This window comes from Streptomyces sp. NPDC001492, from assembly GCF_053597275.1.
In genome coordinates this window covers 1-56,231 of the sequence record NZ_JBSFHW010000008.1, presented here as the reverse complement: position 1 = coordinate 56,231, position 56,231 = coordinate 1, and the positions used below count along the sequence as shown (strand labels likewise).

The window sequence follows — 56,231 nt, the reverse complement described above, 5'->3', positions numbered from 1 at the left end:
CGGGCGCAGGAGTTCTCTCACTTGGTCAGCTCCAGCGTAGGGATACCGCGCGGATTCAGCCCGAAGGCCTGGGCGTAGAGGGAGAGTTCGGACTCCAGGACCCGGATCATGGTCTCCGCCCGCCGGAACCCGTGCCCCTCCCCCTCGAAGGCGAGGTATGCGTGCGGCACCCGCCTGCCCTCCATCCGCGCCAGGAACCGTTCGCACTGGGCGGGCGGGCAGATCACGTCGTCCAGGCCCTGCAGCAGCAGGAAGGGCGCGGTGATGCGGTCGGCGTGCTCGGCGGGCGAGCGCTCGGCATACCGGCCGGGTACCTCGGCGAGCGGCCCGACCAGGGTTTCCAGGTACTGCGACTCGAAGTCGTGGGTCTCCCCCGCGCCCCAGCCGGCGAGGTCGAGGACGGGGTAGAGGATCGTGCCGCAGGCGTAGACGTCGGTGGCCGCCAGGGAGGCGGCCGTGGTCCAGCCGCCCGCGCTGCCGCCGCGGATCGCGAGCCGCCCACGGTCGGCGGTCCCCTCGTCGGCGAGGGCGAGCGCGACGGCCGCGCAGTCCTCGACGTCGACCACGCCCCACTGCTCCCGCAGCCTGTTGCGGTACTCACGCCCGTGCCCGGTCGAGCCGCCGTAGTTGACCTCGGCGACGCCGATGCCCCGGGAGGTGAAGTAGGCGATCTCCAGGTCGAGCACGAGGGGTGCCCGGCTGGTGGGGCCGCCGTGCACCCAGACGACGTACGGCGGCAGCTCGTCGCCGGGCGAGACGCAGCCCGGGTTGTGCGGCGGGTAGATGTGCGCGTGGATGTCGCGTCCGGCGGGCCCGGTGAAGGTGCGGATCTGCGGTTCGGGGTAGTACGCGGGGTCGACCGCGTCCTGGTGCTCGGCACCGACCACGCGGGCCCGGCCGGCCCGGGTGTCGAGCTCCACCACCTCGTAGGCGCTGCGCGGGCTGGCTCCGACGGTGACGACCCGCTCGCCGTGCACCGCGAGCGTGGACGCGAACTCGGTCCAGGGGCCGGCCGCGTCGACGACCTCGCCGGTCTCCGGGTCGAGGACGCCGAGCGCGGTGGCGCCGCGGCCGTGCACGACGGCGATCAGTCCGCTGTCCAGCGGGGCGAACCAGCGCTGCCCCAGCTTCCACAGCGGCCCGCCGAACTCCTCCTCGCGCGGGCACAGCGGCACGCCCTCGCGGTAGAGGTTCCACCAGCCGGTGCGGTCGCTCGCGTAGAGCAGCGAGCCGTCGGGGGCCCAGTCCGCCTGGGCGATCGACTCCTCCGGACCACCGGCGAGCGTGCGTGTCTCCCTCAAGGTGCCGTCCTCGGCGACCCCGGCCAGGACCAGTTCGGTGCCGTCCCACGGCATCCGCGGATGGTCCCAGGCGAGCCAGACCGCGCTGCGCCCGTCGGGCGAGACACGCGGACCGGTGACGAAGCGGTGCCGGTCGTCGGTGAGTTCGCGTACGGCATCCCGGTCCTGGGCCGCCGAGCCGTCCAGCGGCACCGCGGCCAGGACGCGGCGCACATCGGTGGGTCCGTCGCCGGTGAACTCCTCCAGCACGCACCACACTTCACCGCGCTCGACCCGCAACTGGGGCTCCACCCAGCGCAGTCCGCCGCCCACGGGCGACAGGGGTGTGAGGGGCCGCGGGTCGCTTCCCGGCTCGTACCGGTAGAGCCGCTGGTCGGCGAAGTTCACGAACACCACGAGCGGCCGTCCGGCCACGACCGTCCCGGCCCAGGGCTGTCCGCCGTACTCGATGACGCGGCTGCGGACGTTCCACGGTGCGGGCAGCAGCGACTCCTCCCGGCCGTCGGCACGGCGCCGCACCAGGGTGCGGCGGCCGCCCTCGGTGGGGCGTGGCTCGGTCCACCACGCCTCGTCGCCCACGAAGCCCACGTACTCGGGCCGCCCGTCGTGCGCGGCGGCGAGCGCCGCGTCGATGGGCGAGGGCCAGGAACCGTAAGGCAGTCTCTGCACGTTCTCCCCCAACTCGCCTAGGCCGTCCGCAGGAAGCGGTCGAGGACACGGACACCGAAGTGCAGCGCCTCGACCGGGACCCGCTCGTCGACCCCGTGGAACATGGCCTGGTAGTCGTAGCCCTCCGGCAGCCTCAGCGGCGTGAAGCCGTACCCGGTGATGCCGAGCCGCGAGAACTGCTTGGCGTCCGTGCCGCCCGTCATGCAGTACGGCACCACGTGCCCCTCGGGCGCGAACTCCTCGACGGCGGCACGCATCTTCGCGTACGTCGGCGAGTCCAGCGGTGCCTGGAGAGCCACCGAACGGTGGTGGAACTCCCAGTCCACGTCGGGTCCGGTGAGCTGGTCAAGGGTTGTGCGGAACTCGTCCTCGCCGCCGTACAGATACCGCCCGTCGACATACGCGACCGCTTCCCCGGGGATCACGTTGAGCTTGTAACCGGCTTCCAGCATGGTCGGGTTGGCGCTGCCCCGGACGGTCGACTCGACGAGCTGGGCGGCCGGGCCCAGCTTGCCGAGCAGCCCGTCGATGTCGTCCAGGTCGACGTCGAGGCCGTAGAGCGCGGCCAGTTCGGCCAGGGCGGCCCACACGGTCGGAGTCGGCCGCAGCGGCCACTCGTGCTCGCCGATGCGGGTGATCGCGGCGGCGAGACGGGTGACCGCGTTCTCCTTGTTCAACTTGGAGCCGTGCCCGGCGCGCCCGCGCGCGGTGAGCTTCAGCCAGGCCGTGCCGCGCTCACCGGCCGCGATCGGGTAGATCTGCCGTCCGCTGCCGTCGTGGAAGGTGAAGGCCCCCGACTCGCTGACGCCCTCGGTGCACCCCTCGAACAGCCCCGGGTGCTGATCGGCGAGGAACCCGGAACCGTCCTGCGCGCTGTCCTCCTCGTCGGCCGTGAACGCGACCACGATGTCGCGCCGGGGCCGCACGCCCTGCCGCGCCCAGCTCCGCAGCACGGCCAGGATCATGGCGTCCATGTTCTTCATGTCGACGGCGCCGCGGCCCCACACCACCCCGTCGCGGATCTCTCCGGAGAAGGGGGGCACGGTCCAGTCGTCGGCACGGGCGGGTACGACGTCCAGATGACCGTGGAGGAGCAGCGCGTCGGCGGACGGGTCGGTGCCCTCGATGCGCGCGACGACATTGGTGCGTCCCTTGGTGCGCTCCAGCATCGTGGGTTCGAGTCCGGCCCCGGCCAGCTGCTCGGCGGCGTACTCGGCGGCGGGCCGTTCCTGGCAGTCGCCGCCGCCGCGGTTGGTGGTGTCGATACGGATGAGGTCGGAGGTGAACCGGACGACCTCGTCCAGGGCCTGCTGGTCAGCCATACTGCTCCTCCACGGCGGCCGAGACGATCGTGGTGACCGCCTTGAAGGTACGGATTCCCTCGTACATCGTCTCGCTGGTGTACGCCACCTTCCGCTCCCCGACGCGGCCGACGCCCGGCACGACGGTGGCGGCCATGGCGAGATGCTCGGCGTCGAACTCGAGCGCGACGGTGAACGGCCCTGCCTGGACGGGCTGGTGACGGACCGCCAGCCGGGCCGCCTCCTTGGCGGCGGCCCGGATGTCGGACGCGGTCCTGGCCGGCGTACGGCACACGGCCGCGTACCGCGACACATGGTCCTTGACGGCGACCTTCAGCGCCTCGGGCGCGTATCCGAGGGCGTCCTCGCAGGCCACGTCGTCGCCGGTGACGAGGACGACAGGCACCCCGTACTCGGCGACGACACGCGCGTTGAGCAGGCCCTCACTGGCGCGTACGTCGTTCAGCCACACCCCGGTGATGGAGTTGGCGAGGTAGGTGTGGGCGAGGACGCCCTCCATCCCGGCCCCGGCGTGATAGCCGACGAAGGCGATGCCGTCCACGTCCCCGTGCTGCACGCCCTCGACCATGGAGAGGGACTTGTGCCGCCCGGTGAGCATCTCCGCCCGCTCGTCGAGTCGCTCCAGCAGCAGGTTGCGCATGGTCCAGTGGGCCTCGTTGACGAGGACCTCGTCCGCCCCGCCGTCGAAGAATCCCAGCACGGCGGCATTGACGTCCGAGGTGAACATCGAGCGGCACCGCTCCCACTGCGGTGTCCCCGGCAGCACGTCGGCCGGCCAGGTCACCCCCGTGGCGCCCTCCATGTCGGCGCTGATCAGGATCTTCATGATGCGCCACGTTACGCGCCGCGGGGGAAACCGGCCAGGAAGCAGGGGTCAGAGGGTCCGGCGGAACAGGTCCAGCAGCGCCGTCCAGTGCCGCTCCGTGGCCTGCGCGCTGTACATCGCCGTGTCGGCCTGCGTGAACCCATGACGGGCGCCGCTGTACACCTCGCCGCGATGTCGGACCCCCGCCTCGGTGAGCGCCTTGTCCAGGCGGTGGATCTGTTCGGCGGGGTTGGCGGTGTCCTGGTCGGCGTGGCCGAAGTAGAGCTCGGCGGTGATGCGGCCGGCGAACAGATGGGGGCTGTCCGGGGCGTCGGTGGCGAGGTGTGCGCCGTGGAAGCCGGCCGCGGCGGCGACCCGGTCGGGGTAGGTGCCGGCGGTGCGCAGGGCCAGGCCCGCGCCCATGCAGTAGCCGGTGATGCCGACGGGGCCGGCGGCGGCGAGAGGCGACGCGGCCAGCCAGTCCAGGTAGACGGCGGCGTCCCGCATGGCCCCCTCCCAGGTGAGGGCCCGTGCGGCAGGGCCCAGCGCCTGGATGATCTCCGGGCGTTCGGCGGGGTCGATGAACTCGGGCAGCTCGACCACGGGTGCGCGGCCGGACCGGTGGAAGACGTTGGGGACCAGCACCGTGTAACCGGCCGCGGCGAGGCGGTCGGCCATCGACCTGAGGTGCGGGCGCAGGCCGAAGGCGTCCATGTAGAACAGAACGGCGGGGTGCGGGGCGTTGTCGTCGGGGTGCGCGAGGTAGGCGTCGGCGGTTCCGTCGGGGGTCGGGAGGTCGACGGAGGTTCCCTGTACGGCAGTCATGGGAGGTGGTCTCTCGGCGTCTCGAAGAAGAACAACTGCGGTGACCATACGGCGAGTTGACAACGACCCGGTGCCTCAGAGGGTTCCCTGAACCCCGACCACCACCCGCGTCACATGGTGCGCCCCGCCACCAGCCACCTGGACGGCAGCACGATCCGCTCGCCGTCGGGGCCGAACTCCGTGGTGGTCAGCGGGAGTTCGCCGCTCGCCAGGACGGTGAGGCCTGCCGTGCGCAGATACTCGGGCACGGCGTCGTCGGCCACTTCACCGGGGGCGATGCCGTGCTGGAAGATCGGTGCCAGCTTGGCGGGCGGTCCGGTGGGGCTCTGCGCCAGGCCCAGCAGGACGGGCTTGGCGGCCTCGGAGAGTTCGACGAGGAAGACCCGGCCGCGCTCGCCGACGAGCGCGGCGATCCCGTCCACCATGGGCTGCCGGTCGTCGGGTTCGGCCTGGTGCAGAACGCCGCGCATATAGACGTTGGCGTCGCCGATCTCGGCGTGCAGCGTCTCCGTCTCGCTCTTCTCGACGGCGTCCAGGACACGGTACGTCGCCTGTCCGGCGGGGTCGGCGTGCCGGGCGCGGTCGAGGGCGGCGGCGGACAGATCCGCGCCGACCACCCGCCTGAAGCGGTCGGCGAGGAAGCGGGTCTGGGTGCCGTTGCCACAGCCGAGGTCCACCATCGCCAGCCCGGGGTCGGCGAGGTGCGGTTCGAACAGGCTCAGGTGTATGCCGACGGTCAGGGTCGGATCCGCGTCCCAGAACACGGCCCCCTGTTCCTGTGGGGCTGCACGCCAGAAGCCCTCCCAGGCCTCCCGGTACCGACTCGTCACGCTCATGCCCAACTCCCCAGGGTGCGACGTACGGGCCCGTTCAACCGACGGGCGAGTACGGTCTATCGCGCCCTGGTCACGGCTACAAGCGCACGGCGCATTCCTTCACTCCGTATTCGAGGGGCGTACGCCCCCGGGCGCCCCCCACACACCTGATGTGCAGTCAGTACGCGCCCCTCGTGCGGTCAGCGCCGGGGCAGGGTCAGTTCGAACCAGACGGTCTTGCCCGCCTTCGTACGGCTGGTGCCCCACTCGCGGGCGAGGGCGCTGACCACGCGCAGTCCGCGTCCGAACTCCTTTTCCGGGCCGGCGCTGCGCAGGGTCGGCAGGTCGTGGTCGTCGTCGTCCACTTCGCACAGCAGGGTGTCGCCGCGGACGAGCCGCAGTTCGACGGGGCGGCTGTGGGAGTGCCGTACGGCGTTGGTGACGAGTTCGCTGACCAACAGCTCGGCGTTGGGGGCGAGTTTGGCGAGCCCCCAGTCGTGGAGCTGTTCGCGGACGACAGCACGCGCGCGGCCGACCTCGATGGGGTCGAGGGCGAGCCGCCACTCGGCGACGTCGTCCGGCTCGATGCCGTTGAGGCGGGCCATCAGCAGGGCCACGTCGTCCTTGCGGCCGCCCCGAGTGTTGAGGGCGCGGATGATGGAGTCGCAGGCGTCGTCCATGGAGGCGGCGGGGTGGGCGGCGGACTCGCTGAGGGTCGCGAGGCCGACACCGATGTCCTCGCCGCGCACCTCGACCAATCCGTCGGTGCACATCACAATGCGGTCGCCGGGCTCCACACGCACGCGCACCGCTTCGAAGGGCACTCCGCCGACGCCGATGGGCGCACCGGTCGGAAGGTCGAGCAGCTCGCTGCGGCCGTCCTCCGCACGGACCAGTACGGGCGGGATATGGCCCGCGTTGGCGATGTGCAGTTCGCTCGCGATCGGGTCGTAGACGGCGTACAGACAGGTCGCGAGGTAGGTGTCGCCGAGGCGCTGCGCGAGGTCGTCGAGGTTGCGCAGCAGCTGGGCGGGCGGCAGGTCGAGGGCGGCCATGGTCTGCACGGCCGTACGCAACTGGCCCATCATGGCGGCCGAGTTGAGGCCGTGGCCCATGACGTCCCCGACGACCAGCGCGGTGCGGGCGCCGGGCAGCTTCACCGAGTCGAACCAGTCGCCGCCGACCCGGCCGAGGAGCGTGCCCGGCAGATAGCGGGTGGCGATGTCGCAGCCCGCCATGCGCGGCGGGATGTGCGGCAGCATGCTGTCCTGGAGGGTCTCGGCGACACTCTCCTGGTACGTGTACATGCGCGCGTTGTCGAGCACGAGGCCCGCGCGGGCGGCGAGTTCGGCGCCGGTGACCCGGTCCATGTCGTTGAACTCGACGCGCTCCGGGTGGCGCAGCAGGATCATGAAGCCGAGCACCACGTTGCGTGCCTTCAGGGGCACGATCAGCATGGAGCGGTTGGTGATGAGCGGCCGGATGTCCCGCTTCTCGAACTGTGAGGCGATGGCGTGGCCCATCTCCTCGCTGATGCGCGGCACCAGGACGGGCTCGCCGCTGGTCATGCACTGGAAGAACGGTGTGTGCGCCGGGAACGGCATGGCCTCGCCGACCGGTACGACGTCGTCCCAGCGGCCGGGTTCGTCGGTGTGCTCGACGGCGACGCGGTGCCACATGGTGGTTGTGTCCGGCACGCCGTCCGGGAACCCCTCGCCCGCGACGACCTGTTCGCGCAGATAGGTGCCGGCGACGTCCGTGAAGCGCGGCACGACGGCCTTGCTGACCTCGATGATGGTCGTGGCCAGGTCGAGCGAGGTGCCGATCTTCCCGCTGACCTCGTTGAGGAACTCCAGGTGTTCGCGTACGGCGGCGTACTCGAGGTCCTCGGCGTCGTCGGTGAGTTCGTGCGGTACCGGCAGGCCCTCGGCCGCCGCCCGCGCGGCCCGCTCGCGGCGGGCCTTGCGCTCGACCCGGCGCGGGACGCCCCAGTCGGGGGTCACGGGCACCCGGTCGTTCTGACTGAACTCCAGGACGGGATAGCCCAGTTCGAGGACCTGCGCGACGATGCGGGCGCTTTCGTCGACGCTCATGCTGGGCAGGATCTCGGGCAGCCGGCGGGCCAGCTCCTCGGCGCCGGGGAAGTCCGTGTGCAGGGCGAAGCCGGGAGCGATCCGCTCGAACGCCAGGTCCCCTTCGCTGCCCTCGGCCTCGTCCTGGCGCAGTCCCGCGGTGTCGGCGGCGAGCACGAGCAGCCGCTCGCGCCCCGGGCCCACCAGGGGGTACGCCCACCACAGCACGTCCACGCGCGCGTCGGCGCCGTCGGATTCGGGGACGGTGAGGCGGGCGCGGCCCGCGGCCGGGTAGGAGAGCCTGCCGTCGAGGGACGTCTCGAGGTCGGGGCCGAGTCCGTCGTACGCGCCGTATGCCCCGTACGGGGTGAGGTCCTCGTCCTCGGGCAGTGCGCCGGAGACGGGCAGCAGGTCCGCCGCTGAGCGCCCTATCGCGTCGTCCTTGGGGACTCCGAAGAGCCGGCCCGCGCCCCTGCTCCAGTGGGAGACGAGGCCGTCGCGGTCCACCACGACCACGGCCAGCGGGATGCGGCCGGCCGCGGCGGACTCCGTCGCCGCGCCGTCCCCGGCTCCGCGGCTGGGAGGCGCGTCCCTCTCGGTGCCACGGTCGGTGCCATTGTCCATGGCCCAGGCCCTCTCTCCCCACGGCTCCGCAAGATCTGTGCCGGCTACTCCACCGTAAGGCTCCCGCCGGTGGTGATGTGCGGCAACGCGGGAATTGATGCAACGGAGCGGGCCACACGCGCGGGGGCGCGCGCCGGAGCGCATGACACCGCGTCAGTCTTCGTGCCCCAGTTGCAGGTCCCGCTCGGTCCGGCCGCCTCCCGCGACCCGGAGCACGGTGGCGACCGGCGGGTAACCGGCCGCGATGACGGTGTACTCGCCGGAGGACAGGTCGACGAACCGGAACGTTCCGTCGAGGCCGGTGGTCAGGGTGTCCACCACGTTGCCCGCCGCGTCGAGCAGTGTCACGCGCGCGTCGTCGACGGGCCGTCCGCCGCTGGTGCGCACGGTGCCGCGCAGCAAGGCGCCGCCGGCGAGTTCGACGTCCTGGCGGGTCTCCCGGGCGGCCTGGACGGTGACGGGCAGCGCGGCCGGGCGGAACCCGGGCGCACTCGCGGCGAGGGTGTACTCGCCCGCGACCAGCTCGGTGATGACGTAGCCGCCCTCGCGTCCGCTGCGGGTGGTGGCGACGACCTCGCCGCGTACGTCGGTGAGCGTGACGGTGGCGTCGCGCACGGGGGTGCCGTCGGCGGTGAGCACGCCACCGGCGAGGCGTCCGGCGCCGCCGAGGACGACATCCAGCTCGACGGGGCGCTCGCCGACGGTGACGGAGACGGCCTGCGGCTGGTGGCCGCCCGCTGCGGCGATGAGGACGTACGACCCCGTGCCGGTCGTGGACAGCGCGTACCGCCCGTCCTCGCCGCTCGCGCCCCGCCCGATCTGCTGTCCGGTGGCGTCGATGAGGGTGAGCGCGGCGCGGGGGACGACGGTCCCGTCGGGGTGCTGCACCGTGCCGCAGACGGGGACTCCGGCGGCGTACGGCGATCGGGCGTGCGGGATCGCGGTGGTCGCGGGCTCGGTTTCGGCGGCGTTGTGGGACACCAGGGGTTTCTCCTTGAGGAAGAACGCGATGAGCAGGCCGAGGGCGAGCACCGGCACCAGGTAGAGGAAGATCCGGGGCATCGCGTCGGCGTACGCCCGGATGTAGTCGTCGCGCAGCGGATCGGGCAGGGCGTGGACGAGCTGCGGGGTGATGGACTGCGGGTCGGGCAGCCGTGCACCCGCGCGCGTGGGCAGCCGTTTTTCGAGGGCGTCGGTGAGCCGGCCGGCGAAGAGGGTGCCGAAGACCGCGGCGCCGACGCTGCCGCCGATCTGCCGGAAGTAGTTGTTGGCGCTGGTGGCGGTGCCGAGGTCGGCGGGGCGCACGGAGTTCTGCACGGCGAGGATCAGGACCGGCATCACCATGCCGATGCCGGCGCCGAGCACGGCCATCCAGAGGCTGTAGTGCAGTCGGGGCGTGTCGGCCTGGAGCCGGGAGAGCAGCCACATCCCGACGACGGAGACGGCGCTGCCGAGCACGGGATAGATCTTGTAGCGCCCGGTGTGGCTGATGAGCTGCCCGGAGACGATCGAGGCGCCGACGATGCCGCCCATCATGGGCAGCATCAGCAGGCCGGACTCGGTGGCGGAGGCCCCGTCGACCATCTGCAGAAAGGTCGGCAGATAGCTGGCGGCGCCGAACAGCGCGACGCCGGTCACCAGGCCCACCAGTCCGGTGACGTTGAAGACGGAGTCCCTGAACAGCCGCAGCGGGATGAGGGGTTCGGCGGCGAAGCGCTCGGCGAGGAGGAAGAGGATGGTCGCGGCCGCCGCTCCCGCGCCGAGACCGAGGATCGTCCGCGAGTCCCAGGCGTACTCGGTGCCTCCCCAACTGGTCAGCAGCACGAGGCAGGTGGAGGCGGCGGCGAGCAGCAGCGCGCCCAGGACGTCGAGCCGCGCCCTGGCCTGCGGCTTGGGGAGTTTCAGTACGACGGTGACGACGAGGAGGGTGACCAGGCCGAACGGGACGTTGAAGTAGAAGCACCAGCGCCACGAGAGGTGGTCGGTGAAGTACCCGCCGAGCAGGGGGCCGGCCACGGAGGCGAGGCCGAAGGCGGCGCCGATCAGGCCCATGAAGCGGCCGCGGCGGCGGGCCGGCACGATGTCCGCGATGATCGCCTGCACACCGATCATGAGCCCGCCCGCGCCGACCCCCTGGACCGCGCGGAAGGCGATCAGCTGATCCATGCTCTGCGCCCGGCCCGCGAGCGCGGCGCCGATCACGAAGACGACGATGGCGAACTGGAAGACGCCCTTGCGGCCGAGCAGGTCGCCGAGCTTGCCGTAGATCGGGAGGCCCACGGTGGCCGTCAGCAGGTAGGCGGTGATCGCCCAGGACATCCGGTCCAGGCCGTGCAGCTCGCCGACGATCTTCGGGAGCGCGGTGGCGACGATCATCTGCTCCAGGGCGGCGAGCAGCAGCGCCAGCATCAGCCCGAGGAAGACCAGCCGCACCCGGCGCGGGCTCGGTTCGACCGGTCCGGCCGGTCCGGCGGGGGCCTGCGGGGGCGCCACGGCGGGCTCACCCCGCAGTTCGCCCTGCGCCGTCGTCCCGCTCACGTACCGCTCCCCTCGCCGCGCTGCCACACAATTCCGCTCAAGGCGGCAACTACGGGCGAGCGCGACGAGTTACGGCGGACCGGCGGGGCGCGGGGAGATCCACTCGATCCGGTGAGGGGCGTCAACGGCCCCCGAGTGGCCGGGACTTACTTCTCGACCTCGGTGGCCAGCTTGGCGAGGACGGCGTCGTAGATCCGGCCGAGGCCCTTGGGCGCGAAGGTCTTCTCGAAGAAGCCGCCGATGCCGCCGGCGCCGTTCCAGACGGTGGTCACGACGACGCGGGACTTGCCCTCACCCGCCGGGGTGACCCGCCAGGTGGTGACCATGGAGGAGTTGCGGTCCTTCTCGACGAGCTCGCCGTCGGTGGGCTCGCTGACCTCCAGGAGGCAGTCGCGCACCCGCTTGCTGGTGGCCTGGAGCTTCCAGTGGACGAGGGTGCCCTCGCCATCGCCGCCCTCGCGCACCTCGTACTCGCTGAAGTGCTCGGGCAGCAGCTTCGCGCGCGTGCCGCTGTAGTCGGCGAGGGCGTCGAACACCTTCTCCGCGTCTGCCGCGACGACCCGCTCGGTAGTGGCCTCGACCTGCGCCATCGGTTTCCTCCAGGGCTTGCTTCTCTCGGGGTTGGGGCAAGCCAACCACCCCCGCCCACGGCCGCCCAAATCGGGGTGCCCGAGCACGCCCGCGGGGCTCGTGGGGCGATCGGAAACAGGCCTTGCACGGAAAATCGAACACGTGTTTCACTCGGGGCAGCGCTACCGAGGAGGCGTCATGCGGTGGGAGAACCTCACAGTGGAGTCCGGCGGGCACAGCCGGGCGGCGGACGCCGCGCTGTTCGGCGCGGACGCGGTCGTGAGCAGGACCTTCGACACGCCTGAGTTCCGTGGAATCACCTTCCACGAGGTACGGGCCCGCTCGATCATCAACCGGGTGCCGGGCGTCTCGCGCATGCCCTTCGAGTGGACGGTCAATCCGTACCGCGGCTGCTCGCACGCGTGCGTGTACTGCTTCGCCCGCAAGACGCACACCTATCTGGACCTCGACCCGGGGCTCGACTTCGACTCGCAGATCGTGGTCAAGGTGAACGCCCCGGAGCTGCTGCGCCGCCAGCTCGGCTCGCGCCGCTGGCAGGGCGAGCACATCGCGATGGGCACGAACGTCGACTGCTACCAGCGCGCCGAGGGCCGCTACCGGCTGATGCCGGGCATCCTGTCCGCCCTGCGCGACCACGCGAACCCCTTCTCGATCCTGACGAAGGGCACGCTGATCCTGCGCGACCTGGATCTGCTGGTGCAGTCCGCCCAGGTGACGGACGTCGGCATCTCGGTGTCGGTCGGCTTCACCGACCCCGAGCTGTGGCGCACGGTGGAGCCGGGCACGCCCGCCCCGGAGCGCCGCCTGGACGTGGTCCGCACACTCGCCGAGCACGGCATCGGGTGCGGTGTGCTGATGGCTCCGGTGATCCCGTTCCTGAGCGACCGGCCCGCCCAACTGCGCGCCACCGTGCGGGCGATCGCGGCCTCCGGGGCCACCTCCGTCACCCCACTGGTGCTGCATCTGCGCCCCGGCGCCCGCGAGTGGTTCATGGCCTGGCTGGGCCGGCACCACCCGCACCTGGTACGCCGTTACGAGCGCCTGTACGCGGACGGCGCCTACGCCCCCAAGTGGTACCAGCGCCGGATCACCCGTCAGGTCCACGAGCTGGCACAGGAGTACGGGATCGGCCCCACGCGCGCGGGGATGCCACGGCGGATCCGGCCGCCCGAGGCCCCCGAGCCGACGGTGTCCGAACCGACCCAACTCACGCTCATTTGAGAGCATACGAGCGCATCCCGCGACCCAATCGGGTCAACTCTTGCCAGAACGAGTTCTTCGGAGGCGGCTTTCCGGGACGATGCGGCGAGGACCGTGAGACTCGCGGTCCGAAACCCTCCGTCCTGGGAGGACTTCATGAGAAAACGCGCAGCGGTGCTGTGCGGTGCCGCCGCCGTCGTGGCCGGGAGCTTCACTGCTCTGCCTGCGGGCGCGAGCACCTCGCGGTCCCCGCAACCCGCTCCCGCCGCGGAACTCACCTGGAAGAACTGCGCCACCACGAACTATCCGGCGCTCCAGTGCGCATCGCTCGACGTGCCGCTCGACCACCGGGATCCGCAGGGAAAGCAGATCACCCTTGCGCTCTCGCGTGTGAAGCACACCGCGCAGAAGAGCCAGGGCCCGCTGCTGGTCAACCCCGGCGGTCCGGGCGGCAGCGGCCTCTCGCTCGCCGGATTCGTCGCGAACTCCCTGCCCAAGGCGGTCGCGGCCCAGTACGACGTCATCGGCTTCGACCCGCGCGGGGTCGGCAAGAGCAAGCCCGCCCTCGACTGCGAGCCGGGCCACTTCAACCCCGTGCGCCCGGACACCGTGCCGAGCACACCGGCCCTGGAGAAGACCAACCTCGACCGCGCCACGTCCTTCGCCGCCGCCTGCGGAACGAAGTACGCGAGCCTGCTGCCGTACCTCAACACCATCCAGGCCGTGCAGGACATGGACTCGATCCGCGCGGCCCTGGGCGCCCGGCAGACCAGCTACTTCGGCTACTCGTACGGCACCTACCTGGGCGCGGTGTACGCCAAGCTCTTCCCGCAGCGCGTGAAGCACCTGGTCCTGGACTCGATCGTCGACCCGACGGGCGTCTGGTACGACGACAACCTCGCGCAGGACTACGCCTTCGACGCCCGCCACAAGGCCCTGATGGCCTGGATCGCCAAGTACGACTCGACGTACAAGCTCGGCACCGACCCGGCGAAGGTCGAGACCAAGTGGTACGCGATGCGCAAGGCGGTCGCCAAGAAGCCGGCCGGCGGCAAGGTGGGCGCCTCCGAGCTGGAGGACACGTTCATCCCCGGCGGCTACTACAACGGCTACTGGCCGTCTCTGGCCGCGGCGTTCGCGGCGTATGTGAACGACAAGAAATCCGACCCGCTGGTCGAGGCGTACCAGAGTTTGGGCGCTGTCGACGCGTCCGGGGACAACGGCTACAGCGTCTACGCCTCGGTGCAGTGCCGTGACGCCTCCTGGCCACGCGACTGGAACCAGTGGCGCAAGGACAACTGGGCGGTCTACGACAAGGCGCCGTTCATGGCCTGGAGCAACGCCTGGTACAACGCGCCGTGCGCGTTCTGGCCGACGGACTCGCTGAAGCCGGTGCACGTCGCCAACGACAAGCTGCCGCCGGTGCTGCTGTTCCAGGCGACCGACGACGCGGCGACCCCGTACGAGGGCGGCGCGACGGTCCACCGTCTGCTGGCGGGCTCCAGCTTCGTGGTCGAGCAGGGCGGCGGCAACCACGGCATCACGCTGAGCGGGAACGCCTGCCTGGACAAGTACCTGGCGGCATACCTGTCCGACGGCACGGTGCCGCGCGGCGGCGGCCCGATCGACGCGGTGTGCCCGAAGACGCCCGACCCCAAGCCGCTGAGCACCAAGGCGCCGATGAGCACCAAGGCGGCGCCGGGGTCCGACAGCGGCGCCACGCTGCACGAGCTGATCGGCTTCCGCGGCTGAGCACGACCCGATGGTGAGGTTCCGTCGGAGGCGTTGTCAGACCCATGGTCCACGATGGACGCATGAGTGAGCTGACCAGGATCACCGCCCCCGACGGGGTCTTCCCCGCCGCGCGGTACAGCCACGTCGTCATGGGCACGGGCCGTTTCGTCGCGATCGCGGGCCGGCTCGCGCTGGACGAGGACGGCAGGCTCGTCGGCGAGGGTGACGCCGGGGCCCAGGCCCGCCAGGTCTTGGAGAACCTCCGCCGCTGCCTGGCCGCCGCCTCCGCGGTACAGATTGCCGCCCTCGTCCGCCCCGAGTTCCTGACGGAGATCGAGGCTCCCCCACTGCCCGAAGGCGTGGGCGTACCCCCAGCGGTGGTGGCCGGGTGAGCGCGCTCCTGGTCCGCGAAATGACCCTGGCGGACTGCGAGCGCGTGGCGGAGATCCGCGTCGGCGGCTGGCAGACGGCCTACCGGGGGATCGTCCCGCAGTCCTACCTCGACACGATGAGCGTGCCGGAGAACACCGAACGCCGGCGGATGCATTTCCTTCAGAACAACCCCGGCATGCTGGACCTGGTCGCCGTGCAGGACGGGGAGATCACCGGCTGGCTCTGTCACGGCCCGTACCGGGACGGCGAAGAACACACGGACGACGCCGAGTTGTACGCGCTCTATGTCGCCCCGGGCCGGTACCGCGGCGGCACCGGGCGAGCCCTCCTGCGGCAGTCCACGCTTCGCTGCGCGGCCGCCGGGCACGGCCGCATGTACCTCTGGGTCCTCAAGGAGAACGACCGCGCGCGCCGCTTCTACGAGGCCTCCGGCTTCCGTCCGGACGGCATCGAGGAGCCCTTCGAGGTGGGCGGAGTCCAGGTACCCGAGGTCCGCTACGTCAGAGAGCTCACCGACTGACGCGGCCTCACCTCTGTCTCGGGATCCGTGCCAGCGCCCGCACCGCCGCCTCCGCCAGGGCCGGGTGTGCCAGTGCCTCGTTGAGTACGGGTCTGGCGCGGGCGTCCTCCAGGGCGCCGAGGCCCTCCACACAGGCGAGCGCCACCCGGCGGTACGGGTCGTGCGGGCGGAGCCTGCGCTGCAGGGTGGTGATCAGCGCGGGCACGGACTCGGGGGCGCGCAGCCGGGCAAGGAGCCGGACCGGGTGGAGGGCGTAGGCGACGCGGAGTTCGTTCGTGGCGAGGGCGGCCGCCGCGCGGGCGGTGCGCGGATCGTCGAGACGGGCGAGGGCGTGGGCGGCGGAGGCGCAGCGCTGCGGATCACGGTGGTTGAGAAACAGGACGAGGGACTCGAAGGCACGCCGGTCACCCGCGAGCCCCAGCCGGAACGCGGCCAGCTCCCTGGCCCACAGCGGCTGCCCGGGTTCGGTGAGCACCCGCGCCAGCTCGTCCGGGTCCTCGGTGGCGACGAGACGGTCGTACTCGGCGGTCGCCCCCGACTCCGCCCGTAAACGCTCCGTGAGTGATCGCAACTCTTCGTCCATGACACCGAAGATTAGAGGGGCCGCCGATCTCCGGGGACGTACATCACAAACACGGGGACTAGCGCGCTCGTTACCCGCCGGTTAAGCTCAGACGAGCGAGTTACCCACTCGCATTCCTTACGGCGGCCTGGTGACGCAGCTGCCGTGAGAGCAAGTCGGTTCGGTACTTCAGGTACCGCAGTACGACCCGGCCACGGGACAGGGCCGGTCGAATCACCCACCGTTCGCTCCAGGCGTGTGCGCGCCCACGGCGACGGCAGGCACCGGGCGTGTGCGCTTGCAGCCCGGAAACACCCGCAATCCTTCACGCACCCGGTGCGCCAGGTCGGCTTCGGCCGGCCTTCCCTCGGCGCACCCGGGCGCTCTCCCAGTCGTCACCCTCATGCCTGGAGTCCCGCGATGGCCACTCCCCTGTCCCACACCCCTTCCGCTTCGCTCACGACCATTGCCGTCGTCGGCCTCGGCACCATGGGCACCGGTATCACCGAGGTCCTCGCCAAGGCCGGCCGCGAGGTCGTCGGCATCGACATCAGCGAGGCCGCGGCCGCCAAGGCCGTCACCGCCCTGGAGGCGGCCACCGCCCGTGCCGTGGAGAAGGGCCGGCTCACCGAGCAGGAGCGCGCGGACGTCCTCGCCCGCGTGAGCATCTCCACCGATCTGCAGGCCGCGGCCGACGCCGACCTCGTCATCGAGGTGGCTCCGGAGTCGTACGAGATCAAGCACCAGATCTTCCGCGAGCTCGACGGCATCGTGCGTCCGGAGACGATCCTGGCGACCGGCACCAACGCCCTGTCCGTGACCCGCCTGGCGGCCGACTCTGCCCGCCCGGAGCGCGTGCTGGGCCTGCACTTCTTCAACCCGGCGCCGGCGATGAAGCTCGTCGAGATCGTCTCCTCGGTCCTCACCGCGCCGACCGCCGTCACCGCGGTGACCAACCTCGCCCTCGACCTCGGCAAGGAGCCCGTCGCGGTCGGCGACCGGCCCGGGTTCGTCGCCGACGGGCTGCTGTTCGGCTACCTCAACCAGGCGGCCGCGATGTACGAGGCGAAGTACGCCTCCCGCGAGGACATCGACGCGGCGATGCGGCTCGGCTGCGGTCTGCCGATGGGCCCCCTCGCGCTGCTCGACCTGATCGGTGTCGACACCGCGCGCACGGTCCTGGAGGCCATGTACGCCGAGTCCCACGACCGGCTGCACGCCCCCGCCCCGATCCTCAAGCAGCTCAGCGAGGCGGGTCTGACCGGCCGCAAGTCCGGCCGCGGCTTCTACACCTACGAGGCTCCCGGCAGCGCCACGGTCGTGCGGGACGCGCTGACGCCGCTGGACGGCGCGGCCCTCACCCAGGGCCGCGAGGTCCGCTCGGTCGGCGTCGCGGGCTCCGGCACCATGGCCTCCGGCATCGCCGAGGTCTTCGCCAAGGCCGGCTACGAGGTCGTCCTCGCCGCCCGCAGCGAGGAGAAGGCGCAGGCCGCCAAGGCCCGTATCGGCAAGTCGCTCTCGCGCTCGGTCGACAAGGGCCGGATGACCGCGGAGGCGGCCGCACAGACCCTGGACCGGATCACCGCGGCGGGCTCCTACGAGTCCTTCGCCGACGTCGACCTGGCCGTCGAGGCCGTCGCCGAGGACCTGGAGATCAAGCAGCAGCTGTTCCAGGCCCTGGACAAGGTCTGCAAGCCGGGCGCGGTCCTGGCCACCACGACCTCCTCGCTGCCCGTGGTCGCCTGCGCCCGCGCCACCTCGCGCCCGCAGGACGTGATCGGCATGCACTTCTTCAACCCCGCGCCGGCGATGAAGCTGGTCGAGGTCGTCCGTACGGTGCTGACGGCCGAGGACGTCCACGCGACGGTTCGCGAGGTGTGTGGACGGATCAAGAAGCACGCGGTCGACTGTGGCGACCGTGCGGGCTTCATCGTGAACGCCCTGCTTTTCCCGTACCTCAACAACGCGATCAAGATGGTGCAGGAACACTATGCGTCTCTTGACGACATCGACGCGGCGATGAAGCTGGGCGGCGGCTACCCGATGGGCCCCTTCGAGCTGCTGGACGTCGTCGGGCTCGACGTCTCCCTGGCGATCGAGAAGGTCCTGCACCGCGAGTTCCGCGACCCGGGCCTGGCCCCCGCGCCGCTCCTGGAGCACCTGGTGGCCGCGGGCTGCCTCGGCCGCAAGACGGGCCGTGGCTTCCGCGAATATGCCCGCCGCTGACGGCGCCGGCGACTGGTTCAGAGGCGAGACGGACTGGGGCGGACTGCTCGGCCCCGCCGGTGGACCCCCGCCCGCACCGGGCGGGGTCATCCCCGTACATGCGCAACAAGCTGCGCACATGCAGTACGTTCGGGTCATGTCCCAGCCCGCCAAGTCCTCACGTACACCAGCTACGCCCGACGCGCCGGAAAGTGCCGCAGGCAGTCGCGCGGCCGCCCAGCGGCTCAAGATGCGCCGCGAACTGGCGGCCGCGGCGATGGAGCTGTTCGCGACCAAGGGGTACGAGGCGACCACCGTCGACGAGATCGCGGCCGCGGCCGGGGTCGCGCGCCGCACCTTCTTCCGCCACTTCCGCTCCAAGGAAGAGGCGATCTTCCCCGACCACGACGACACGTTGATCCGTGCGGAGGCCGTGCTCAACGCGGCTCCCGCGCACGAGCACCCGCTCGACACGGTGTGCCGCGGCATCAAGGAAGTCATGCGGATGTACGCGGCGCGGCCGGAGATCTCGGTCGCCCGCTACAAGCTCACCCGCGAGGTGCCCACCCTGCGCGAGGCGGAGATCGCGTCGGTCGCGCGCTACGAACGCCTCTTCACCCGCTATCTCCTCGGCCATTTCGACGAGCACGCGCACGACGACGACGCCAACGACGACCCGCTGCTCGCGGAGGTCGCCGCGTCCGCCGTGGTCACCGCCCACAACCATGTCCTCAGACGCTGGCTGCGGGCCGGCGGGCAGGGCGACGTGGAGGCACAGCTCGACCACGCCTTCGCGATCGTGCGCAAGACGTTCGGGACGGGCATCGGGGCGGGGCGCAGCACGCCGGCGAACAAGCCGCCGGCTCCCGCGGCCGTCTCCACCCAGGGCGAGGTCCTGGTCACCGTCGCCCGCACCGACGCCCCGCTGGACGAGGTCATGCGGACCATCGAGCAGGCGCTCAAGGAACGCTGAGACCGCTCCCCCTTTGTGATGACGGCCACCCTCCGGGGTGGCCGTTTTGGCATGTCAGGGGCCCTTTTCCAACAGCTTTCAGCGCCCGTTCGATCGATCATCGCTCATTTGTTACGTAAAGATTTCACCTGAGAGCAATCTCTGGCACTCAGTGCCTTGCAAGGTGACACGCGGTGTCATACGTTGAAGGAGTCCGGGCGGCCGGCGTGCAGAGACCTAGCGCACGTCGGCTGTCCCCTCAAGCCCATGGCTTGCGCGCCCGGACGCCTGCGTCACAGGCAACCTCCCGCGCCACAAAGCGCTGCCGAACAGCACCACCGCCGAACCGACGGCCCTTCTCGAAAAACCCTCAGCAGCACCGACGTAACCCTCAGCGTCCCTCCCTCAGGACGCGTATCGCCGGAGGCAACACCGTGACCACCAAGGACATCCTGGACGCGATCCAGTCGCCGGACTCGACGCCGGCCGACTTCGCCGCCCTGCCGCTCCCCGAGTCGTACCGCGCGATCACCGTGCACAAGGACGAGACGGAGATGTTCGCGGGCCTGGAGACCCGCGACAAGGACCCGCGCAAGTCGATCCACCTGGACGAGGTTCCGCTGCCGGAGCTCGGCCCGGGCGAGGCCCTGGTGGCCGTCATGGCCTCCTCGGTCAACTACAACTCCGTGTGGACCTCGATCTTCGAGCCCCTGTCGACCTTCGGGTTCCTGGAGCGCTACGGCAGGCTGTCGGAGCTGACCAAGCGCCACGACCTGCCGTACCACATCATCGGCTCCGACCTCGCGGGCGTCGTCCTGCGCACCGGCCCGGGCGTCAACGCCTGGAAGCCCGGTGACGAGGTCGTCGCGCACTGTCTGTCCGTCGAACTCGAGTCGTCGGACGGCCACAACGACACGATGCTCGACCCCGAGCAGCGCATCTGGGGCTTCGAGACGAACTTCGGCGGCCTCGCCGAGATCGCACTCGTCAAGTCCAACCAGCTGATGCCGAAGCCGGACCACCTCAGCTGGGAGGAGGCCGCCGCCCCGGGCCTGGTCAACTCGACCGCCTACCGCCAGCTGGTCTCCCGCAACGGCGCCGGCATGAAGCAGGGCGACAACGTCCTGATCTGGGGTGCGAGCGGCGGCCTCGGCTCGTACGCCACCCAGTTCGCGCTGGCCGGCGGCGCCAACCCGATCTGTGTCGTCTCCAGCCCGCAGAAGGCGGAGATCTGCCGCTCGATGGGCGCCGAGGCGATCATCGACCGCAACGCCGAGGGCTACAAGTTCTGGAAGGACGAGAACACCCAGGACCCGAAGGAGTGGAAGCGCTTCGGCAAGCGCATCCGCGAACTGACCGGCGGCGAGGACATCGACATCGTCTTCGAGCACCCCGGCCGCGAGACCTTCGGCGCCTCCGTGTTCGTCACCCGCAAGGGCGGCACCATCACCACCTGCGCCTCGACCTCGGGCTACATGCACGAGTACGACAACCGCTACCTGTGGATGTCCCTGAAGCGGATCATCGGCTCGCACTTCGCCAACTACCGCGAGGCCTGGGAGGCCAACCGGCTCATCGCGAAGGGCAAGATCCACCCCACGCTGTCGAAGACCTACTCCCTGGAGGAGACCGGGCAGGCCGCGTACGACGTGCACCGCAACCTCCACCAGGGCAAGGTCGGCGTGCTGTGCCTCGCCCCCGAGGAGGGCCTCGGCGTGCGCGACGAGGAGATGCGCGCCCAGCACATCGACGCCATCAACCGCTTCCGCAACATCTGAGACACCCGGGGTCATAGATGACTGAGCGTCAGCCCGCCGAAGGCGTGCGGGAGAAGGACCGGCCGTGGCTCATGCGCACGTACGCCGGTCACTCCACGGCCGAGGCGTCCAACGAGCTGTACCGGCGCAACCTCGCCAAGGGTCAGACGGGCCTGTCGGTCGCGTTCGACCTGCCCACGCAGACCGGCTACGACTCCGACCACATCCTCGCCCGCGGCGAGGTCGGCCGGGTCGGTGTGCCGGTCGCGCACCTCGGTGACATGCGCCGGCTGTTCCAGGACATCCCCCTGGAGCAGATGAACACCTCGATGACGATCAACGCCACCGCCATGTGGCTGCTGGCGCTCTACCAGGTCGTCGCCGAGGAGCAGGGTGCGGACATCACCAGGCTCCAGGGCACGACCCAGAACGACATCGTCAAGGAGTACCTGTCCCGCGGCACGCACGTCTTCCCGCCGGGGCCGAGCCTCCGTCTGACGACGGACATGATCGCGTACACGGTCTCCCACATGCCGAAGTGGAACCCGATCAACATCTGCAGCTACCACCTGCAGGAGGCGGGCGCCACACCGGTCCAGGAGATCGCGTACGCGATGTCCACGGCGATCGCGGTCCTGGACGCCGTCCGGGACTCCGGTCAGGTGCCGCAGGAGCGCATGGGCGACGTCGTCGGCCGCATCTCCTTCTTCGTGAACGCCGGCGTCCGGTTCATCGAGGAGATGTGCAAGATGCGCGCCTTCGGGCGGATCTGGGACAAGATCACGCTTGAGCGCTACGGGATCCAGAACCCCAAGCACCGCCGTTTCCGCTACGGCGTCCAGGTCAACTCGCTGGGTCTGACCGAGGCGCAGCCGGAGAACAACGTCCAGCGGATCGTGCTGGAGATGCTGGCCGTGACCCTCTCCAAGGACGCACGCGCGCGTGCCGTGCAGCTGCCGGCCTGGAACGAGGCCCTCGGCCTGCCCCGCCCCTGGGACCAGCAGTGGTCCCTGCGCATCCAGCAGGTCCTGGCGCACGAGAGCGACCTGCTGGAGTACGAGGACATCTTCGAGGGCTCGCACGTCATCGAGGCGAAGGTCGCGAAGCTGGTCGAGGAGTCCCTCGCCGAGATCGAGCGGATCCAGGAGATGGGCGGCGCGATGGCCGCCGTCGAGTCCGGCTACCTGAAGTCGCAGCTCGTCTCCTCGCACGCCGAGCGCAGGGCCCGTATCGAGTCCGGTCAGGAGAAGATCGTCGGCGTCAACATCTTCGAGACGACCGAACCCAATCCGCTGACCGCAGATCTCGACACAGCCATCCAGACGGTCGATCCGGCTGTCGAGGCCCGTGTCATCGCGTCCCTGCAGCACTGGCGTGACACCCGCTACCAGCCGCCCTTCAACCACCCGCGCCCGTGCAAGGCGCTGGAGAAGCTGAAGGAGGCCGCCAAGGGCACCGACAACCTCATGGAGGCCACCCTGGAGTGCGCCCGCGCGGGCGTCACCACCGGTGAGTGGGCCGGGGCCCTGCGCGAGGTGTTCGGCGAGTTCCGGGCTCCCACGGGCGTGTCGTCGGCGCCGGTCGCGGTCGCCGCGGCGGAGGGTTCGGCACTGAGTGAGGTGCGCCGCAGGGTGGACGCCACCGCCCGCGACCTCGGCGTCGGCAAGCTGCGCTTCCTGGTCGGCAAGCCCGGCCTGGACGGGCACTCCAACGGCGCCGAGCAGATCGCCGTGCGGGCCCGTGACGCCGGCTTCGAGGTGGTCTACCAGGGCATCCGTCTGACGCCCGAGCAGATCGTGGACGCGGCCCTCGCCGAGGACGTGCACGCGGTCGGGCTGTCCATCCTCTCCGGCTCGCACGCCCAGCTGGTCCCCGACGTGCTGGAACGACTCCGTGTGGCCGGTGCCACAGATATACCGGTGATCGCCGGTGGCATCATCCCCAATGGCGACGCCGAACAGCTGCGGGCCGCCGGAGTGGCCGCGGTCTTCACCCCGAAGGACTTCGACATCACCGGGATCATCGGCCGCATCGTCGACGAGATCCGGACAGCGAACAAGCTCGACCCCCTGGAGGTCCCCGCATGACCACGCCCGTCAACCGTCTGCGTCCGCGACGCTCCTGCCTCGCGGTCCCCGGGAGCAACCCCCGCTTCCTGGAGAAGGCGCAGGGCCTCCCCGCCGACCAGGTCTTCCTCGACCTCGAGGACGCGTGCGCCCCGCTCGCCAAGCCCGAGGCGCGGCACACCATCGTCAAGTTCCTCAACGAGGGCGACTGGACCGGCAAGACGAGGGTCGTGCGCGTCAACGACTGGACGACCGAGTGGACGTACCGCGACGTCGTCACGGTCGTCGAGGGGGCCGGCCAGAACCTCGACTGCATCATGCTGCCGAAGGTGCAGACGGCCCAGCAGATCGTCGCCCTCGACCTCCTGCTGACGCAGATCGAGAAGACCATGGGCTTCGAGGTCGGCAAGATCGGCATCGAGGCGCAGATCGAGAACGCCCAGGGCCTCAACAACGTCAACGAGATCGCGACGGCCTCCCAGCGCGTCGAGACGATCATCTTCGGCCCGGCCGACTTCATGGCGTCGATCAACATGAAGTCGCTGGTCGTGGGCGAGCAGCCGCCCGGCTACCCGGCGGACGCCTACCACTACATCCTGATGAAGATCCTGATGGCCGCCCGCGCCAACAACCTCCAGGCGATCGACGGCCCCTACCTCCAGATCCGCAACATCGACGGCTACCGCGAGGTCGCCCAGCGCGCCGCCGCGCTCGGCTTCGACGGCAAGTGGGTGCTGCACCCGGGCCAGGTCGAGGCGTCCAACGAGATCTTCTCGCCGTCCCAGGAGGACTACGACCACGCCGAGCTGATCCTGGACGCGTACGACTACTACACGTCCGAGGCGGGCGGCAAGAAGGGCTCCGCGATGCTCGGCGACGAGATGATCGACGAGGCCAGCCGCAAGATGGCGCTCGTCATCTCCGGCAAGGGGCGTGCCGCGGGCATGCAGCGCACGTCGAAGTTCGAGATCCCGGAGGCCTGAGCGCGATGCAGTTCGGACGCACCTACGAGGAGTTCGAGGTCGGGGCGGTCTACAAGCACTGGCCCGGGAAGACGGTCACGGAGTACGACGACCACCTCTTCTGTCTCCTCACCATGAACCACCACCCGCTCCACATGGACGTCAACTATGCGGAGAACACGACGGACTTCGGCAAGAACGTCGTCGTAGGCAACTACATCTACTCGCTGCTGCTGGGCATGTCCGTGCCGGACGTGTCGGGCAAGGCGATCGCCAACCTGGAGATCGAGTCCCTGCGGCACGTGGCGCCGACCTTCCACGGCGACACGATCTACGGCGAGACGACCGTCCTCGACAAGACGCCGTCGAAGTCGAAGAACGACCGCGGCATCGTCTACGTCGAGACCAAGGGCTACAAGCAGGACGGCACGCTGGTCTGCGTGTTCCGCCGCAAGGTCATGGTCCCCACCGAGACCTACATCAAGGAGCGCGGCGGCGAGCAGCCGGGCCGCCCCGAGCTCAAGCAGCAGGAGAAGTAAGCCATGGCCCGTCTCGCCCAGACCGCCGGTCTGACCGACATCCAGCAGGAGATCCTCTCCACCGTCCGCGACTTCGTGGACAAGGAGATCATCCCGGTCGCCACCGAGCTGGAGCACCGCGACGAGTACCCGCAGCAGATCGTCGACGGCCTCAGGGAACTCGGCCTGTTCGGCCTGATGATCCCCGAGGAGTACGGGGGCCTGGGCGAGTCGCTCCTCACCTACGCCCTGTGCGTCGAGGAGATCGCCCGCGGCTGGATGTCGGTGTCCGGCATCATCAACACGCACTTCATCGTGGCGTACATGCTCAAGCAGCACGGCACGCAGGAGCAGAAGGACCACTTCCTGCCGCGCATGGCGGCCGGCGACATCCGCGGCGCCTTCTCGATGTCGGAGCCGGGCCTCGGCTCGGACGTGTCCGCCATCACCTCCAAGGCGGTCAAGGACGGCGACGAGTACGTCCTCAACGGCCAGAAGATGTGGCTGACGAACGGCGGAACGTCATCTCTGGTCGCCGTACTGGTCCGAAGTGATGAAGGACACCCCGAGGGCACCGCGCCCCACAAGTCGATGACGACCTTCCTGGTCGAGAAGGAGCCCGGCTTCGGAGAGGTCCGCCCCGGCCTCACCATCCCGGGGAAGATCGACAAGATGGGCTACAAGGGCGTCGACACCACCGAGCTGATCATGGATGGCCTGCGGATTCCGGCCAACCGCGTGCTCGGCGGCGAGACCGGCCGGGGTTTTTACCAAATGATGGACGGCGTGGAGGTCGGCCGTGTGAACGTGGCGGCGCGTGGCTGCGGCGTCGCTCAGCGTGCCTTCGAGCTCGGCATCCAGTACGCCCAGCAGCGCCACACCTTCGGCAAGGCGATCGCCCAGCACCAGGCCATTCAGTTCAAGCTGGCCGAGATGGCTACCAAGGTCGAGGCCGCGCATGCCATGATGGTCAACGCGGCACGCAAAAAGGACTCCGGAGAACGAAACGACCTTGAGGCCGGCATGGCGAAGTACCTCGCCTCCGAGTACTGCAAGGAGGTCGTGGAGGACGCCTTCCGGATCCACGGCGGCTACGGCTTCTCCAAGGAGTACGAGATCGAGCGCCTCTACCGTGAGGCCCCGATGTTGCTGATCGGTGAAGGTACAGCCGAGATCCAAAAAATGATCATCGGTCGCAGGCTGCTCGAAGAGTATCGGTTCCAGGGCTAGATGTCCGGATACGGGGTGTTTTCTTGGAGAAGAAGATCACACCCCGTCAGCACTCTTCAGCCGCCGACTCGGCTTCCTGGCTTGCCCAGTTGCGGCCCGCGACCGGTACCATCCCGGGAAAGCCGCCGTCCCCTGTTACTGCGCGGCATCATCCGCTACGAAGGTCATCCATGCCCCACAGCCAAACCTCTGCACCACGCGACAGCCGGGCCGGCGTACGCCTCGCGCGCGGAGCATCGCCGTGGCTTCTGCCGACCGTCGCCACCGCAGCCCTCAGCCTGGCCCGTGCGCGCCGCTCCGGCGTCGCCAAGGCCGTGGCGGTGCCCGCCACCGCTCTCGCGGCGGGCATGCTGTGGTTCTTCCGCGACCCCGAGCGCGAGATCGCCCCGGGCCGGGTCATCTCGCCCGCCGACGGTGTGGTGCAGAGCATCATGCCGTGGAAGGACGGCCGTACCCGCGTCGCGATCTTCATGAGCCCGCTCAACGTCCACGTCAACCGCGCGCCGCTCTCCGGCGAGGTGACGTCGGTCGAGCACATCCCCGGCGGGTTCGTTCCGGCGTTCAACAAGGAGAGCGAGAACAACGAGCGCGTAGTCTGGCACTTCGACACCGAACTCGGCGACATCGAGATGATCCAGATCGCCGGCGCGGTGGCCCGCCGCATCGTGCCGTACATCCCGCAGGGGACCAAGGTCGAGCAGGGTGACCGCATCGGTCTGATCCGCTTCGGCTCGCGTGTCGACATCTACCTGCCCGAGGGCGTGGACGTCGCGGTCGAGGTCGGCCAGAAGACCGTGGCTGGGGTGACTCGCATTGACCGTGATTGATCCTGATACCCAGGCGGGCTGGGTGCCCGAGGCCGACGAGGTGGACGAAGAGGAGGAGATGCCCCTCTCTCTCCGCCTCTCAATAGCGGACACCCTCACCCTCGGCAACGCCACGTGCGGCTTCATGGCGGTGTACTTCACCACCACCGGCATCCTGATCCCGCACCTCACCGGCGACCAGGAGACCGGCATGGCCCGCCACAGCGCGGCCACGGCGGTCATCCTGATGCTGTGCGCGGCGGTCTTCGACCTGTTCGACGGCCTGGTCGCGCGCAAGCTGCGCTCCTCCCCCATGGGCGCGGAGCTGGACAACCTCTCGGACCTGATCAGCTTCGGTCTGGCGCCGGCGTACTTCGTCCTCGTCTACGGCATGGTCGCGGACGACGCGCATCAGCGGGTGGCCGCGGTCGGGGCAATCGTGGTGCTCCTGGCCGTGGTACTGCGCCTGGCGAGATTCTCCTGCGTGACCGTCCCGAACGGCATGTTCCAGGGCATGCCCTCGCCGTTCGGCGCGCTGACGGTCGTCTCGATCGTCCTTCTGGAGCTGCCCTTCGTGGCGACCCTCCTGGCGATCCTGGGCACGGCCTGGCTGATGGTGAGCCGGGTCGAGTACCCGAAGCCGCGGGGCCGGCTCGCGGTGGCGATGCTGTCCTGGATCGTCGTCTCCATGGGCCTGCTGGCGGCCTGGGCGTTCGACGCCCCGAGCGGCCAGCTGCTCCTCCAGACGGGGTGCGCGCTCCAGCTGGTCACCGGTGCGGTGATTCCGCTGTTCGCCACGGCTCGCCGGGTGAACAACTTCCGTGACAACCGGCGTGAGGCGCGGGCGGCGCAGTTGCCGTAGCGGCGCTCGTACGACGGCGAAGGGCCCCGAACCATTGGTTCGGGGCCCTTCGTATGGGCGCCCTCTGGGGGGCTGCCGCCCCCGGACCCCCGCTTCGGCCTCAACGGCCTCGTCCTCAAACGCCGGACGGGCCGAAAGATCAAGCCCGGTCTCAGGTCAGGAAGTCCCGCCCGATCTGTTCAGCCACCCGCTCAAGGATCGGCCCCGCGTCCGCGATGCACTTCGCCACGTCCGGCTCCACGGAGGTCAGCGGGTACGCCCGCCGGATCCCCGCCCGCCCCAGCGCGTCCGGCGGCAGCGCCAGACGGCCGCACACGGCGACGACCTCCTTGTCCGCGGCGCGTGCGGCGGCGGCCACCCCCGCCGGCGCCTTGCCGTGCAGGGTCTGCTCGTCCAGGGAACCCTCGCCGGTGATCACCAGGTCCGCCCACTGCAGCGCCGGCTCGAAGCCGAGCACGTCCAGCATCACCTCGATGCCGGGGCGGAAACGTGCGCCGAGGAGCAGGGCGCCGTAGCCGATGCCGCCCGCCGCGCCCGCACCCGGGGACGCGGCGCATTCCGCCGCCTTCGCGCCGACCGCTTCCTCCAGCACCTTCGCGTAGTGCGCCAGCGCCGTGTCCAGTGTCTCCACGTCGTCCGGGGAGGCGCCCTTCTGCGGGCCGTAGACGGCCGGTGCGCCCTTCGGGCCGGTCAGCGGGTTGTCGACGTCGCTCGCCAGGACCAGTTCGACGGAGGCGAGGCGCGGGTCCAGGCCGGACAGGTCGGCGGAGGCGAGCTCGCTCAGTCCGCCGCCGCCCGGGGGAACCGGCTCCCCGTCCGCGTCCAGGAACCGTGCCCCCAGCGCGGACAGCATCCCGGCGCCGCCGTCGGTGGTCGCGCTGCCGCCGACGCCGAAGACGATGGTGCGCGCACCCGCGTCCAGCGCGGCCCGCAGCAGCTCGCCGGAGCCGTACGTCGAGGCCGTGAGCGGCGCGAAGACGCCCGCCGGCAGTCGCTGCAGCCCACTCGCCTCGGCCATCTCCACGACCGCCGTGCCCGCGCGCAGTGCGAAGGCCGCCGTCACCTCGTCTCCCAGCGGCCCCGCGACGCGCACCTCGCGCCGCTCGAAACCGGCCGCGACCGCCGCGTCCACGGTCCCGTCGCCGCCGTCGGCCACGGGCAGCGACTCCACCTCGAGCTCCGGTACGACCCGGCGCAGCCCGGCCGTCACCCGCTCGGCGACCTGCACGGCCGTCAACGACCCCTTGAACTTGTCCGCGGCGATGAGCACGCGCTGTGTCACCTGTTTCCCCTTGCTCTCCGGGCCTCGCGCATGTCAAGGCCAGTCGCGCCGCTGCGACCTTAACCGGGGGAGGCCCCGGTCGTCATTCCGTGACCGGAGCATGGACGCTCCGTGGGATGTGCCGGTGTGCGGCTCCACCACGGGCGCCGCGATTGGCCGTCGATCGTCTTCGGACCCGTCGTGGCCGGTCGCGCCCACGCGGCGGAGCCGCACATCGATACAGCCCCGCGCCCCTTCAGGGCGCGGCCGCTGTGCGTCCCTTGTCGAACGCCGCGCAGCCCGCGCCCAAATCGGGTAGACCTTCTGCTATGACCCCTGTGGGCACTGAGCCCGAGCTCGCGGACCGCATCCTCGGGGGCTGGCTGGGCCGGATCTCGGGCAACATGCTCGGCAAGCCGGTCGAGCAGGGCGACCTGTGGACGCGGGACCGTATCGACCGCTATCTGCGGCAGGCCGCCGCCCTGCCCCTCACCGACTACCTTCCCGAACCCGCCGACGAGAGCGACGGCTTCGAGCTGCGCCCCGAGTGGCGCCAGTGCGTGCGCGGCCGTATCCACGGCAGCTGCCGCGACGACGACGTCGACTATGCGATCCTCGGCCTGGACCTCCTGGAGACGCACGGCTTCGACTTCAGCACCGAGCAGGTGGGCGAGCTGTGGCTGCTGCGGCTGCCGTACCTGCAGACCTTCACGGCGGAGCGGGCCACGTACCGAAACCTGGCCAACGGGCTGAAGCCGCCGCTGACGGCCACGTACGACAACCCGTACCAGGAGTGGATCGGCGCCCTGATCCGCGCCGACATCTACGGCTGGACCTGCCCGGGGGTGCCGCGCCGCGCCGCCTCCCTGGCCCGCCGGGACGCGGTGCTGTCGCACACCGGCAACGGCGTGTACGGCGCGATGTGGGCGGCGGCGCTGATCGCGGCGGCCTTCACCGCGCCCACCGTGCGGCACGCGGTCGACCAGGCACTGGCCGTCATCCCGGCGAGCAGCCGGCTCGCCCGTACCGTGCGGCGGGTCGTCTCCCTCCATGACACCCGGATGACCTGGGAGGACACGCTCACGACGGTCGCCGAGGAAACCGCCGGGCTCGGCTGGATCCACACCATCCCGAACGCCGCAGTACTCACCGCTGGGCTTCTGTACGGCGACGGAGACTTCACCCGCACCATCACGCTCACCGTCCGCGGCGGCCTGGACACCGACTCCAACGGGGCGACGGCCGGCTCGGTGGCGGGCGTACTGACCGGGGCGGACGCCATTCCGGCGCAGTGGAAGGAGCCGCTGGAGGACACGGTGCGCAGCGCGGTGTTCGGCTTCGACGGGGTGCGGATCAGCGAGCTGGCGCAGCGGACGGTGCAGCTGGCGGAGGCGGAGATCTAGCCGAGGGCCGAGCGTGGAGCTGGTTACCCTTCCTGGATGACCTCCACGCCAGACTTCGCCACGTACCTCGCCGGCCTGCCCCGGATTCTCGCCGGGGCCGCCGCCCTCTTCCAGGACGCCGAGGGCCGGGTGCTGCTCGTCGAGCCCAACTACCGTGAGGGCTGGGCCCTGCCGGGCGGCACGATCGAGTCCGACGACGGCGAGACCCCGCGCCAGGGTGCGCGGCGCGAGACGCTCGAGGAGATCGGTCTCGACCGCGAACTGGGCCGGCTGCTCGCGGTCGACTGGGTGTACAAGCCGAGCTGGCCGCCGCTGGTGGCCTATCTGTACGACGGTGGTGTCCTCGGCGAGGACGACCTCAAGGCGATCCGCCTGCAGGAGGAGGAGCTGCTGTCCTGGCGCCTCGTCCCCCGCGAGGAGCTCGACGACTATCTGCTGGGCACCCTCGGCCACCGCGTCCGGGTCGCCCTGGACGTCCTGGCGGAGGGTTCGGGCACGGCCGAGCTGGAGAACGGGCAGCGGGTGTCGTGACCGGGCATCGACTCACCCCTCGGGATCACGGGGCTTGACGTCCACCTCCCGCAGACCCTCGTCCCGCGCGGCGACCCGGGCCTCGGTCCGGTGGCCGCGCTCGATGTAGTCACGGACGACGAGTTCGACGGCGTCCTGCGGGCTGCCGACGCCCGCGAGGACCATGACTTCCACGACGAGTTCGGCATCGAGCGAGACGGTGACCTTGGCCATGGTCGGAACCTAGCACCGGAGAGCGCGCACGAATATCCGTTCGCCCCACCCGGCCCCCCGTCCTACCCTCGGTGCCATGAGCAAGCCCCTTGTCGCGATCCTCAGTGGTGCCGGTATCTCGACGGACTCCGGGATCCCCGACTACCGCGGTCCCAACGGTCTGTGGCGGAAGGATCCCGGGGCCGAGAAGCTCGTCACGTACGAGTACTACATGGGCGATCCGGAGATCCGGCGGCGGTCCTGGCAGATGCGGCGCAAGAACCGCACGCTGATGGCCGAGCCCAACGCCGCGCACCGGGCGGTGGCGGAGCTGGAGCGGTCCGGGGTGCCCGTGCGGGTCATCACGCAGAACGTCGACGGGCTGCATCAGCTCGCCGGCATGCCCGCCCGCAAGGTGCTCGAACTGCACGGCTCCGCGCGGAGTTTCGTGTGCACCGGGTGTCATGCGCGCGGGCCGATGGAGGACGCTCTCGCCCGGGTCGAGGCCGGGGAGGAGGACCCGGCGTGCCTGGAGTGCGGGGGCATTCTCAAGTCGGCGACCGTGATGTTCGGCGAACGGCTCGACCCGGTGGTCCTCGGTGAGGCTCTCGCCATCACCAAGGCCTGTTCCGTGTTCATCGCCGTCGGCACCAGCCTGCAGGTGCAGCCCGCGGCGGGGCTCGCCGGTGTCGCCGCCGACCACGGCGCCCGGCTCGTCATCGTCAACGCCGAGGCGACGCCGTACGACGACCGGGCCGACGAGGTGATCCACGAACCCATCGGCACCACGCTGCCCGAACTCCTGGGCCGGCTGACCGCGGAGAGCCACAGCTGAGGCACGGACCGCCGTGCGGCGCGGCTACGACGGACGCCGTGTCAGCTCGTGGCCGGGACGATGGTGCCGAAGGTGGCTGCGGCGATCTTCTGGATGTAGCGCATCTCGGTGCCGTCGAGGTTGTTGGGGTCGAGGGAGTAGACGATCTTGCGGGAGAGGTCGCTGGTGGCGAAGACGCCGCTGGTGTAGCCGGGGCGGGAGCCGGTCTTGCCCCAGACCACGACGCCGTTGGAGGCCTTGACCCGCATCAGGCCCATGGTCATGCAGGCCCGGCCGGCGTCCGCCTGGGTGCGGCACTGGCTGCTGTGGTGGCTGGGGACGTCGGGAACCGCGAAGAGCTCGGCCTGCTGGGCCGGCGGAAGGAGACGGCCGCGGAACAGCCCGGTGATGAAGCGGTCGAGGTCGGCGGGGGTGGAGATCATGCCGCCCTCGGCCCAGGGCCAGGGGCTCTGCTCGGTGACGTCCACCGGATGCCTGGCGCCGTCCGCGGACGTGACCATCAGGTAGCCGTGCGAATGCGGGCCTGGCAGGGTCGGGGCGTCCGCGTCGGGGACATAGGTGTCGTGCAGGCCGAGGGGACGGGTGATCCGGGACTGCACCTCGTGGGCGAAGGTGTGCCCGGTGATCTTCTCGATCAGCACACCGGCGACGTAGTAGTTCAGGCCGTTGTACTGCTGCGCGGTGCCCGGCGCGAACTGCATCGGCCGGCCGGCCATCAGGTCGATCACCTGCTGCGGGCTGAAGCTCTTCAGACGGTTGGCGGCGAACCACTCGGGGCTGCCGTCGCCGAAGTCCGGGCTGCCGGCCGTGCGCGGCAGACCGCTGGTGTGGTTGAGCAGCTGCCCCACCGTGACCGGCGGCAGCTCGGCGGGCAGGACGCCCGGCAGATAGTGCTGCACGGGTGTGTCCAGGTCGATCCGGTGCTCGGCGGCGAGTTGGAGCACGACGGTCGCGGTGAAGACCTTGGAGATGCTGCCGATCCGGACGTGCCCGTTGCGCGGGACGCCCTGGCCCGTTTCCAGGTTGCCCACGCCCGAGGTGCCCGACCAGTGGCCGGCGCTGCCGGTGATCCGCAGCAGCGCGCCGGTGACATCCGCGCTGGGCAGACCGCCGATGGCCGCCCTGAGTTCGACCGGGTCGAGCGCGGGCAGCGGCGTGCCGGTCGTCGCGGCCGCGGGCGCCGCGGCGGGTGTCGCGGCGGAGGCTGGGGCGGCCACGCTCACGGCCAGGGCGGCCAGCACGGCGCCGGCGGCTGCCACGGTGGACCAACGAGGGCGACGCACGGAGCGGTTCACGGCAGGACTCTCCCAAGGGTGACGGTCGGACCGGCGAACGCCCGGCCCGACCACGAGTCTCATGCGCCCCGGCCGCCCCGTTCATCAGGAGCGTCCCCGAGCAACCCCCCACCTCACCCTGACATCTGATTCGGGGTCAGGGTCATACCTGCTCAGGGTGACCGTGCCCGAACAGGGCGGCTCCGCACTCGAAGTCGAGCAGTCGTCGCTTCCGGTCCAGGCCGCCGCCGTAGCCCGTCAGGCTGCCGTTGGCACCGACGACTCGATGGCAGGGGACGATGATGCCGATCGGGTTCTTGCCGTTGGCGAGGCCGACGGCCCGCGAGGCGGACGGGTTGCCGAGGGCCGCGGCCAGTTCGCCGTAGGAGCGGGTCTCGCCGTACGGGATCTCGCGGAGCTGGTCCCACACCGTGCGCTGGAACGGGGTCCCGTTCAGGTGGAGTTCGAGAGTGAACTCCTTCAAGTCGCCTGAGAAATAGGCCTCCAGTTGTTCCTCTGCCTCGGCGAACAGGGTCTCGTCCCGTGCGCCGAAGGACTCCTCCGGTGGACGGTGGCGCTGCTCGGTCATGTAGAGGCCGCACAGGACGCCGTCGTCGGCGACGAGGGTGAGGGGGCCGTACGGGCTGTCGATCACGGTGTGGTGCTTCACGGGGCTCATCGCGAACGTCCTTTCAGGGGCAGGAAGTTGATCGGGTGGCTGTCGGTCGCCCACAGGTACTGGACCGCGTACGCCCGCCAGGGGCGCCAGGCCGCGGCGCGGGCGGTGAGGGCCGACGGGGTGGACGGGAGGCCCAGTTCCTGTGCGGCGCGGCGGATGCCGAGGTCGGTGGGGAGGAAGGCGTCGGGGTCGCCGAGGGCGCGCATGGCGATGACGTCGACGGTCCAGGGGCCGAAACCGGGGAGGGCGAGGAGCTGGGCGCGGGTTTCGGGCCAGTCGCTCTCCGGTCCCAAGTGGACTGTTCCGTCGGCGAGTTGCCGTACCAGAGTGGTGAAGGTGGTGCGGCGGGTGCGGGGCATGGCCAGGGACTCGGGGTCGAGGGCGGCGAGCGCCTCGGGGGTGGGGAAGAGATGGGTGAGACCGCCCTCGGGGTCGTCGATCGGGTCGCCGTGTGCCGTGACCAGGCGGGAGGCGTGGGTGCGGGCGGCGGCCGTGGAGACCTGCTGGCCGAGTACGGCGCGTACGGCGAACTCCGCCTCGTCGACCGTGCGCGGGACGCGCCGGCCGGGGGCCTTGTCCACCAGCGGCGCGAGCAGCGGGTCCGTGCGGAGCTGGTCGTCGATCGCGACCGGGTCGGCGTCCAGGTCGAGCATGCGGCGGCAGCGGCTGATGGCGACAGGCAGGTCGCGCAGGTCGCTGAGGGTGAGGCGGCACGCGATGTGGTCGGGTTCGGGGGCCAGGGTCGCGATGCCGTGGCCGTAGGGGAGGCGGAGGGTGCGGCGGTAGGCGCCGTCGCACCACTCCTCCACACCCGGGACGGCGGTTGCCGCGAGGTGGCCGAAGAGGTTGTCCGGGTTGAGCGGGGCGCGGAAGGGGAGGCGGAGGGTGAGGGCGCCGGGGGCCGCGGGGGCGTTCCTCTTCGGCAGCCTCGACCGCAGCTCGCTCGGGGAGAGCGCGAAGACCTCGCGCACGGTGTCGTTGAAGGTGCGGATCGAGGAGAAGCCGGCGGCGAAGGCGATCTCCGCCATGGGCAGGGCTGTCGTCTCGACCAACAGGCGGGCCGTCTGGGCGCGTTGGGCGCGGGCCAGGGCCAGGGGGCCGGCGCCGAGTTCGGCGAGCAGCTGGCGTTCGATCTGGCGGGTGCTGTAGCCGAGGCGGGCGGCGAGGCCGGGGACGCCGTCGCGGTCCACGACACCGTCGGCGATCAGGCGCATGGCGCGGGCCACGAGGTCGGCGCGCTGGTTCCACTCCGGGGAGCCGGGGCTGGTGTCGGGGCGGCAGCGCTTGCAGGCCCGGAATCCGGCCTGCTGGCAGGCGGCCGCGCTCGGGTAGAAGGTCATGTTCTCGGGTTTGGGCGGTACGACCGGGCAGCTGGGCCGGCAGTAGATGCGGGTGGTCAGGACCGCCGTGAAGAACCATCCGTCGAAGCGGGCGTCCTTGGACTGGACGGCGCGTACGCAGCGCTCTCGGTCGGTGTGCATCCCGTTCTGCATGCGTCCAGCATCGGCGAGGGACGGAGCCGGGGCTGGCGAGAATCCGACATCAAGGTGGTGTGGGCTGGAGCGGTCCGGATCACCGTCTCCTCGTCTGTCGTACCAGATGGGTACGCTGCCCTGCATGGACCGTGGACGGCAGCGACCGATGTGGCCGCTGTACGCGGCGGGGTTCACCACCGCGTTCGGGGCGCACGGAATCGCCGCGAACCTCGGGGGTGCCGGGAAGGGCGCGGTCACCTCGCTGCTCGTGCTGGGCGGTCTGCTGGCGCTTTACGACGGTGCGGAGGTCGTGCTGAAGCCGGTGTTCGGCACGGTGGCCGACCGGGTGGGGGCGCGGCCGGTGCTGCTGGGCGGGCTGGTGGCGTTCGCCGCCGCGTCCGCCGTGTACGTGGTCGCGGACAGCCCGGGGTGGCTGTGGGCCGCGCGGCTCGGGCAGGGGGCGGCGGCGTCCGCGTTCTCGCCGGCCGCGTCGGCGCTGGTGGCCCGGCTCAATCCGGCGGCCAAACACGGGCGGGTCTTCGGGAGTTACGGCTTCTACAAGTCCATCGGCTACACGCTGGGACCGCTGCTCGGCGGGGTGCTGGTGTGGGCGGGCGGGCTGCGGCTGCTGTTCGCCGTACTGGCGGTGCTCGGGGCCGCCGTCGCGGTGTGGGCGCTGGTCGCCGTACCCGTCGTGGCGCCGCTCCCCCGAGCCCGGCAGACCCTGCTGGATCTTGCGCGACAGCTGACGGACCCGGCGTTTCTCGTGCCGACGTCCGCGCTCGCCGGGGCCACGGCGGCGCTTTCGGCCGGGGTGGGCTTTCTGCCGGTGTCCGGTGCGGTGGCGGGGCTCGGGACGGTGGCGACGGGCGCCGCGGTGTCGGTGCTGGCGGGGTGCGCGGCGGTCGTACAGCCGCGTGCCGGGCGGGCCTTGGACGCGGGGCGGCTCAGCGCGCGCACCGGCCTCACCGCCGGTCTGCTGCTCGCGGCGGCCGGCCTGGCCTGCGCGATGCTCCCCGGCCTCACCGGCGTCCTGCTCGCCGCCGCCCTCATCGGCACCGGCACGGGCCTGATCACCCCGCTGGGCTTCGCGACCCTGGCCTCGACGACCCCGCAGGAACGGCTCGGGCAGACGATGGGCGCGGCGGAACTCGGCCGCGAACTGGGCGATGCGGGCGGCCCGTTGCTGGTGGCGGGGGTGGCGGCCGCAGCGACCCTGACGTATGGGTTCGGGGCGTTGGCGGTGGTGTCGGGGTGCCTGGCGCTGGGAGTGGCGGCGGGGGCGCGGAGGTCGACGGCCGGGGTGCGCTGAGGCGGGAGCGGGGCGGCCCGGATGACGGGACTCGCACACGTTTTCCTGACCGACCAGCTCGCGGCCGCTGTCCGTGATGGGCAGCTCGCATCCGCTGTCCCTGCCGGCCGGCTCCCGCTGTCCATACCGGGCAGGTCCCGCGCGCCGGCCATACCGGGCACCGCGCCGGGCAGGTCCCGCGCGCTGTCCGCGCGGGCAGCTCCCGCCGCGTCCACTCCGGGCAAGCGCCTGCCCCTGCCCGGTCTGGGCGAGGGGCTACCGCCCCCGTCGGCCGGCACCGCCTCTTTCGCCTGTTGGAAGCGCCGCACGACCGCCCGGACCGGGTAGGTGCCTGCTCCCGTCCACTCCAGGCAAGCGCCTGCTCCGGTCCAGCCCGGGCGAGCGCTACCGCCCCCGTCGACCGGCACCCGCCTGCGGAAGCGCCGCACCCCCGTCCGGTCGGGCAAGCACGTGCCCGCGTCCCGCCCAGGTGTGAACCAGCACCCCGATCGACCGGCGCAGCCCCGGTTGCCTGCTACAAGCGCCCGCCCCCGTCCCGTCCAGGCGAGCACGACTCCGCCATCAGCCTCAGGGCAGCCGCCCGCCCCGTCCACCCAAGGCAACCGCGCGCCCTCCATCCAGTCCCGCGAGCGCCACCACTCGAATCGGCCCGCGCCGCCCCCCCCCCTTCGCCTGCAAGCCCCCACCCCGTACGACCCACGCGAGCGCCACCGCCCTCAGCCCCAGGGCAGCCGCCCGGCCCGCCCGGCCAGTCCAGGCCGGCGCCCGCCCGCCCTCGGCGCGGGCAGGCCCCCGTCTTACGTCAGCACACTCCCCAGAAGGTGCAGCAGATCCCCCGTCGCGTCCGCCGCGCCGAGGGCGGGGAGGATTCCGAGGGTCAGTACCGCCGCGGCGATCGGGCGCAGGTGGGGTGGCGGGGCCGTCTGGAGGGCGGCTACGCGGCGGGTGACTGCGCGGTCGGAGAAGTTCAGTGCGCAGCCGGGGCGGTGGGCGACGAGGGCGGCTCGGGCCAGGGCCTGGGCGGTGGTCCGGCGGTCACCGACCGCGGTGGCCGCGTGTTCGTCGGCCCAGCGTTCCACCAGGAAGGCGACGGTCGTACGCACCGGCACCAGCAGCGGGTTCGCCGCCGCGGCGAGGGTGACCGCGTGGACGAGCAGGGAGTGGCGGTGGGTGAGGTGGGCGCGCTCGTGGGCGAACAGGACACGGCGTTCGGCAGGGCGCAGGGCGGCGAGCATCGCGGAGGTGACCAGGATCCGGCCCGGCGGTCCGGGCACCGCGAACGCCTGCGCGGTCGGTGAGGCCGCGACGACGAGTTCGGTGCCGTCCGGGTGGCCCTCGCACAGGCGGCGCAGGGTGCGGCGGGTGGCGCGTTCGGCCCGGATCGCCCGCAGGACCCGGCACGCGGCCACCGCGAGGAGCGCGAGCGCGGCGAGGGCGACGATTTCGGGGACCGGATCGGGCAGAACGCGACCGTCCTCACGGGCGTCGGCCACGACCGGCGGTGCCTCGTCGACGAGCGTGACGGTCAGCAGGACCAGCGCCCAGGTGGTGGCGCCCGCGGCGAGGACGGCGGCCGTGGTCAGGGCCCGGGCCGCCGAAGCGGGCGCGAGACGCAGGCCGACCTGCGGGCTGACGAGCGCGAGCAGCAGCGACAGCAGGAGCGGGGTGTAGACGTCGATCCTCATGGCCCGCGCCGCCTCCCTGTCCTGGTGCTCCCCGTTGCCGCTGCGGCTGCGGACGCCGCGTCACGCACCGCTCTCGCCTAGGAGTGCACGCAGCGCGGCCTCCTCCGCCGGGCTCAGGCCCGTGACGAACTGCTGGAGTGCCGCTATCGGATCGGGGCCGCGGTCCAGGGCCTGGTGCATGGCCTCGGCGGTCATCTGTGCCGCGTTCTTCGCCGGGCGGTAGGCACCGCGCCGGCCGTCGGCGTCCCGCAGGACGAGCCTCTTGTCGTGCAGCCGCCGCAGGATCGTATGCACGGTGTTGTAGGCGAGGTCACCGCCGAGATCGGTCTGGATCTCGGCCGGCGTGAGGGCCCGGTCCGTCGCCCACAGGGTGGCCAGGACCTCGCTCTCCAGCTCACCGGGGCTGCGTCGCTCGCCCCTGCCACGAGAAGTCGTGCCTGCCATGGCCACCACCTTACGGTGCGTAGGGTCCAGCGGTCACCAAGTCGCACCCGCCCCTTACCCGGCTCCGGCCCCGCCCTGACCTACAACCTGTAGGGTGAGACCAACCCTACAACTTGTAGGGCCGGATGGGTGAACGATGACGAGGACCCCCGACACCGCTGCGACCCGCACCACCCGGCACGGGCCGCCCGCGACCGCCCGGCCGCCATGGCGCTCCGCGGGCGAGTGGTGGCTCGTGGCGGTCGCGGGCGCCTTCTCACTGCTCCAACTCGCCCTGGTGCGGCCCGGATTGGGCCTGGGCTGGGACGAGACGGTGTACGTCAGCCAGGTGAGCACGCACGCCCCGGCGGCCTTCTTCAGCGCACCGCGCGCCCGCGGCATCACCCTGCTGGTGGCTCCCGTCGCCTCCTGGTCGTCGTCCACCGCGCTGCTGCGGGTGTACTTGGCGGTCCTGTCCGGGCTCGGCCTGTACTGGGCCCTGCGAGCCTGGCGGGGCCTGTTCCCGGTACGGGTCATCGCGGCCGGTGGCGCCCTGTTCGCATCGCTGTGGATCACCCTCTTCTACGGCCCGCAGGCCATGCCCAACTACTGGGTGGCCGTGGGCGCGTCGGCCACCGTGGCCTTCTTCCTGCACGCCCGGTCCGACCGCAAATGGCGCGGCGCCCTGTGGGGCGTGGCCGCGGGCACGGCACTGATGGCCTGGATGCGGCCCACGGACGCGGTCTGGGTCACGCTCCCGCTGCTCGCGCTCGTGCTCCTCGCCCGCCCCGGACGCCACCTGCGGCTGCTCCTGGCCCTGGTCACGGGCCTTGCGGCAGGGGCCACCGAGTGGATCGTCGAGGCGTACGTCGACTACGGCGGCGTCGGCGCCCGGCTGACCGCCGCCTCCGGCATCCAGGGCGGTCTGGGCCTGCACAACGCCGTCGTCGACCAGCTCCGCAGCCTCGACGGACGGGCCCTGTGCCGTCCGTGCACGGGGGCGATCGCGAGCCCGCCGGTGATCGCCTGGTGGTTCGTCCTCCCGCTGCTCGCCGCAGCCGCACTGGTGATCGCGGTACGGGCCCGCCGTACGGCCGCCACGCTGGTGCCGCTGGCCTGTGCGGCGACCGCGGCTGTGCCGTACCTCTTCCTGATCGGCTATGCCGCCCCCCGTTTCCTGCTGCCCGCGTACGCCCTGCTCGCGATCCCGGTCGCGGACGCCCTGGTCCGCCTGGTCACCGCGCCGCGCGGGCGCCGGCGGACGTTGGCGGTGACGCTGGTGGCGGTGGGGCTCGCGGGCCATCTGGCCGTCCAGTTCGCCGTGTTGGAGCGCGCCGTGTCCCGAACCACCGCCGACCACCGGGTCTGGAGCCGCACGGCCGCAGACCTGCGCCGTCTCGGCGTACACCCACCGTGCCTGGTCACCGGGGGCGATTCCGTGCCGGTCGCTTTCGCCGCCGGCTGCGCCTCCGCCCACACCGGCGGCCACGACGCCAACACCACCCCCGCGGAACTCGCGCGAACCGCCCGCCGGATGCCGGTCGTTCTCCTCACGACACACCTCGTCCAACCGCCGTCGTACGCCCGCACGTGGCAGCCACACCGCCTGACGGGCGGCTACGCGTACCTCGCTCCCGGCGCCGTAGGGGAGGGCGGTCAGGGATGACCACGACCGTGGAAGGACAGCACGCATGAGCGCCGAGGTCACCACCTCCGTGGCCGCCGGCAGATCAAGCGCCCTTGGCGAAGTCCGATGCGGTTCGGCAGCCTCCCCGAGGGGCGCGGGGCTGTATCAATCCGCGGCTCCGCCGCGGGGCGCGACCAGCCACGACGGAGCCGCAGACGAGAGACGGCCCCTTGCCGCCGCGCGGCGGAGCCGCACATCGACACCTCCCGCGGAGCGCCTCGCGCCATGGCAGACCGTGGCCGCACTCGTCCTCACCGCCGCCGCCATCGGCCTCGCCGCCCTGCACTGGCCCGTCCTCGTCTCAGGCATCGCCCGCCTGACCGCCGCCGATCCCGGCTGGCTGCTGCTGGCAGCGCTGCTCACCCTGTTGACCTGGGCATGCGCGGCACTCGCGCAACAGGGCGCCGTGCGCGAGGTGCTGCCCGCCGGCCGGCTGCTGATGGTCCAGTTCGCGGCCTCCGCGGCCAACCATCTGCTGCCTGCCGGGCTCGGCGCGGGAGCGGTCAATCTGCGGTTCCTGATGCGCTGCGGACTGGCACCCGGCCGGGCGGCCACCGCCCTCGCGGTCAAGTCCACCGCGGGAGCCGTCGTACGGATCGCCCTCATGGCTGTGCTCGCCTTCGCCTGCCCCGGCGTGCTGCGGCTGCCGCCGGTGGGCGGACCGAAGCTGCTGGTCGGCGTCCTGGTGACAGCGGCGGCCGTGCCCATGGCCGTCCTGCTCGTGCGGCGGACGCGGCTACGGCGGGCGCTGGCCTGCGCGGCGGCCGACGTACGCGCCGTCCACGAGAACCCCCGACGCGCGGCGGCCCTGTGGGGCGGCTCGCTGGCCTTCGCGTCCCTGCACACGGCGGTGGTGATCGCCGTCGTCCACGCCCTGGACGTACCGCTGCCCGCAGGGCGTATCGCGCTCGCCTATCTCGCCGCGAGCAGCGCCGCCGTCCTGCTGCCGACCCCGGGCGGCCTCGGCTCACTCGATGCCGCGCTCGCCTGGGCGCTCACCACGGCCGGCGCCCCGGGCTCGGCGAGTGTGTCGGTCGTGCTCGGCTACCGGTTGCTGACGGTGTGGCTGCCGCTGGTGCCGGGGCTGTTGGTGCTGGCCGGACTGGTCCGTTCGAGAGCCCTGTGAGGGCACCGCGGTCAGGATCCGTTCAGGTTTCCGGTGACAGCGTCCCCCGTATGACATCAGATACGTCTGGAGCAGTTGAGGCGGCTGCGACGTACGCGCACGGCACCGCCTCCGGGCCGCCCACCGGCCGCCGATCGCGCCTGCGTTTGAACAAGGTTCCCGAAGTCACCGTATATGTCTGGGTGATCAAGGTGCTGTGCACCACCGTCGGCGAGACGGCGGCCGACCTGCTGAACGAGAAGGCCGGACTGGGCCCGACCGGTGTGTCCCTGCTGATGGGCGCGCTGCTCGCGGTGGTGCCGGCGGTCGTGTTCGTCGCCTGGTACCGCAGCGAACGGACCCTGTCCATCCACAGCGTCGACACCCTGCGCCGGGCGTCCGTCTCCTGGCTCGCGGGCCTGTTCACCTTCGCCCTCCGCACGTCGGCCGGCGACTACCTCTCCCAGCCCACCGGCGACGGCGGCCCGGGCCCGGGCACCGTGGTGACGAGCGCGCTGCTCGTCACGGTGATCCTCGGCCTGGTCGTCTTCCTCGCGATCACCCGCAAGGACGTCACCAAACCCAACGAACAGGAGCTACAGGCCGTATGACCCACGAACCCCCCACACAAGCGGCGGAGTCGACGGTCCTCACCGACCTCGACGCCGCCGCCGGCCGTCGCGACGTACTCAAGAAGCTCCCGGAGGTCACCCTGGCCTTCTGGATCATGAAGATCGCGGCGACCACCCTCGGCGAGACGGCGGGCGACCTCTTCTCGCAGACCCTCAAGCTGGGCTACTTCCTGACCACGATCGCCCTGTTCCTGGTCTTCGTCGTGACGCTGGTCGTCCAGCTCAGGTCGCGGCGCTACAACCCGTTCTTCTACTGGACCGTCATCCTGTCGACCAGCATGGCCGGCACCACGATGTCCGACTTCATGAACCGCGACGCCAGCGCCAAGTACCTTTCGGGCGGCGCCACTTCGCTGGGCTGGGGGCCGCAGGGCCTGGGCCTCGGCTATCCGGCGGGCGCCGCGATCCTGATCTCGTTGCTGGTCGTCATCTTCGCCGTGTGGAAGCTGACCGGGATGACGTTCGTCATCCGGGACATCGTCAGCTTCCGCGGGGAGGCGCTGTTCTGGTCGGCGATCCTCGTCTCCAACACGCTCGGCACCTCCATGGGCGACTTCCTCTCCGACAGCTCCGGCCTCGGCTACGCCGGTGGTGCGCTGCTGGTGAGTGCGGTGCTAGCCGTCCTGGTCGCCCTGATGAAGGTGCCCGCGGTGCCGAACGTGCTGCTGTTCTGGCTCGCGTTCGTGCTGACGCGGCCGCTCGGTGCGACGGCCGGCGACTTCCTGACCAAGCCCGTCGTCAAGGGAGGCCTGGATCTCGGTACGGCGGGATCGTCGGCGGTGCTGCTGGCCGTACTGGTCGGGCTGATGGGGTACGCGCATGTGCGCGAGAGCCGTCCCGCGGACGGCATCAGCCGGACGGCAGTCTGACCACGAAGCGCGCTCCAGGGGCGAGGTCGGGGTCTGGCTGCTTGGGGCGCATGGCCCTCCGTCGGTGGTTGTGCGTCGGCGGTTGTGGCGGGCAGGGGGCGGGGGGCACCTACGACGGGGGTGGTTCGGGCGCGTCCGGAGGTGGGTGCGGGTCCGCAGCGTCCTTGGGCGGAGGCGAGTGGGCGGTGTCCGCAGGCGGGAGCGGGCCGGAAGCCTTCGGGGGCGGAGGCGGGGGTGCGGCGAGCGCGTCCGGTGCCGTATCCGTGCCGGGTGCCCCTGGCCCACCGTGCGCCGTCGACTCCGAGGACAGCCACCGGGTCCAGCCCCACCACCACAGGCTCAGCCAGGCGGTCGCGAGCAGCCAGCCGCCGAGGACGTCGCTCGCCCAGTGCACCCCGAGGTACACGCGGGTCAGGCCGACGGCCGCCGCCCAGCACACCGCGAGCGTGCAGGTCGTGCGGGCGAGATCCACGCGGGCGCGACGAGTCGTCGGCCAGCACAGCAGGCCGGCGGTGAGGGCCGAGGTGGTGGCGTGCCCGGAGGGGAACGCGAAGCCGGAGGCATGCGTCGCCCAGTCGGCGGGGGCCGGGCGGGCCCGCGCGAACAGTTCCATCAGTCCGGTGCGGACCAGTTGCCCGGCGACCAGCACGACCAGCAGGGCGACGGCGTTCCGGAGCCGCTCCCGCGTGGTGCGCCCCGCGATGAACCCGGCGATCACGACGAGCACATACGGCCAGGGCCCGGTCCCCGTCGCGGTGATCCCACGGGCGAGCGCCACCGCCTCCGGGGGCCGGTGCGCGAGTCCCCACGCGTGTGCCGCCGGGTCCCCCGGCAGGGGGACGCCGTGGCGCAGTCCCACCGCGGTCGCGAGGCCGGCGAACAACAGGGCGCAGACGGCGGCGATCAGCACAGGCGCTCGCCCCGTCGGGCCCACGCCTGGCCCCTCTCCGGTCCGGTTCACACCTGGCGCTCGACCGACGCGGTTCATGCCTGGCCCTTGCCAGATCCGGCGGCACCGCCACGGCCGCGAACATCAGCACCAGAGCCGGCAGCACCCCCGCCAAGCCCTGCGGCACCCCCAGCGCGCCCAGGTCCGCCAACTCCTCCACCGCGCCGAGCGCCGGCGCCACCCCCGACCGCACCCCCACCCCGCTCGTCCCGCTCCCCCTCGTGCCCCGTCATGAAGCCGTCACCAGCGGCCTGAGCCGGGTGGCCGCCGCGCGGGTGACGAGAGGGGCGGCGCGGTCCGCCAGGAGCATGAGGGGCCAGGCGAGGGCCGCGCCGAAGGCCAGGCCCACCGCCGCGTCGTGCGGGTAGTGCACTCCTATCCAGACCCGGGAGACCGCCATCAGGAGCGCGGCCAGGGCCGCGATCCTGCCGAGGCGCTGGTTCGTGAGCCACAGCGCCACCGCTGCGGCCCCGGCGATCACCGCGTGGTTGCTGGGGAACGACCAGTCACCCGCGGCCGGGCACGCCTCGACCGTCACGGTGTGCAGCGTGCGGCACGGTCTGTGCTCGGCGACGGCCGACTTGACCAGCACATCGACCACGTAGCAGACCACCACGACCACGGGTGCCGCCAGCGCCCGGACCATCCGTGCCTCCCCCGCGCTGCGGGCACGCCACCACGCGGCGAGCATCAGCACGCCGAACAGGGCGAGGCCGTAGTCGGACCAGACGGAGATCACGGTGTTGACGGCGTGCGGGGTGTGGCGGGCCAGGCCGGTGATCCAGGTGTACGCGCCGCCGTCCACCGAGGCGCCGCCGAAGGCGAGGCCGGTCACGAGGAGGCCCTCTCGGAGGCGCGACGGGCCCGCGCGCGCCGGGCCTCGAAAGCGATCGGGGTCAGGGAGAGGACGACCACGAGCGCGACCAGCGGCAGCAGATAGCGGTCGACGTTCGGCACCGAGGAACCCAGCGCGTAGCCGCCCAGCACCAGTCCGATCGTCCAGACGAGGCCGCCGATCACCTGCCACAGGGTGAAGACGCGCACCGGCACGTCCAGCGCACCGGCCAGCGGGTTGAGCACCGTGCGCACGACCGGCACGAAGCGGGCCAGGACCACCGCCTTCGCATGCCCGTAGCGAGCGAGCAGCTCCTCGGCTCGCGCCGCGCCCTCGTGCAGCTTCTTCGCACGGCTGCGGGCCAGCAGCGCGCGGCCGCCCCGCCGTCCGAGCCAGTACCCCGTCTGGGCACCGAGGAGTGCGCCGCCCACGGCGGCGGCCAGCACCGGCGGGAGTGACAGGTGCACGGAACCGTGGACGCCGGGGACGCACAGCAGCCCGGCCGTGAACAGCAGCGAGTCGCCGGGCAGGAAGAAACCGACCAGCAGGCCGGTCTCGGCGAACATGACGACCGCGATGCCGAGCGCGCCGAAGGCGGACAGCAGGGATCCGGCATCCAGGACGTTCACCGCTTGGGCGACGGCGAACTGGGCAGCTGCCACGGAGGCGACCCCTCTCATACTGGGAACGGAGCGGGCACGGACCCGCACCTAGCGACTACAGTCATGTAGACCGTCTACTGAACTGTAGACGAATCAGAGCCGAGGAGTGTTCCCATGCCCGAGGGGCAGATTGACGAGCCGGTCGACGGCCCGGTCGACGGGCGCACGGACCGACGGCCGGCCGGCGAGCTCGAGGCGAGCGTGCTGGCCGCACTGTGGGCCGCCGACGCTCCGCTCACGCCCGCCGCCGTCCAGCTGGAGCTCGGCGGCGGTCTCGCCCGCACCACGGTGACCACGATCCTCACGCGCCTGCACGCCAAGGGCGCGGTCACCCGCGCGCGCTCCGGCCGTGGCTACGCGTACGCCCCGGCCCAGGACTCCCCCGGTCTCACGGCCCGCCGTATGCACGCCGAACTCGACAAGGACGAGGACCGCGGCACCGTCCTCGCCCGCTTCGTCTCCGATCTGAGCCCCGAGGACGAGCAGCTGCTGCGCACACTCCTGGAGGGCGGCCCGGAGGCTGGTGAGGACAGCGTGTGAACAGCGCCTTACGGATCTTGTTGTCGGCTGCGGCGCGTAGGCTGGTCGATACCGTCCGGCGGCCCCTGGAGGAATCCCGTGATCTACGCCGTGTGGCTTCCGCTGCTCATGCCGTTCCTCGCCGTGCCCGTGGCCCGGCGTGGCGCCGAGCAGCTGCGGCCGCGGACGGCCGCCTGGGCGCTGACGGCTCTCGCGCTGGTCCTCGCCCTCTCCAGCACAGCGGCACTGGGCATGCTCGCCCTGGCCGGCGCCCTGCACCTGTCCCTGGTCGCCGAGGCGGCACACCTCTCCCCGCATCTGCTGGGCGACGGCTCGCCCGCCACCCTCCCGGCTGCGGTCCTGGCCGCCCTCGCGTTGACCGGGCTCGGCGTCCTGGTCCTCGACCGGACCCGCCGCCACCTGCGTGAACTGCGCGCCGCGCACCGGCAGTTCAGCAGCGGGGCGAGTGCCGGCGATCTCTGTGTACGGCACGACGACCGGCCCGAGGCCTACGCCCTACCCGGGCGGCCCGGCCGCATCGTGGTGACGACGGGCATGCTGCGCGCCCTCAGCGCCGGCGAACGCGAGGTGCTGTTCGCCCACGAGCGCGCCCACCTCACCGGCCGCCACCATGTCTTCCTCGCGGCCGCCGAGTTCGCCGTAGCGCTGCACCCGGCCCTGCGCGGCCTGCGCGCGCCGCTCTCGTACGCCCTGGAGCGCTGGGCCGACGAGTCCGCGGCGCAGGCGACGGGCGACCGCGCGCTCACCGCCCGAGCCGTCGGCCGTGCCGCGCTCGCGGCCCGTGCGGCGGGCTCCTCCGCGCGCCCCCGCCTGTCACTGACGGCCACGGCGGGCCCGGTCCCCCGCCGTGTCACCGCCCTCCTGAGCACCCCCGCGCCCGCCGCCCGGCTGCTCCCCCGCTCCCTGGCCTGTCTGCTCCTGGCCTGTGTGGCCGTATCGGGGACGGCGGTGCTGGACGCGGCCACCGATCTGCACGCGGGCATCGAGGTCGCCCAGGGCGAGCAGGGACCGCAGGGACACCCGGCCTTCGGCGACGGCGACTGATCCCACGCGGACCCGACAGCCTCGTAGCGCCGGCGGTCACGCAGACCGGCGGGCCGCCTCTTCGACGAAACCGGTCACGAGGTCGACGTAATCATCCGGGTGCGTGACATGAGGGATGTGACCCGCACCTTCGAAGGTGTGCGTCCGCGCCTGCGGCAGGACCGCGGACAGCCGGCCGACGATCGTGGCGAACCACGGCGGGCTCTGTGTGCCCTTCGACAGCAGGGCGGGCCCGGTGTAGCCGGCGAGGCGGTCGAGGTCGAGGCCGGCCCAGTCCGGGTCGGACTGCTCGTCGGCGAAGGTGGGGGCGTTGCGCAGGAACGTCTCCCGGACCGCGTCCGGCAACTGATCCCACATGCCGGGGCCCAGGGCGACCTCTTCCACGAACGCGTGCGCTCCCGCCAGGGTGTCGCCCGCGCGCAGGTGGGCGAGCACGGATTCGATCTTCTTCGCGGTGTCCGTCATCAGCGGCTGCAACTCGGGAACGTCGGCCACGATGCCCAGGAGGGGCGGCTCGTGGGCCATGAGGCCCCGGAAGAGTTCGGGACGTCTGGCGGCCAGGCCGAGCGCCGTCGAGCCTCCGAAGGAGTTGCCCGCAACGTAGGCCGGCGCGTACCCCAGTGTCTCCATCAGTGCCGCAAGGTCGTCCTCGTCCTCGGTGCGGGTGCCCTGCCCCGGCGGGCGCTCGCTGCGGCTGTGTCCGCGGCGGTCGTAGACGAGGACCCGGAATCGCTCCGCGAGGGCGTCGAGGACGGGGACCCAGTTGTGGTGGTCGCCCCATGATCCGTGCACCAGGACCAGGGGATCGCCGTCCCCGGCCGTCTCGTAGAAGAGCTCCACGCCGTTCACTGCGACCCGTGCCATAGCCGGCCGGTCCTCTCGTCGACAGGCGAAGACTGCCGCCACCCTCCCCATGCTCCTCCCCCTCGGCGGCGATTTCCCGGCGATCACTCCAACCCGGTCTCCCCGTTTTTCATGGCATGCTCCCGACAAATCTGCCACGCTACAGCGGTCGCACAAGAGATACACGCAGCCCACTGCCGCCCCCAGGCGCACCCCAGCCGACCGGGCGGCACCGAGCAGGCCGGAATCCCGGCCGCCGCAAAGGAGTTTCGCGTGAGAAAGACCCCCCACAGATCCATCGCCATGCGCGCACTGGCAGTCGCCGCGCTGGCCGCCGTCTCCCTTCCCGCCGCCCCCGCGGCAGCCGCCCCGTCGGCCGCGGCCGCATGCACCCCGGCCCAGGTGGTCGCCAACGGCGGTTTCGAGAGCGGCACTTCGCCGTGGACCCAGTCCTCGACGAGCGTCATCACCAGCCGTTCCGGCCAGACCGCACACGGCGGCACGAGCTACGCCTGGCTGGACGGAACGGGCGGCACCCACACCGACACCCTCTCCCAGAGCGTCACGATCCCGTCCGGGTGCAGCACCGCCACCCTCTCCTTCTGGCTCCACATCGACACCACCGAGACGACCTCGTCCATCGCGTACGACAAGCTGACGGCGAAGATCGGCAGTACGACGCTGGCGACGTACTCGAACCTCGACAAGAACACCGGGTACGTGAAGAAGACCCTCGACGTCTCGGCGTTCGCGGGGCAGACCGTGAGCCTCGCCTTCAGCGGCGCCGAGGACTCCAGCCTGCAGACCAGCTTCGTCCTCGACGACATCGCCCTCGACACGTCCGGGGGCAGCACCCCGCCGGCGGACTCCACGCGCACGCCCGCCACGCCCTCGTACACGGTCAGTCTCAGCAGCAACACCAGCGGCACGGTGTGGACCGGTCACGAGAGCGCGACCTTCACCAACGCCTCCTCGACGGCGCTGAGCGAGGTGTATCTGAGGCTGTGGGACAACTACCACGGCACATGCGACGCCATGCCGATCACGGTCACCAACGTCACCGGCGGTACGGCGGGTTCCCTCTCCGTCGCCTGCACCGCCCTGCAGATCACGCTGCCGACGCCGCTGGCGCAGGGGCAGTCCGCCACGATCGGCTTCGACCTGGGCATCACCGTGCCGAGCGGCGCGGACCGGTTCGGCCACGACGGGGCCTTCAACAACATCGGCAACGCGCTGCCCGTGCTCGCGGTGAAGGACGGCTCGGGCTGGCATCTGGACCCGTACACCAACAACGGCGAGTCCTTCTACTCGCTGGCCGCCGACTTCAAGGTGACCCTCGACCACCCGAGCACCCTGCTGGTCCCGGCCACCGGCACCTCCACCGACACCCCGGGCTCCAGCGGCCGTACCGTCACCACCGCGACGGCCTCCAAGGTGCGTGACTTCGCCTGGGCGGCCGGTCCGTTCAGCAAGATCTCCGGCACCTCGGCGGCCGGGACCGCGATCAACATCTACTCCGTCTCGGGCATCAGCTCCTCCGACGCCCAGTCGATGCTCTCCACCGCCAAGTCCGCCGTGGACGCCCACGCGGCGCGCTTCGGGGCGTACCCGTACGGCGAGTTGGACGCGGTCATCGACAACAACTACTGGTTCGGCGGCATGGAGTACCCCGGGTTCGTCCTCGACCTCGTCAGCACCACCGCGCTCACCCATGAGATCGGCCACCAGTGGTGGTACGGCATCGTCGGCGACGACGAGTACAACAGCCCCTGGCTCGATGAGGCGTTCACCGACTACGCCACCGACCTGGCCCTCGGCAAGTCCGGCACGAACTGCTGGAACAGCGTCTCCTGGGCCTCGTCCACGGAGAAGATCACCAACTCCATGGCCTACTGGGACGCCCACTCATCCCGCTACTCCACCGTCGTCTACGGCTACGGCAAGTGCGCCCTGCACGACCTGCGGCGGCTGATCGGCGACACGGCGATGACCAAGCTGCTCAAGGACTACGCCACTTCGCACTGGTACGGCGTCTCCACCACGGCCGAGTTCAAGGCAGCCGCGCAGGCCGCCACGACCACGGACCTGACCTCCTTCTGGAGCACGCACCGCATCGACGGCTGAGCATCGGAACGACGGCTGACGGCCCGGCGGGCCTGCGTGGCGGACGCCACGTGGGCCCGTCGGCCGTTTCACGCTCGCGCTCCGCCTTCGATGGCGGTAGCGGCGGATGCGGAGGTGCAGGATCGTTGCCCGCCGGCCGGGCAGAAGGTGGCGTCGCGCACGCTCCTGGGGCGCAACCGCTGTTGAGCGGCCGGTGGCGTTTGGTCGATCAGGTGCGGTCGTGGAGCGTGACCTGGTAGCCGTCGGGGTCGGCGAAGGTGAAGGTCCGACCGAAGGGGCCGTCGATCGGTGCGGAGACGATGGTGTGACCGTCGGCCACGAGCGCCTCGTGGATGGCCTGGACGTCGGTGGCGTGGAGCCAGATCGCGACACCGATGCCGGGCTGAGCGACGGATGCGAGGTCGGTGCCGGGAATGACGTCGCGGAGGGCGAACGCGATCGGCTTCGTCTCGAAGACGACGGCGTGCGGAGGTCCGGCCGGCGAGCGGACGAGGCCCAGGTACTGCTCGTAGAACGCCTGCGAAGCGTCGAGGTCGCGCACTTGGAGCGAGATGAAGTCGGGACCGGTGGCGGGCATGATGACGCTCCTTCTTTTCGTGTCAGTTTTCTGACACGCGGCAAGCTATGTCAGAATACTGACATGAGTCAAGAAGGTGTCGGCGTCGACCTGGAGACGTCACTGGGCTACCTGCTCAAAGAAGCGTCGAGCGCCCTCCGCGCGGCCATGGAGGAAGTGCTGCGGCCGCTCGGCATGAGCGTGACGCACTACTCCTGTCTCGAGCTGCTGGCGCAACGACCGGGCTTGTCGAACTCCGAGCTCGCGCGGGGCGCGTTCGTGACACGGCAGACGATGAACGTGCTGCTCCAGGCCCTGGAACGAGACGGCTACGTGACCAGGCCTGCGGCGGCACCCGTCGGGAAGGCACTTCCCACGCGGCTCACGCCTCGCGGCCGACGAAGCCTCGAGAAGGCGAGCGCAGCCGTCCGGTCCGTCGAGGCCAGAATGCTGGCCGGCCTGACCGAGACCGAGCAGTCAGAGGGGTTCCGGATCCTGCAGAGCATGATCCATTCCCTGCGCGGTGACAACGAGGGTGCATAACTCGTTCCGCGGCGCACATACCGTCGCGCTCGAACAGGAGTGCGGCCGAGCCTGAAATCCGTGTCGGCGACCTCGAAACCCGACAGACCCCGAGTACACCCTCTACTGCGATGAGCCCCTTGGGGTCAGTCCGGGCGTGGGAGTGGGCGGCCGGGTGGCTTGGAGGTCGAGGACCGTGCCGCGTCAGAGCGAGCCTGTGAGTACGGCAGTGATGAGTTCGGTGCGAGAGCGTTTCCGATACGGGCGAGCAGCCGGGACAGGCGCCGGGGCGACCGCGTAGGCGCCACAGGGCGGCGCCGGTCAGGCCGAACAGTTCGTACGCCTCGTGCAGCAGCGTGGCTGGGCCGGCGCCCGCTTCTGCACGGCCGGCAGCGATGCCGGTACCGCCGGACTCGCAAGCATCGTGGATCTCCGCCCCACAGGCGGTGCCGACACCGCCGGAGTTGGCGATCCTCGGCAAGCCGTCAGGCGCGGGACTGGTCCGAATCTTCACTTCCGACGGCCCCGTACGCAGGTCCGGGTACGCGGGCGACCGTCGCGGGACGACGTTCTGGCGCGGTCAACGCAGCAGAGGCAGGAAGATCGTGTCGACGATCTCTTCGAGGACCCGGTCGGGCACGGGGGCGTAGGTCGTCAGGATCTCCTGGCGCAGCAGGTCGAACGGCAGGGCCTTGATGCGGTCGGTGAGGCGCTCGGACTTTGCCTCGCCGCGGGCGACGGCGCGGTCGAATATCGCGTCGACGGCCTGTTTGCGGCCGGTGTCGGCGGGGTCGAGCAGGTCGGCAGGGCTGGTCCCGGTCTCCAGGTGGTAGCTGGCCAGGTAGACGCTCATCACGGTGACGAGCTGGACCCGCGTGGCGTTGATCTCCCGCATGAGGGTCAGCACGTCTCCGCGCAGGCTGCCGGTGTCCGGGACCTTGAGAACGTTCTTCCGCAACACGTGGACCAGGGTGGCCCGGACGAGCTCGTCGCGGTCCGACCAGCGGCGGTAGAGGACCGGGGGGCTGGTGCCGGCGCGTTTGACGACGGCGTCCATGGTGAACCGGGCGTACCCGCCGGCGACGAGTTCATCCCAGGCCGCGTCGAGCAGCGCCTGCTCCAAGGCCGCTCCGCGGCGCCGCTCCGGCATCGTCGCCCCCTTCACATTAGAAAGACTTGCGTATCTAACAATAGCGGCCTAGCCTGACCCCTGAAAGATAGAGTTGTATATCTTAAGGAGGCGCCCCATGGCCGCCGTCGGCAACCCCGCCACATCCAGCCCGCCGGACGCAGTCGACCCGGCCGTGCGGCGCCTGGTGTTCACCCTCGTCGTCGGTGCGCTCGCCGTCATCTTCGACACCACGATCATGAGCGTCGCCATCGACAGCCTCGCCGGACAGCTCCACACCACACTGGCCACCGTCCAGTGGGTCACCACCGCCTACCTGCTGGCCCTGTCCGCCACCATGCCCGCCGTCGGCTGGGCCCAGGCCGCCCTCGGCGGCAAGCGCTTGTGGATCCTCGCCCTGGCGCTGTTCTTCGCCGGGTCGATGCTGTGTGCCGCGGCCTGGAACGCACCGGCCCTGATCGCCTTCCGCGTCGTCCAGGGCATCGGCGGCGGCATCATGATGGTCCTGATGGCCACCTTGGTCATGCAGGCCGCCGACGGCCGCAACATCGGCAAGGTCATGGCACTGATCACCGTGCCCACCGCCCTGGGACCGGTCATGGGCCCGGTCATCGGAGGCGTGATCCTGCACTTCGGCGACTGGCAGTGGATCTTCCTTTTCAACATCCCGTTCTGCCTCGCCGGCGGCTGGCTGGCCTGGCGCAACCTGCCTGCCGACCGGCCCGGCGCCGGAACCCGCCCCCGCCTGGACACCGTGGGCATGCTGCTCCTGGCACCCGGCATCGCCGCCGTCCTCTACGGCCTGACCCAACTCGGCGGAACCGACGCAATCACCTCCACCGGGGTCGGGCTCCCCCTGGCCGCCGGCGTCGCGCTGCTGGCCGGCTACACCGCCTGGGCGCTACGCCGCGGAGCCGCCGCCCTGCTCGACATCCGCCTGCTCCGCCACCGCTCCCTGGCCTCCTCCACCGCGCTGCTGCTGCTGGCCGGAGCCGCCTTGTACGGCGCCATGCTGCTGATGCCGCTGTACTGGCAGCAGGTCCGCGGCGAAACGGCCCTCGGAGCCGCGATGCTGCTCATCCCGCAGGGCGTGGGCACCCTACTGTCCCGCTCGCTGGCCGGGAAGGTCATGGACCGCATCGGCGCCCGCCCGGTCGCCGTCATTGCCTTCGCGGTCACCTTCGCCGCCACCGTGCCGTTCGGCTTCGTCACCGCCACCACCAGCAACGTCGCGCTGATGGCCGTGCTGTTCGTCCGCGGCCTCGGCCTGGGCGCGGCCATGATCGCCCTGATGGGCGGCGCCTTCGTCGGCCTGACCCGCGACGAAATCCCGGCCGCCTCCAGCATCAGCCGCGTCGCACAGCAGGTCGGCGGCTCCATCGGCACCGCCGTCCTGGTCGTGATCCTCCAGCGCGCCGTCGCCGATACCCACACCCCCGCCGACCTGGCAACCGGCTTCGGCGAAGCCTTCTGGTGGGCCGCCGCGTTCACCGCCGCAGCGATCCCGCTGTGCCTTCTCCTTCCGAACCGGGCCGACACCGAACCACAGCCGCAGGACACAAGTTCCGACGGACAGCTCGCCGAAGTCTGACCAGCCCCGCGCCGCAACCCGGCGCCCTCGGGCCGTCACCACTCGCCTCCATGCCGTCCGGCGCGTCAAGCGCGAGCCCGCGCCCGCCCCCGGAGGGAACTCGCCGCCGCCTGGCTCAACGGAAGCCTCATCCGAATTGTTCGGGCGCACGGAGGCCCGCGCGGGTGGCACGGTCGGGAAAGCAGGGGGCTCAGGCAGGACTGGGGAAGCGAACTACCGTTCCCTCAACGGAGCTGCGCGGCGAACAGCGCGTACGCCCGCTCGTCGAAGAGGACAAACCTGACCTCCTCAACCTCCGTCTCGGTGGCTCGCACCGTCTCCACCGCGATACGGGCCGCATCGTCCATCGGCCACCGATACACGCCGGTGGAGATCGCCGGGAACGCAACCGTTCGTGCACCCAACTCGTCCGCCACACGCAGCGACTCCCGGTAGCAGGAGGCAAGGAGCGAGGCATCGCCGCCGCCAACCTGCCAGACCGGACCCACGGTGTGAAGCATTCACCCACTGTCATGCAGCGAGTGCTACAGCCTGAGCCCCCCAGTCGAGAGGGATCGTTACAACCGCTCCGTCACTCGTCACGAGCTCTGCAGTACCGCCGTCGCTGCCAATCAGGACCGAGACGTCAGGACTGAGAGGGCGGGGACGGCCTCCCGCCCACCGAGGGTCCAGACAGGCCAGGCCGATCTCGTTGAACCGGTCTATTACGTCTCGGACGGTGTCCTCGTCGGCCTGCACCACTTGGGCGTTCACCGGGACCCGGTTCCCGCCGGTCGAGGCCAGCAGCATCATCGCCCGCCGGAGCCGCACCGAACTGGTGCTGCCCCGGCGCACGATCTGCTGCAGCTTCTGCCCCTCCTGGTCGGTCAACCTGTGCACACGGACAGGCTCAGCCACCACATCCCCAACGGCCGGTCCCACGCGCGCCACCACACATCCAACCGCCAGCAGCGTTCCGGCCGGAGCCGGCGTCATGCCGCCGTGCGCTCGCCGGCCGGTCGGCGGCGCAGTTCGGGGCGCTCGATGGCCGGCGGCTGGTAGGCGTGGTCGAGGGTGCCGGTGTCGGTGCCGGGCGGCGCAATCGCGTCGATCCGGTCCAGCACATCGTCGGTGAGGGTGACGTCGGCGCCCGCGAGCAGGTCGTCCAGGTGTTCCATGGTCCGCGGTCCGAGGAGGGCGGACGTCACGCCCGGGTGGGCGAGCACGAAGCCCATCGCGAGATGCGTGAGCGGCATGCCGGCCTCCTCGGCCAGCGGAATGAGCTGCTCGACCACATCGAGCCGACGGTCGTCCGTGAGCTGCCGGAAGCCGAACTTCGACCGGTGCGTCTCGGCCTCCTGGCCCTTGCGGTACCGCCCCGTCAGCAGGCCGCCTCCGAGCGGCGACCAGACCAGGGTGCCCATGCCGAACTCCTGCGCCACCGGGAGCACCTCGCGCTCGATGCCCCGGTTCAGGATCGAGTAGACCGGCTGCTCGGTGCGCGGCCGGGCCAGCCCGCGCCGCTCGGCGACCCAGTGCGCCCTGACGATGTCGGAGGCCGGCATGGCCGACGTGCCGAAGGTGCGGATCTTGCCGGCCCGCTGCAGATCGGTGAGGGCCGCGAGGGTCTCCTCGATGTCCGTGTCGGGGTCCGGGCGGTGGATCTGGTAGATGTCCACGTGGTCGGTGTCGAGGCGGCGCAGCGAGTCCTCCAGCGCGCGCACCAGCCAGCGCCGGGACGAGCCCTGGTGGTTCGGCTCGTCGCTCATCGGGAACCAGGCCTTGGTCGCGAGCACGACGTCGTCCCGCCGTCCCTTCAGCGCCCGGCCGACGATCTCCTCCGACTCGCCTTGCGCGTACATGTCGGCGGTGTCGACGAGATTGATGCCGGCGTCGAGCGCTCGGTGGATGATGCGGACGCAGTCGTCGTGGTCGGGGTTGCCGAGGGCGCCGAACATCATCGCGCCGAGGGCGTAGGGGCTGACCTTGATCCCGGTCCGGCCGAGGCTGCGGTAGCGCATGGTGTCTCCTTCAGATCTTACAGGTCTTACAGGTCTTACTGCTGTGTCGCTGACACCAGCCTGTCTGTCATTCGCCGGACTATGAATACTTGTGCATCCGGATTTCTTGCGCGAGAGTACGGACATGGATCCCGACCGACTCTCCGAGGCACTCGATCTGGTCGAGGTGCGCAGCGTGCTGACCGGCGGCGTCGCGGCCCGCGGCGGTTGGTGGTCCCGCGGCCCGCTGGCCGATCCGGTCAAGTTCTTCGCGATGGTGAGCGGGCGCGCCCGGCTCACCACCGACGGCGTCGCCGAACCGGTCGACCTCGTGGCGGGAGACGTGGCAATCCTCACCGGGCGCTCGTGGGTGGCCTTCGAGGCCGGCGCGGCGCCGCGCCACGAGGTCCAGCCGGAGTCGGACTTCCCCGCCGCCCGCTTCGCGGGCTCGGACCCTGCTGTCGACGACGTCGTGATCGGCGGGCGCGTCAGCGTGAATGAGGCCGGGCGGACGCTCCTGCTGGAGTCGCTTCCGCCGGTGGCCCACATCCGGTCCTCCGCCGCCGGAGACGGGGACCGGCTGCTCGCCGCCGTGCTGCGGCTCTTCGACGAGGCCACCGGCGACCGGCTCGGCTCGGCCTTCGCGATCCGGCAGTACGGCCAACTGCTGCTGCTGGAGGTGCTGCGCTGCTACGTCGACCAGACCCTCCTGCCCTCCGGCTGGTTGCGCCTGCTCGTCGACGAGCGCCTGCGCCCCGCCGTCGA

Annotated in this window: 51 protein-coding genes and 2 pseudogenes (1 of these 53 running past the window's edge); 27 read left to right on the top strand and 26 right to left on the bottom strand. The window is 71.3% G+C overall.

The window, feature by feature from the left end; genetic code table 11:
- The 9 genes from ACWC1K_RS12785 to ACWC1K_RS12745 form a co-directional block, all read right to left on the bottom strand.
- Positions 1–21: the 5' portion of a S66 peptidase family protein gene (locus ACWC1K_RS12785; protein WP_450830840.1), read on the bottom strand. Its footprint begins 903 nt before the window's first position; the window shows 21 of its 924 coding nt (coding positions 1–21); its start codon is at positions 19–21; the stop codon falls past the left edge of the window.
- Positions 18–1,970 carry a prolyl oligopeptidase family serine peptidase gene (locus ACWC1K_RS12780; protein ID WP_450830838.1) on the bottom strand — a complete coding sequence of 651 codons (1,953 nt, stop codon included), beginning with the start codon at positions 1,968–1,970 and terminating at the stop codon, positions 18–20. Before ACWC1K_RS12780 ends, ACWC1K_RS12785 begins: the two co-directional genes overlap by 4 nt.
- Positions 1,971–1,987: 17 nt before the next feature.
- Positions 1,988–3,292, bottom strand: a complete 1,305-nt coding sequence (locus tag ACWC1K_RS12775) for a M20/M25/M40 family metallo-hydrolase (RefSeq protein WP_450830836.1) — start codon at positions 3,290–3,292, stop codon at positions 1,988–1,990.
- Positions 3,285–4,118, bottom strand: a complete 834-nt coding sequence (locus tag ACWC1K_RS12770; RefSeq protein WP_450830835.1) for a M55 family metallopeptidase — start codon at positions 4,116–4,118, stop codon at positions 3,285–3,287. The genes ACWC1K_RS12775 and ACWC1K_RS12770 overlap by 8 nt, the downstream gene beginning before the upstream one ends.
- 48 nt (positions 4,119–4,166) lie before the next feature.
- Complete coding sequence (locus tag ACWC1K_RS12765; protein WP_450830833.1) at positions 4,167–4,922, bottom strand: dienelactone hydrolase family protein; 756 nt, start codon at positions 4,920–4,922, stop codon at positions 4,167–4,169.
- 110 nt (positions 4,923–5,032) lie between these two features.
- Complete coding sequence (locus ACWC1K_RS12760; protein ID WP_450830831.1) at positions 5,033–5,758, bottom strand: class I SAM-dependent methyltransferase; 726 nt, start codon at positions 5,756–5,758, stop codon at positions 5,033–5,035.
- A 179-nt stretch (positions 5,759–5,937) separates the two neighbouring features.
- The gene (locus tag ACWC1K_RS12755; protein ID WP_450830830.1) at positions 5,938–8,433 is read right to left on the bottom strand and encodes a SpoIIE family protein phosphatase; all 2,496 of its coding nucleotides are present in this window, start codon (positions 8,431–8,433) and stop codon (positions 5,938–5,940) included.
- Between the two features lie 153 nt (positions 8,434–8,586).
- On the bottom strand, positions 8,587–10,971 hold the full coding sequence (locus ACWC1K_RS12750; protein WP_450830828.1) for an MFS transporter: 2,385 nt from the start codon (positions 10,969–10,971) through the stop codon (positions 8,587–8,589).
- A gap of 146 nt (positions 10,972–11,117) precedes the next feature.
- Positions 11,118–11,561 (bottom strand): SRPBCC family protein, encoded by a 444-nt coding sequence (locus ACWC1K_RS12745; protein ID WP_450830826.1) that lies wholly within the window; start codon positions 11,559–11,561, stop codon positions 11,118–11,120.
- Positions 11,562–11,739: 178 nt separating this feature from the next.
- Here ACWC1K_RS12745 and ACWC1K_RS12740 point away from each other — a divergent pair, with 178 nt between their 5' ends.
- From ACWC1K_RS12740 to ACWC1K_RS12725, 4 genes are all read left to right on the top strand, one after another.
- The gene (locus tag ACWC1K_RS12740; RefSeq protein ID WP_450830824.1) at positions 11,740–12,783 is read left to right on the top strand and encodes an Rv2578c family radical SAM protein; all 1,044 of its coding nucleotides are present in this window, start codon (positions 11,740–11,742) and stop codon (positions 12,781–12,783) included.
- 135 nt (positions 12,784–12,918) lie between these two features.
- Positions 12,919–14,514: an alpha/beta hydrolase gene (locus tag ACWC1K_RS12735; protein WP_450830823.1), complete on the top strand. Its 1,596-nt coding sequence runs from the start codon at positions 12,919–12,921 to the stop codon at positions 14,512–14,514.
- A 62-nt stretch (positions 14,515–14,576) separates the two neighbouring features.
- Complete coding sequence (locus ACWC1K_RS12730; protein ID WP_450830821.1) at positions 14,577–14,888, top strand: Rid family hydrolase; 312 nt, start codon at positions 14,577–14,579, stop codon at positions 14,886–14,888.
- Positions 14,885–15,409: an N-acetyltransferase family protein gene (locus tag ACWC1K_RS12725; protein ID WP_450830819.1), complete on the top strand. Its 525-nt coding sequence runs from the start codon at positions 14,885–14,887 to the stop codon at positions 15,407–15,409. Before ACWC1K_RS12730 ends, ACWC1K_RS12725 begins: the two co-directional genes overlap by 4 nt.
- A gap of 7 nt (positions 15,410–15,416) precedes the next feature.
- On the opposite strand, the gene ACWC1K_RS12720 is transcribed toward ACWC1K_RS12725, so the two are convergent.
- Positions 15,417–15,992, bottom strand: coding sequence for an adenylosuccinate lyase (locus ACWC1K_RS12720; protein WP_450830817.1), 576 nt, complete (start codon positions 15,990–15,992; stop codon positions 15,417–15,419).
- Between the two features lie 399 nt (positions 15,993–16,391).
- Here ACWC1K_RS12720 and ACWC1K_RS12715 point away from each other — a divergent pair, with 399 nt between their 5' ends.
- From ACWC1K_RS12715 to pssA, 9 genes are all read left to right on the top strand, one after another.
- The gene (locus tag ACWC1K_RS12715; protein WP_450830816.1) at positions 16,392–18,197 is read left to right on the top strand and encodes a 3-hydroxyacyl-CoA dehydrogenase family protein; all 1,806 of its coding nucleotides are present in this window, start codon (positions 16,392–16,394) and stop codon (positions 18,195–18,197) included.
- A 136-nt stretch (positions 18,198–18,333) separates the two neighbouring features.
- On the top strand, positions 18,334–19,149 hold the full coding sequence (locus ACWC1K_RS12710; protein ID WP_351478459.1) for a TetR family transcriptional regulator: 816 nt from the start codon (positions 18,334–18,336) through the stop codon (positions 19,147–19,149).
- A 413-nt stretch (positions 19,150–19,562) separates the two neighbouring features.
- Positions 19,563–20,906, top strand: coding sequence for a crotonyl-CoA carboxylase/reductase (gene ccrA / locus ACWC1K_RS12705; protein WP_450830814.1), 1,344 nt, complete (start codon positions 19,563–19,565; stop codon positions 20,904–20,906).
- 17 nt (positions 20,907–20,923) lie between these two features.
- Positions 20,924–22,972, top strand: coding sequence for a protein meaA (locus ACWC1K_RS12700; RefSeq protein ID WP_450830812.1), 2,049 nt, complete (start codon positions 20,924–20,926; stop codon positions 22,970–22,972).
- On the top strand, positions 22,969–23,934 hold the full coding sequence (locus tag ACWC1K_RS12695; protein ID WP_115910143.1) for an HpcH/HpaI aldolase/citrate lyase family protein: 966 nt from the start codon (positions 22,969–22,971) through the stop codon (positions 23,932–23,934). Before ACWC1K_RS12700 ends, ACWC1K_RS12695 begins: the two co-directional genes overlap by 4 nt.
- Positions 23,935–23,939: 5 nt before the next feature.
- The gene (locus tag ACWC1K_RS12690; protein ID WP_099932427.1) at positions 23,940–24,452 is read left to right on the top strand and encodes a MaoC family dehydratase; all 513 of its coding nucleotides are present in this window, start codon (positions 23,940–23,942) and stop codon (positions 24,450–24,452) included.
- 3 nt (positions 24,453–24,455) lie between these two features.
- Positions 24,456–25,661 carry an acyl-CoA dehydrogenase family protein gene (locus ACWC1K_RS12685; RefSeq protein WP_450830810.1) on the top strand — a complete coding sequence of 402 codons (1,206 nt, stop codon included), beginning with the start codon at positions 24,456–24,458 and terminating at the stop codon, positions 25,659–25,661.
- A 170-nt stretch (positions 25,662–25,831) separates the two neighbouring features.
- Positions 25,832–26,488: a phosphatidylserine decarboxylase gene (locus ACWC1K_RS12680; protein WP_115910141.1), complete on the top strand. Its 657-nt coding sequence runs from the start codon at positions 25,832–25,834 to the stop codon at positions 26,486–26,488.
- A gap of 22 nt (positions 26,489–26,510) precedes the next feature.
- Entirely contained in the window at positions 26,511–27,329 is an 819-nt protein-coding gene (gene pssA, locus ACWC1K_RS12675) for a CDP-diacylglycerol--serine O-phosphatidyltransferase (RefSeq protein WP_030936949.1), read from the top strand.
- Between the two features lie 151 nt (positions 27,330–27,480).
- Here the strand turns inward: pssA and ACWC1K_RS12670 are convergent, their stop codons facing one another.
- Positions 27,481–28,599: a glycerate kinase gene (locus ACWC1K_RS12670; RefSeq protein WP_450831118.1), complete on the bottom strand. Its 1,119-nt coding sequence runs from the start codon at positions 28,597–28,599 to the stop codon at positions 27,481–27,483.
- Positions 28,600–28,919: 320 nt separating this feature from the next.
- Between ACWC1K_RS12670 and ACWC1K_RS12665 the strand changes: the two genes are divergently transcribed.
- Together ACWC1K_RS12665 and ACWC1K_RS12660 are read left to right on the top strand one after the other, a co-directional pair.
- Complete coding sequence (locus ACWC1K_RS12665; RefSeq protein WP_450830808.1) at positions 28,920–29,993, top strand: ADP-ribosylglycohydrolase family protein; 1,074 nt, start codon at positions 28,920–28,922, stop codon at positions 29,991–29,993.
- A gap of 36 nt (positions 29,994–30,029) precedes the next feature.
- Entirely contained in the window at positions 30,030–30,524 is a 495-nt protein-coding gene (locus ACWC1K_RS12660) for an NUDIX domain-containing protein (protein ID WP_450830807.1), read from the top strand.
- A 12-nt stretch (positions 30,525–30,536) separates the two neighbouring features.
- Here the strand turns inward: ACWC1K_RS12660 and ACWC1K_RS12655 are convergent, their stop codons facing one another.
- Positions 30,537–30,737, bottom strand: coding sequence for a type II toxin-antitoxin system VapB family antitoxin (locus ACWC1K_RS12655; protein ID WP_450830805.1), 201 nt, complete (start codon positions 30,735–30,737; stop codon positions 30,537–30,539).
- Between the two features lie 76 nt (positions 30,738–30,813).
- Here ACWC1K_RS12655 and ACWC1K_RS12650 point away from each other — a divergent pair, with 76 nt between their 5' ends.
- Complete coding sequence (locus tag ACWC1K_RS12650) at positions 30,814–31,551, top strand: SIR2 family NAD-dependent protein deacylase (protein ID WP_450830803.1); 738 nt, start codon at positions 30,814–30,816, stop codon at positions 31,549–31,551.
- A gap of 41 nt (positions 31,552–31,592) precedes the next feature.
- Here the strand turns inward: ACWC1K_RS12650 and ACWC1K_RS12645 are convergent, their stop codons facing one another.
- The 3 genes from ACWC1K_RS12645 to ACWC1K_RS12635 all read right to left on the bottom strand — a co-directional run bounded on the left by ACWC1K_RS12645 (position 31,593) and on the right by ACWC1K_RS12635 (position 34,997).
- A complete protein-coding gene (locus ACWC1K_RS12645) occupies positions 31,593–32,846 on the bottom strand; it encodes a serine hydrolase domain-containing protein (RefSeq protein WP_450830801.1) in 1,254 nt (417 codons plus the stop codon).
- 142 nt (positions 32,847–32,988) lie between these two features.
- The gene (locus ACWC1K_RS12640; RefSeq protein WP_450831116.1) at positions 32,989–33,495 is read right to left on the bottom strand and encodes a methylated-DNA--[protein]-cysteine S-methyltransferase; all 507 of its coding nucleotides are present in this window, start codon (positions 33,493–33,495) and stop codon (positions 32,989–32,991) included.
- Between the two features lie 5 nt (positions 33,496–33,500).
- Positions 33,501–34,997: an AlkA N-terminal domain-containing protein gene (locus ACWC1K_RS12635; protein WP_450830799.1), complete on the bottom strand. Its 1,497-nt coding sequence runs from the start codon at positions 34,995–34,997 to the stop codon at positions 33,501–33,503.
- A gap of 148 nt (positions 34,998–35,145) precedes the next feature.
- Here ACWC1K_RS12635 and ACWC1K_RS12630 point away from each other — a divergent pair, with 148 nt between their 5' ends.
- Complete coding sequence (locus tag ACWC1K_RS12630) at positions 35,146–36,291, top strand: MFS transporter (RefSeq protein WP_450831114.1); 1,146 nt, start codon at positions 35,146–35,148, stop codon at positions 36,289–36,291.
- A 797-nt stretch (positions 36,292–37,088) separates the two neighbouring features.
- On the opposite strand, the gene ACWC1K_RS12625 is transcribed toward ACWC1K_RS12630, so the two are convergent.
- A complete protein-coding gene (locus ACWC1K_RS12625) occupies positions 37,089–37,976 on the bottom strand; it encodes a M56 family metallopeptidase (RefSeq protein WP_450830798.1) in 888 nt (295 codons plus the stop codon).
- A gap of 60 nt (positions 37,977–38,036) precedes the next feature.
- Positions 38,037–38,420 (bottom strand): BlaI/MecI/CopY family transcriptional regulator, encoded by a 384-nt coding sequence (locus ACWC1K_RS12620; protein WP_450830796.1) that lies wholly within the window; start codon positions 38,418–38,420, stop codon positions 38,037–38,039.
- A 136-nt stretch (positions 38,421–38,556) separates the two neighbouring features.
- On the opposite strand from ACWC1K_RS12620, the gene ACWC1K_RS12615 reads away from it, so the two are divergent.
- The 4 genes from ACWC1K_RS12615 (at position 38,557) to ACWC1K_RS12600 (ending at position 42,692) form a co-directional block, all read left to right on the top strand.
- A complete protein-coding gene (locus ACWC1K_RS12615) occupies positions 38,557–40,065 on the top strand; it encodes a hypothetical protein (protein WP_450830794.1) in 1,509 nt (502 codons plus the stop codon).
- 256 nt (positions 40,066–40,321) lie between these two features.
- Positions 40,322–41,212 (top strand): lysylphosphatidylglycerol synthase domain-containing protein, encoded by an 891-nt coding sequence (locus ACWC1K_RS12610; RefSeq protein ID WP_450830792.1) that lies wholly within the window; start codon positions 40,322–40,324, stop codon positions 41,210–41,212.
- Positions 41,213–41,262: 50 nt separating this feature from the next.
- Positions 41,263–41,802, top strand: a complete 540-nt coding sequence (locus tag ACWC1K_RS12605; RefSeq protein WP_450830790.1) for a hypothetical protein — start codon at positions 41,263–41,265, stop codon at positions 41,800–41,802.
- Positions 41,799–42,692, top strand: coding sequence for a COG4705 family protein (locus tag ACWC1K_RS12600; protein ID WP_450830788.1), 894 nt, complete (start codon positions 41,799–41,801; stop codon positions 42,690–42,692). Before ACWC1K_RS12605 ends, ACWC1K_RS12600 begins: the two co-directional genes overlap by 4 nt.
- A gap of 109 nt (positions 42,693–42,801) precedes the next feature.
- On the opposite strand, the gene ACWC1K_RS12595 is transcribed toward ACWC1K_RS12600, so the two are convergent.
- The 3 genes from ACWC1K_RS12595 to ACWC1K_RS12585 form a co-directional block, all read right to left on the bottom strand.
- Positions 42,802–43,626 (bottom strand): phosphatase PAP2 family protein, encoded by an 825-nt coding sequence (locus tag ACWC1K_RS12595; protein WP_450830787.1) that lies wholly within the window; start codon positions 43,624–43,626, stop codon positions 42,802–42,804.
- Between the two features lie 244 nt (positions 43,627–43,870).
- Positions 43,871–44,476, bottom strand: coding sequence for a phosphatase PAP2 family protein (locus tag ACWC1K_RS12590; RefSeq protein WP_450830785.1), 606 nt, complete (start codon positions 44,474–44,476; stop codon positions 43,871–43,873).
- Positions 44,473–45,138, bottom strand: coding sequence for a DedA family protein (locus ACWC1K_RS12585; RefSeq protein WP_450830783.1), 666 nt, complete (start codon positions 45,136–45,138; stop codon positions 44,473–44,475). The genes ACWC1K_RS12590 and ACWC1K_RS12585 overlap by 4 nt, the downstream gene beginning before the upstream one ends.
- 114 nt (positions 45,139–45,252) lie before the next feature.
- Here ACWC1K_RS12585 and ACWC1K_RS12580 point away from each other — a divergent pair, with 114 nt between their 5' ends.
- Positions 45,253–45,678 (top strand): BlaI/MecI/CopY family transcriptional regulator, encoded by a 426-nt coding sequence (locus ACWC1K_RS12580; RefSeq protein WP_450830782.1) that lies wholly within the window; start codon positions 45,253–45,255, stop codon positions 45,676–45,678.
- 78 nt (positions 45,679–45,756) lie between these two features.
- Complete coding sequence (locus ACWC1K_RS12575; RefSeq protein ID WP_450830780.1) at positions 45,757–46,722, top strand: M56 family metallopeptidase; 966 nt, start codon at positions 45,757–45,759, stop codon at positions 46,720–46,722.
- 36 nt (positions 46,723–46,758) lie between these two features.
- Here the strand turns inward: ACWC1K_RS12575 and ACWC1K_RS12570 are convergent, their stop codons facing one another.
- Positions 46,759–47,586 carry an alpha/beta fold hydrolase gene (locus tag ACWC1K_RS12570; protein ID WP_450830778.1) on the bottom strand — a complete coding sequence of 276 codons (828 nt, stop codon included), beginning with the start codon at positions 47,584–47,586 and terminating at the stop codon, positions 46,759–46,761.
- Positions 47,587–47,838: 252 nt separating this feature from the next.
- On the opposite strand from ACWC1K_RS12570, the gene ACWC1K_RS12565 reads away from it, so the two are divergent.
- Positions 47,839–49,689 carry a M1 family aminopeptidase gene (locus tag ACWC1K_RS12565; protein ID WP_450830777.1) on the top strand — a complete coding sequence of 617 codons (1,851 nt, stop codon included), beginning with the start codon at positions 47,839–47,841 and terminating at the stop codon, positions 49,687–49,689.
- Positions 49,690–49,897: 208 nt separating this feature from the next.
- Here ACWC1K_RS12565 and ACWC1K_RS12560 read toward each other — a convergent pair whose 3' ends face one another.
- The gene (locus ACWC1K_RS12560) at positions 49,898–50,266 is read right to left on the bottom strand and encodes a VOC family protein (RefSeq protein ID WP_450830775.1); all 369 of its coding nucleotides are present in this window, start codon (positions 50,264–50,266) and stop codon (positions 49,898–49,900) included.
- Positions 50,267–50,329: 63 nt separating this feature from the next.
- Here ACWC1K_RS12560 and ACWC1K_RS12555 point away from each other — a divergent pair, with 63 nt between their 5' ends.
- Positions 50,330–50,788 carry a MarR family winged helix-turn-helix transcriptional regulator gene (locus tag ACWC1K_RS12555; protein ID WP_450830774.1) on the top strand — a complete coding sequence of 153 codons (459 nt, stop codon included), beginning with the start codon at positions 50,330–50,332 and terminating at the stop codon, positions 50,786–50,788.
- A gap of 559 nt (positions 50,789–51,347) precedes the next feature.
- Here ACWC1K_RS12555 and ACWC1K_RS12550 read toward each other — a convergent pair.
- Positions 51,348–51,917, bottom strand: a complete 570-nt coding sequence (locus tag ACWC1K_RS12550) for a TetR/AcrR family transcriptional regulator (RefSeq protein ID WP_450830772.1) — start codon at positions 51,915–51,917, stop codon at positions 51,348–51,350.
- A gap of 97 nt (positions 51,918–52,014) precedes the next feature.
- Here ACWC1K_RS12550 and ACWC1K_RS12545 point away from each other — a divergent pair, with 97 nt between their 5' ends.
- On the top strand, positions 52,015–53,487 hold the full coding sequence (locus ACWC1K_RS12545) for a DHA2 family efflux MFS transporter permease subunit (RefSeq protein WP_450830770.1): 1,473 nt from the start codon (positions 52,015–52,017) through the stop codon (positions 53,485–53,487).
- A 224-nt stretch (positions 53,488–53,711) separates the two neighbouring features.
- On the opposite strand, the pseudogene ACWC1K_RS12540 reads toward ACWC1K_RS12545, so the two are convergent.
- The 3 genes and pseudogenes from ACWC1K_RS12540 to ACWC1K_RS12530 form a co-directional block, all read right to left on the bottom strand.
- Positions 53,712–53,987 (bottom strand): annotated as a pseudogene (locus tag ACWC1K_RS12540) (macro domain-containing protein); the annotation flags it as partial.
- 124 nt (positions 53,988–54,111) lie between these two features.
- A pseudogene (locus tag ACWC1K_RS12535) lies at positions 54,112–54,384 on the bottom strand (helix-turn-helix domain-containing protein); the annotation flags it as partial.
- 74 nt (positions 54,385–54,458) lie between these two features.
- Positions 54,459–55,487, bottom strand: a complete 1,029-nt coding sequence (locus ACWC1K_RS12530; RefSeq protein WP_450830769.1) for an aldo/keto reductase — start codon at positions 55,485–55,487, stop codon at positions 54,459–54,461.
- 124 nt (positions 55,488–55,611) lie between these two features.
- Between ACWC1K_RS12530 and ACWC1K_RS12525 the strand changes: the two genes are divergently transcribed.
- A partial coding sequence (locus tag ACWC1K_RS12525; RefSeq protein WP_450830767.1) for a cupin domain-containing protein occupies positions 55,612–56,231 on the top strand: 620 nt, incomplete at its 3' end.

Excerpts from the sequence above, each read along its gene's own strand:
- ACWC1K_RS12775 (WP_450830836.1), bottom strand. The coding sequence starts at position 3,292 with ATGGCTGACCAGCAGGCCCTGGACGAGGTCGTCCGGTTCACCTCCGAC.
- ACWC1K_RS12770 (WP_450830835.1), bottom strand. The coding sequence starts at position 4,118 with ATGAAGATCCTGATCAGCGCCGACATGGAGGGCGCCACGGGGGTGACC.
- ACWC1K_RS12765 (WP_450830833.1), bottom strand. The coding sequence starts at position 4,922 with ATGACTGCCGTACAGGGAACCTCCGTCGACCTCCCGACCCCCGACGGA.
- ACWC1K_RS12760 (WP_450830831.1), bottom strand. The coding sequence starts at position 5,758 with ATGAGCGTGACGAGTCGGTACCGGGAGGCCTGGGAGGGCTTCTGGCGT.
- ACWC1K_RS12755 (WP_450830830.1), bottom strand. The coding sequence starts at position 8,433 with ATGGACAATGGCACCGACCGTGGCACCGAGAGGGACGCGCCTCCCAGC.
- ACWC1K_RS12745 (WP_450830826.1), bottom strand. The coding sequence starts at position 11,561 with ATGGCGCAGGTCGAGGCCACTACCGAGCGGGTCGTCGCGGCAGACGCG.
- ACWC1K_RS12740 (WP_450830824.1), top strand. The coding sequence starts at position 11,740 with ATGCGGTGGGAGAACCTCACAGTGGAGTCCGGCGGGCACAGCCGGGCG.
- ACWC1K_RS12735 (WP_450830823.1), top strand. The coding sequence starts at position 12,919 with ATGAGAAAACGCGCAGCGGTGCTGTGCGGTGCCGCCGCCGTCGTGGCC.
- ACWC1K_RS12730 (WP_450830821.1), top strand. The coding sequence starts at position 14,577 with ATGAGTGAGCTGACCAGGATCACCGCCCCCGACGGGGTCTTCCCCGCC.
- ACWC1K_RS12720 (WP_450830817.1), bottom strand. The coding sequence starts at position 15,992 with ATGGACGAAGAGTTGCGATCACTCACGGAGCGTTTACGGGCGGAGTCG.
- ACWC1K_RS12715 (WP_450830816.1), top strand. The coding sequence starts at position 16,392 with ATGGCCACTCCCCTGTCCCACACCCCTTCCGCTTCGCTCACGACCATT.
- ACWC1K_RS12710 (WP_351478459.1), top strand. The coding sequence starts at position 18,334 with ATGTCCCAGCCCGCCAAGTCCTCACGTACACCAGCTACGCCCGACGCG.
- ACWC1K_RS12700 (WP_450830812.1), top strand. The coding sequence starts at position 20,924 with ATGACTGAGCGTCAGCCCGCCGAAGGCGTGCGGGAGAAGGACCGGCCG.
- ACWC1K_RS12695 (WP_115910143.1), top strand. The coding sequence starts at position 22,969 with ATGACCACGCCCGTCAACCGTCTGCGTCCGCGACGCTCCTGCCTCGCG.
- ACWC1K_RS12690 (WP_099932427.1), top strand. The coding sequence starts at position 23,940 with ATGCAGTTCGGACGCACCTACGAGGAGTTCGAGGTCGGGGCGGTCTAC.
- ACWC1K_RS12685 (WP_450830810.1), top strand. The coding sequence starts at position 24,456 with ATGGCCCGTCTCGCCCAGACCGCCGGTCTGACCGACATCCAGCAGGAG.
- ACWC1K_RS12680 (WP_115910141.1), top strand. The coding sequence starts at position 25,832 with ATGCCCCACAGCCAAACCTCTGCACCACGCGACAGCCGGGCCGGCGTA.
- ACWC1K_RS12665 (WP_450830808.1), top strand. The coding sequence starts at position 28,920 with ATGACCCCTGTGGGCACTGAGCCCGAGCTCGCGGACCGCATCCTCGGG.
- ACWC1K_RS12660 (WP_450830807.1), top strand. The coding sequence starts at position 30,030 with ATGACCTCCACGCCAGACTTCGCCACGTACCTCGCCGGCCTGCCCCGG.
- ACWC1K_RS12655 (WP_450830805.1), bottom strand. The coding sequence starts at position 30,737 with ATGGCCAAGGTCACCGTCTCGCTCGATGCCGAACTCGTCGTGGAAGTC.
- ACWC1K_RS12650 (WP_450830803.1), top strand. The coding sequence starts at position 30,814 with ATGAGCAAGCCCCTTGTCGCGATCCTCAGTGGTGCCGGTATCTCGACG.
- ACWC1K_RS12635 (WP_450830799.1), bottom strand. The coding sequence starts at position 34,997 with ATGCAGAACGGGATGCACACCGACCGAGAGCGCTGCGTACGCGCCGTC.
- ACWC1K_RS12630 (WP_450831114.1), top strand. The coding sequence starts at position 35,146 with ATGTGGCCGCTGTACGCGGCGGGGTTCACCACCGCGTTCGGGGCGCAC.
- ACWC1K_RS12625 (WP_450830798.1), bottom strand. The coding sequence starts at position 37,976 with ATGAGGATCGACGTCTACACCCCGCTCCTGCTGTCGCTGCTGCTCGCG.
- ACWC1K_RS12620 (WP_450830796.1), bottom strand. The coding sequence starts at position 38,420 with ATGGCAGGCACGACTTCTCGTGGCAGGGGCGAGCGACGCAGCCCCGGT.
- ACWC1K_RS12615 (WP_450830794.1), top strand. The coding sequence starts at position 38,557 with ATGACGAGGACCCCCGACACCGCTGCGACCCGCACCACCCGGCACGGG.
- ACWC1K_RS12605 (WP_450830790.1), top strand. The coding sequence starts at position 41,263 with ATGACATCAGATACGTCTGGAGCAGTTGAGGCGGCTGCGACGTACGCG.
- ACWC1K_RS12600 (WP_450830788.1), top strand. The coding sequence starts at position 41,799 with ATGACCCACGAACCCCCCACACAAGCGGCGGAGTCGACGGTCCTCACC.
- ACWC1K_RS12580 (WP_450830782.1), top strand. The coding sequence starts at position 45,253 with ATGCCCGAGGGGCAGATTGACGAGCCGGTCGACGGCCCGGTCGACGGG.
- ACWC1K_RS12570 (WP_450830778.1), bottom strand. The coding sequence starts at position 47,586 with ATGGCACGGGTCGCAGTGAACGGCGTGGAGCTCTTCTACGAGACGGCC.
- ACWC1K_RS12560 (WP_450830775.1), bottom strand. The coding sequence starts at position 50,266 with ATGCCCGCCACCGGTCCCGACTTCATCTCGCTCCAAGTGCGCGACCTC.
- ACWC1K_RS12555 (WP_450830774.1), top strand. The coding sequence starts at position 50,330 with ATGAGTCAAGAAGGTGTCGGCGTCGACCTGGAGACGTCACTGGGCTAC.
- ACWC1K_RS12550 (WP_450830772.1), bottom strand. The coding sequence starts at position 51,917 with ATGCCGGAGCGGCGCCGCGGAGCGGCCTTGGAGCAGGCGCTGCTCGAC.
- ACWC1K_RS12545 (WP_450830770.1), top strand. The coding sequence starts at position 52,015 with ATGGCCGCCGTCGGCAACCCCGCCACATCCAGCCCGCCGGACGCAGTC.
- ACWC1K_RS12530 (WP_450830769.1), bottom strand. The coding sequence starts at position 55,487 with ATGCGCTACCGCAGCCTCGGCCGGACCGGGATCAAGGTCAGCCCCTAC.